Below are 55,540 nucleotides of genomic sequence, written 5' to 3' on the forward strand. Positions count from 1 at the left end.
GCCATTATCGGCATCGACTACGCCTGACAGCGGCGGCTGGAAAGTGACGCCCGCAACGATTGCCGCAGGCGTCGGAACCGACTACTGACCGCCGTTGAGCTCTTCCTGCAGGGCGCCGATCTGTGCCTCGTGCGCCTCGTAGAAGCTGACGTTGGCCGGATTGATGCGGCTCTTGTCCATGTACTGCGCGGCCTCCGGATGGCTCTTCGCCTGTACCGCCATGCCGGCATTCATCAGCGCAAAATTTGCCAGCAGAAATTCGCGCGGAGTGAAGCCGTACTTCCGCAGCAGCGGCGCCACCCGCTTGTCCTGGGCCACCGGCAGGTTGGCCAGATCGTCCAGGCTGTGCACGTTGGAAAAATCCTTCGGCTGCTGCGGATTGATCCCCAGGTCATGCGCTTCCTTGGTCGCGCCGACGAGCCGCTTGAAGTTGTCTTCGTTCAAGCTGTAATTCTCGATCGCCTGCTTGTCTTCCGGCGAAAAGACCGGGACCTGCTGCGCCTGCGACCATAGGGGCACCATTGCCAGCATGCCGCCGAGCAATAGCAGCAGCGGTCGCCCAAAGCGCTTGGTTACCGTCGTATGTGTTTTCATCAAACGCTCCTGGTTGGTCTCGGTGAACGCAGAGCCTAGCATCGGCGCATTTGATCAGTGTGAGCGTGCGGCAACGCGGGTTCAGGCCAGACGCATGGCGTCGGGATACTCCCGACCCGCCCGCCGCGGCTGGTAGCAGGCCGCGCTGCGATGAAACGCTTCGTTAGCGCCGTGCGGATGCCAGCCCGGAATGCCCGACAGCGGCAGCGGCCTCAGCTCCAGCGGATCGCGCAGCAGCCGCCCACCCATCACGGCATCGACGCAGGCGCGGCGCACATCGGCCATGTCCATCGCAGCCGTCTGAAAAACCAGCGCCTTGCCGACCAGCAGCTTGTCCGGGCTCAGCGCGTGTTCCAGCAGCGCGTGGCCGAATACTTCCACTTCGATGCTGCCGTCGAGCCAGGCCTGCCGTCGCTCCCAAAACAGGCCACACCAGTCGTGCGCGTTCCACAGCGTAAGCAACGCGGGATCGCGCACGGCGACGATCACACCGGCTTCGTCGAAGTGGGTCATCGCGTACTGCGGGCGCGAACGCTGTTTCGGCCCCATGCGTGCGATCTCGTTTACCTGACGCCGGTTCAACGCCTGCTTCAACGCCGGATGGCGCAACCAGATCAGCGCATTGAGCAGGTCGTGCCAGTTGCCCTCGCGGGTGGCGATTTCACCGCGCTCGGCGATGCGCTGTTCGTAGTGCATGCCGTCGGCGAGCAGCGCGGGCATCTGCGCGACGAAACGGACGCCAGCGTCGCTGGGTAGCGCCTCGTTCAATGCCTTGATGGACGGCCATTCGCGACCTTCCAGCGTCGCCGCATGGTCGCGCCACGCCGCCAGCGGCTGCCGCACAAACGCGGCCGGATCGACCGCTCCACGCGCCGGCGCGTGATAGCGCACGGATCAGCCGACGAGGCGGGCGTGCAGGTCGTGATCATCGGCGGACTCGACGACCACATCGACAAACTGACCCGGGCGCAGCTTCTGACCGTCCGCAATGATGACGGTGCCATCGATTTCCGGCGCATCGGCGGCCGAACGCGCGATTGCACCGTCCTTGCCGGCTTCGTCGACCAGCACCTTGATGGTGCGGCCGATTTTCTGCTGCAGCTTGGCCGCGGAAATCTCCGCCTGCACCATCATGAACTGTTCGAGGCGATCTTCCTTCAGCTCCTCCGAAACCGGATCGGGCAGCTCGTTGGCCCTGGCGCCGTCGACCGGCGAATAGGCGAACGCACCGACGCGATCGAGCTTGGCCGCACGCAGAAAATCGAGCAGTTCCTCGAACTCGGCGTCGGTTTCGCCGGGAAAGCCGACGATGAAGGTGCTGCGAATCGTCAAATCCGGCACGACCTTGCGCCAGTTGTTGATGCGCTCCAGCGTGCGGTCGATATTGCCCGGCCGCTTCATCAGCTTGAGGATGCGCGGGCTGGCGTGCTGGAACGGAATATCCAGATACGGCAGCAGTTTTCCTTCAGCCATCAGCGGCATGATTTCGTCGACATGCGGATACGGGTAGACGTAGTGCAACCGCGACCACACGCCCAGCTCAGACAGGCCTTCGCACAGTTCGGTCATGCGCGTGCGGTAGGTCTTGTCCCGCCACGGCCGCTCGGCGTACTTCAGATCCACGCCATAGGCGCTGGTGTCCTGCGAGATGACCAGCAGCTCCTTGACGCCGCCCTTCACCAGACGCTCGGCTTCGAGCAGCACTTCGTCGACCGGGCGCGAGACGAGGTTGCCGCGCATCGACGGGATGATGCAGAAGCTGCAGCGGTGGTTGCAGCCTTCGGAAATCTTCAGATAGGCGTAGTGCTTCGGGGTCAGCTTGACACCCGTGTCCGGCACGATGTCGAGAAACTTGTTGCGCATCGGCGGCAGCGCCTTGTGTACTGCCGTCATCACGCTGGCATAGTCCTGCGGACCGCTGATCGACAGCACGTCCGGATAGGCCTCACGGATCAGGCTCTCGCGCTTGCCCAGGCAGCCGGTCACGATGACCTTGCCGTTCTCGTGCAGGGCCTCGCCGATGGCGTCCAGCGACTCCTGCACGGCCGAATCGATGAAGCCGCAGGTGTTCACCACCACCGCGTCGGCGGCGTTATAGCTGGGCACGATCTCGTAGCCCTCGACCTTGAGCTGGGTGAGGATGCGCTCGGAATCGACCAGCGCCTTGGGGCAACCCAGGCTGACGAAACCGATTTTCTGCGTGCTGGCGGAGGGGCTGGCTGAGGCGGGCATGGGCTGGAAACGTGATGGCAAGACTGCGTATTGTACCCCGCGCGCCGCGTCCATCGACCGCAGCACCTTGCGACGACGAATGTCTAACATGCGCGGGCGGTGCCTCGCGCTAGACTTTGCGCCGCAGGTCTACCGTTTCGTCGGCATTGCTTCCCTGCTCCATGCGATGTCACCGACACCTTCCCCAATCACAGCACAGGAATACTCATGGGCCAGTTCATCAAGCTTGAAAGCGGCAATTCCACCATCGACGCCTACCTGGCCGAACCCGCCGGCAAGTCCAAGGGTGGCATCGTGGTGATCCAGGAAATCTTCGGCGTCAACAGCCATATCCGAGATGTCACCGACCGCTTCGCCCAGGCCGGCTACACCGCGATCGCACCGGCGCTGTTCGATCACGCCGAGAAAAACGTCGAGCTGAATTACGACGAGGCCGGCATGACGGCCGGTATCGATCTGGTCGGCAAGGTCGGCTTCGACCAGCCGATCCAGGACGTCGAAGCCGCGGCCAAGCGCATTGCAGGCGCGGGTAAAGTCGGCACCGTCGGCTTCTGCTGGGGCGGCAGCGTGGCGTACCTGTCGGCGATCAAGCTCGGCCTGCCGGGCGTGAGCTACTACGGCGGCCGCAACGTGATGTTCGTCGACCAGAAGGCCAAGGCGCCGCTGCTGTTCCATTACGGCGAGCGCGATGCGCACATCAGTGCCGACGATCGCGCCAAGGTGCAGGCCGCCAATCCGGACGCCGGCTTCTACGTCTACGACGCCGACCATGGCTTCAACTGCGACCAGCGCGGCAGCTACGACGCACCCAGTGCCAAGCTGGCGATGGAGCGAACGCTGGCCTTCTTCGAGAAGAACCTGGCGTAAGCATGATCGATCAGCACTTCGCACTCGATGCGCGACTGGCTGCCGACACGGTCGGCGTGACGTCGCTCCCGCTGTGCGAAATGCTGCTGATGAACGACACCCGCTATGCGTGGCTGGTGCTGGTACCGCGCCGCGCCGGCCTGGTCGAAATCACCGATCTGGCGACTGAGGACCAGATCACCTTATGGCAGGAAGTGAACTGCGCCACCGCCGCCCTGCGCGCGGTGGCTCCCTGCGACAAGCTCAACCTCGGCGCGCTGGGCAATATCGTGCGCCAGCTGCATATTCATCTCGTGGCCCGCGTCGAAGGCGACGCCGCATGGCCAGGTCCGGTATGGGGCCACGGCAAAGCCGAGACGTACGAGGCGCCAGCGCTTAGCGAACGAGTCGAGGCACTGCGTGACGCGCTCGGCCGCGCTCCAAATTAGCGCCGTGCTGCCTGACTTGCAGCTGGAGGCAATGGCAGAGGATGCCCTGCTGCTGCGCTTCGGCGATACGATCGACACCTTCCTCAACGCCCGCGTGCACGCCGCGGCCGCGCATCTGCGACAGCGGTTGCCCGCGCTGGAGTGCGTACCGGCCTATGCCAGCCTGCTGCTTCGTTTCGATCCCGCACAATGGCCGTCGCTCGAAGGACGCTCGCTGCATCAGCAGCTGGGCGATGCCGTTATTGCCGCGCTGGCCGACCTGTCGATGGCGGCCGCCGAATCCGGGCTGATCGAGATACCCGTGCTCTACGACGGCCCCGATCTGAGCGAAGTCGCCACGCTCACCGGCTTTTCCATCGATGACGTCATTGCGCGTCACTGCGCGACGGAATACCGGGTGGCGATGCTGGGCTTTGCACCAGGCTTTCCGTATCTGCTCGGGCTCGATCCGGCGCTGGCGGTGCCGCGGCGAGCCGATCCGCGCCAGCGCGTGCCTACCGGCAGCGTCGCCATCGGTGGCCAGCAGACCGGTATCTATCCGGCCGAACTGCCCGGCGGCTGGCAGCTGATCGGGCGCACCCCGCTGCGGCTGTTCGATGTCGCTGCCGATGTGCCTTCGCGGCTTGCCGCCGGCGATCGGGTCCGGTTCCACGCAATCGATCTCGCGACCTTTCAGCAACTCGCCGAAGCGCGATCCGCATGAGCGCTATCGTCCTCAAGCCAGGCCTTTTGAGCACGCTGCAGGACGCCGGTCGCCAGGGCCATGCGGCGCTGGGCGTGGGGCGCGCCGGTGCGATGGATGGCCCGGCCTGGCAGCTGGCCAACGCGCTGGTCGGCAACGTCGGCGGCGAGGCGGCAATCGAATGCACCTTGCTCGGACCCAGTTTGAAGTTCACCCAAGCAACCGTCGTCGCGATGACGGGCGCCACGATCGAGGTATCGGTCGACGGTCGACCGATCCCGATGTGGACGCGCTGCCAGCTGCCCGCCGGCAGCGTGCTGCAGCTCGGCGGCATGTCGGTGGGGTGCCGCAGCTATCTGGCCGTGGGCGGTGGTTTCGACGTGGCGAAGGTGCTGGGCAGCCGCAGCACCGATCTGCATGCCAGGCTCGGCCATGCCAACGGCCGCGCGCTGCGCACAGGTGACGAGCTGCCGATCGGCGCGTGCACATCGCAGGCATCGGCACCCGGCAATGACACACTAACGTCGCTAGCCTGGGGCATCGACCCGCATCCATGGTTCGACTTCGCCTTGCAGCCGCTGGCGCTTTTGCCGGGCAAACACTCCGATCTTCTGGACGAGACATCGCAGCAGACTCTGCATGCCGGAAAGTTCATTTTGAGCAAGGACAGCAACCGCACCGCCGGACGTCTGGACGGCCATACGCTGAGCCTGCGCCAGTCGCTGGAACTGATCTCCGAAGCCACCCTGCCCGGCACGCTGCAGCTGCCGCCGTCCGGCCAGCCGATAGCCCTGCTGGCCGAAGCGCCGGTCACCGGAGGCTACCCGCGCATTGGTCAGATCGCCGCGGTGGACCTGCCACGGCTGGCGCAGCGTCGTCCCGGTGATGCCGTATGCTTTCGTCCGTGCACGCTGGACGACGCCATCCGGCGATGGAACGAACGCGAGCAGCGGCTGGCGAAGCTGATCCTGACGATCGAGCGCCGACTGAATCAGACGGCACACTAAGCGAACGAAACCAAGTGGGATCCCTGATGAAACGCATCGACCTGAACTGCGACCTCGGCGAATCGTTTGGCGCCTGGCGCATGGGCGACGACGACGCGCTGTTGGCGCTGATCAGCTCGGCGAGCATCGCCTGCGGTTTCCATGCCGGCGATCCCACGATCATGCAGTACACCGTCAAACAGGCCATGGCGCACGGCGTGGCGATTGGCGCGCATGTGTCCCTGCCCGATCTGCAGGGTTTCGGCCGGCGCGAAATGCGTGTGACGCCGGCCGAAATACACGCGATGACGCTGTATCAGATCGGCGCCCTGCACGCCTTTGCGGCCGCCGCCGGTACGCGGCTGGCGCACGTCAAACCCCACGGAGCGCTCTACAACATGGCCGCACGCGACGCCGCGCTCGCCGACGCCATCGCCCACGCTGTCCACCAGTTCGATCCGCGGCTGCGATTATTCGGCCTGGCGAACTCCGCACTGATCGGCGCGGCCGAAGCGATCGGTTTGCCGGCGGCAAGCGAGGCGTTTGCCGACCGGCGCTATCGCAGCGACGGCACGCTGCAGCCGCGCAGCGAAGCCGGCGCCGTGATCGACGACGTCGACGCCGCGACAGCACAAGCGATCGCTATCGCACAGCACGGCCATGTCACCGCCAACGATGGATGCACCGTATCCCTGCACGCGGACACGCTATGCCTGCACGGCGACGGCGCGCACGCGCTGATGTTCGCCACCCGGTTGCGCGAAGCCCTGCTGGCGGCAGGCTTGCACATCAGCGCACCGGGCGCGCACTGATGCTGGCCGCGTCGACGTCGTCCGCTGAGGCCGCGACCTTCACTGAGGCAAGCCTATGAACTACTGGCCGCTGCTCGGCATCGCCGTGATCGTGATCGGCTTTCTGCTGCGCTTCAATCCGGTGCCGGTAGTCGTGTGCGCTGCGCTCACCAGCGGTTTGCTGGCCGGCATCACCCCGCTGGCGCTGCTCGCGCTGCTGGGCAAAAGCTTCGTCTCCAGCCGCCTGCTGCTGCTTTTTGTGCTGACGCTGCCGGTCATTGGTCTGCTCGAGCGTGCAGGGTTACGCGAACACGCGCAACGCTGGATCGGCCAGCTGCGCGGTCTGAGCCTGACGCGGCTGCTGATGGGCTACCTCTTCGTGCGCCAGGTGCTGGCGATGTTCGGCCTAACCGGCGTGGCTGGCGCCGCGCAAACCGTGCGCCCGCTGCTGGCGCCGATGAGTGAAGCGGCCGCAGAGAAGATCCTGCCCACGTTGAGCGACGCCGATCGCGATGAGGTGCGCGCCATCGCCGCGGCTACCGACAACGTCGGCCGTTTCTTCGGCGAGGACGTGTTCCTTGCGCTGGGCGGCGTGCTGCTGATCCAGGCGTTCTATACCCAGCACGGCATCGAGCTGTCGCCGTTGGCGATTGCCCTTTGGGCTCTGCCGACAGCGGTAGCCGCTTTCGTCATTCAGTCGCTGCGAGTCTGGATTTATGAACGCCGCCTGCAGCGCAGGGCCGGCAACGTGCCTGCCGCTGAGGACGGCTGAGCGTGCTGCGGGTTGAATACGCTTACTGGCTGATCGCCGCTTTTCTGCTCTACGCGGGAATCCGCAATCTGCGCGAACGTCAGGGATGGCGTGCAGCGTTCTGGCTGCTGCTGGGCCTGCTTTTCGCCAGCGGCGACGCCGTGCTGGCGCAGCAGGCAGCAGGGAACGATCTACCCGCACAGCTGGCCGGTGTCGGCGTGATCCTGCTCGCGCTGCTGGCGCCGCGATTGCGGCGTTTGACGCACGCACACGATGTCGGCAACGACGCCCGGCGGCGATCGGCACTTCGACTTGGCCACCGATTATTTGTACCCGCGCTGCTTATTCCGCTGGTGACCCTGCTGATCGCGCTGCTTGGCCCGCATCTGGCGATCATGGGCTACGCCGCATTTGCCAAACCGCAGATGGTACTGACCGGCCTAGCACTCGCCTGCGTCATCGCACTGGTCGCCGCCGCGCGAGTCACCCGCGCACCGATGCAAGACGGGTTTTTCGAAGGCCGACGCCTGCTCGATGCGATTGGCTGGGCGACCGTTCTTCCGCTGCTGCTGGCCGCACTTGGGCAGGTGTTCACCCAGAGTGGCGTCGGCGACGCGATTTCAGGGCTCACCAGCGCCTGGCTGCCTACCGGTAGCGCGCTCGCCTGCCTGCTGGCGTATGCGCTGGGCATGGTGATTTTCACCGTGATCATGGGCAACGCTTTCGCGGCATTTCCGGTGATGATGGCCGGTATCGGTCTGCCGCTGTTGATCCAGCAGCATCACGCCAATGCGGCAATTCTCGGATCGATGGGCATGCTGTGCGGCTATTGCGGCACGCTGATGACGCCGATGGCTGCCGACTTCAATCTGGTGCCGGCCGCCCTGCTGGAACTGCGCAGCCCTTATGGCGTAATCCGTGCGCAGCTAGGCAGCGCAATGGCGATTCTTGCCGCCAACGTCATGCTGATGTATCTGTTGGTGTTTCGTTGATTCGATAACCGACGATGCCAAAGACCGCCAACCAAGATCTGCCCCGCATTTTGCTTACCGGCTTCGATCCGTTTGGCGGGGAAAGCATCAACCCGTCGTGGGAGGCGGTGCGCACGTTTGACGGCAGGCGCATCGGCGGCCATCGCATCGTGGCTCGTCAGCTGCCGACCGAATTCGCCGGCTCGCTGCGCGTATTAAAGGCTGCCGTCCGCGAGATCAGCCCAGTCATTCTGCTCGGCGTGGGTCAGGCCGGTGGCCGCACGCAGCTATCGATCGAACGCGTCGCCATCAACGTGCAGGACGCGCGCATCGCCGACAACGCCGGCGCGCAGCCGGTCGACGAGCCGGTGATTGCCGATGGCCCGGCAGCTTATTTCAGCACGCTACCGATCAAGGCCATGCTTGCCGCACTTCACGCAAACGGATTGCCCGCGGAGATATCGCAGACGGCGGGAACGTACGTCTGCAACCACATCGCCTACGCCATGCTGCATCTGACATCGAAAAAGCGCGGCGTGCGGGCCGGTTTCATGCATATTCCGTATCTACCCGCGCAGGCGGCCGACCTGCGCGGTGCGGCCAGCATGGCGCAGGCCGATGTCGTGCGTGGGCTGCAGATTGCGCTGCGTACCGCCATCGCTGTCAGCGTCGATCGCAAGCTTTCCGCTGGAGCCATCAACTGAAAGACTGGCTGCATTCCCGGGCGCTGTGTTGCCTGGTGAAGCCATCGAAAAAGAAAAGCCCGCGAATCGCTTCGCGGGCCTTTCTTTTGGGCAACCTCGGCGTGAAACGCGCGACTATGGGCCGCCGCTACCCGGCCGGCGGTCGCTGTCGGCGCCGCCCGCGCTCGGCGTCGAATCGCCCACCGGGGCACGCTCGTGATGATCCTCAAGCGCACGCGCCTTGGTATCGACCGGATTAATTTCCGTCAACGTGCCCTTGTCATCATAGTAGACGCGAAATCCGTAATCGAGCTGCAGACGAGCCATGTACTGCAAGTGGATTTTGCGAATTTTCGAATCGTCACTCGCCGTCAGCAGCACCGTTTTTGGCAGCTTGCCCTGATCTTTCAGATAGGCAAAGTGGCTGCCGGTGTCGATCGCCGATAGGACGGCGCCATCGACCAGGAACTGACCTTCCTTGTATGCCTCGATGGTGGTGTCGAACTGCCCTTTCATTGAGGCTGTGCTGACTTCCTTTGTACCGCCGCCAAACATATGGCAGCCGGCAAGCAGCACGATGCTGCCAAGCATGATCGCGGCCGTAGCGCGCTTCAGCAGTGTGGAAAAACGGATCATGCAAGTCTCCCGTGCGGTGAATCGATTAATCGGTTGAAGTGTAGCGCCCGGCTACGGCAATGGCAGCGGCCTTTACAAAGGCCGTTCAGGCGTGGGAAGCGATGGCTCAGGTGCGTGGCAGCGTGACGCCCTGCTGGCCCTGATATTTCCCGCCGCGATCCTTGTAGCTGGTCTCGCACTCCTCATCGGATTCGAGGAACAGCATCTGGGCCACGCCTTCGTTGGCGTAGATGCGCGCCGGCAGCGGCGTGGTGTTGGAAAACTCCAGCGTGACGTGGCCCTCCCACTCCGGCTCCAGCGGGGTCACGTTGACGATGATGCCGCAGCGCGCGTAGGTGCTTTTGCCGAGGCAGATGGTCAATACCTTGCGCGGAATGCGGAAGTACTCGACCGTCCGCGCCAGGGCAAACGAGTTCGGCGGGATGATGCAGACGTCGGCCGTCACGTCGACAAAACTGCCGGCGTCGAAATGCTTGGGATCAACGATGGTCGAGTTGATATTGGTAAAGATCTTGAACTCGTTCGCACAGCGCACGTCGTAGCCATAGCTCGACGTGCCGTAGGAAACCAGCTTCTGGCCGTCGCGCAGCTTCACTTGACCGGGCTCGAAGGGCTCGATCATGCCGTGCTGCTCCGCCATGCGGCGAATCCACTTGTCGGGTTTGATGCTCACACGCGCTCCAGTTGGTCAGTCGGACGACAGCGGCACACCGGTCCGACGTCAAGATGCGGAAAATACCATGCCGCGACTCATCTTCCGCGAATCGGTCCAGTGAACCCTACTGACCGGAGCGAAATCGCTTGCGCGCCAGGCTACGGCGCCCCCTGCACCACGATCTTGCCCAGCGCCAGCGACTTGTTGCGTGGCTGCCGTGAAAGGCGCCCGGCCGCATTCCGGGCGATTTCGCGATAGCGGGCGGCCAGATCGGACTCCGGCATGGCCACGACCGTCGGCGTGCCGCCGTCGGACTGCTCGCGAATTCGGATATCCAGCGGCAGCGAGCCCAGATACGGCACGCCGTACTGCTCGGCCATGCGCGCGCCGCCGCCCTCGCCAAAAATATGCTCCTCGTGGCCGCAGCTCGAACACACGTGCGTGGCCATGTTCTCGACGATGCCCAGTACGGGCACCTCGACCTTTTCGAACATCTTCAGCGCCTTGCGCGCATCCAGCAGCGCAATGTCCTGCGGCGTGGTGACGATCACCGCGCCGGCCACCGGCACCTTCTGCGACAGAGTCAGCTGGATATCGCCGGTGCCCGGCGGCAGATCGACGATCAGATAGTCCAGCTGCTCCCAGCGCGTATCGGTCAGCAGCTGCATCATCGCCTGGGTCACCATCGGGCCACGCCAGATCATCGGCGTGTCTTCCTCGACCAAAAAGCCGATCGACATCACCGACAGGCCGTGCGCCTGCATCGGGATGATGACCTTGCCATCGGGCGATTCGGGCCTGCCGCTGACGCCAAGCATTCGCGGCTGGCTGGGGCCATAGATATCCGCATCCAGCACGCCCACCTTGGCGCCCTCCGCCTGCAGCGCCAGCGCCAGATTGGCCGAGACGGTGGACTTGCCCACGCCGCCCTTGCCGGAGGCGACCACGATGATGTTCTTCACGTTGGGCAGCGGCGCCAGCGTGCCCTGTACCTTGTGGACATGGACGCGACTGGTAAGCGACACCGCCGCCGACTCGATGCCCGGCTCGGCTTCGAGCGCCTGTTGGACGCGTTTGGTCAGCTCGTCAACGGCACCGATAGCGGGATAACCCAACTGAATATCGACGGAAACGCGGCCGCCATCGACGCCGATAGCGCGTACGGCGTCGACCAAGGGTGCGCCCGTGTGTGGATCGGTTTGCTCGGCGAGAACGCGGCGAACCAGGGCTTCGATAGAGACATTCATACGCTATAAGCAATCGGAAAGAGTCAGCTGCGCATTATGCCAGTCGGCACCATACAGGCCGGCCATGTGTGAAAAATCAGTCTTTGCGCAGTGCAACTTGACCGTTTCCCGACGCCTGGTCACTCTGCATCCATACGCTTTCGTACGGGAGGAAATACCATGAAGCAAGTGTTTCGCATCGCATTCGCCACCAGCCTGCTGCTGGCTGCCGCTACCGCACTGGCCGCCACTGACTCGCCAGTCGGAAAATGGAAGCAGATCGACGACGTCTCGGGAAAGCAAAAATCGGTTATCGAGATCACCGACACGGGCGGCACGCTGCAAGGCAAGGTTCTGCAGGTGATGAACCTGTCGCCGGAGGAAATCGCCAAGGGCGGCGAGCATCCGAAATGCATGTTGTGCGAAGGCGCGCTGAAGGATCAGCCGATCGAAGGCATGACCATCATGTCCGGGGTCAAGAAGGATGGCGACGTCTGGGACGGCGGCAAGATCCTCGACCCGAAATCTGGCAAGACCTACAAGGTCAAGCTTACACTCGACAACGGCGGCCAGAAAATGGACGTGCGCGGCTACATCGGCTTCTCGCTGCTCGGCCGTTCGCAAACCTGGTATCGCCTGCCGCAGTAATCGGATGCCACCGTTTGCGTTGAACGCAAGCTTGGCGACTAAAAAGCCCCGAGCGCATTCGGCACGGGGCTTTTGTTCTTCTGATCGCACGCTTTTTTTCAGATTTAAACGCTCACCGCTTCAGCACGATGCACAGCCATACCGCTGGCGGCGAACGCGGCGCGCGTGGCGCGATCCACGGCGTGTTCAATCACCAGATGATGCACTTCGTCCATGCCGGCAACCTGATACGTGGCAGCCGAGCCCAGCTTGTCCTGTGTCACGACGACCACGCTCTCGCCGCTGGCCTCGATCATGGCCCGCTTCAGCAATGCCTCCTCACTGTCGAAACTCCACAAGCCGTGCTCGGCGTCGATGGCGCAGGCGCCTGGAAAGCAGAGATCAGCGCGAATACGCCCGATGTCCTTGATCGCCTGCGCGCCGATGGCCCCGCCGATACCGGCACGGATGCGGCCACCGATCAGCAGTATCTCGAAACCTTCGCGATCGATCAGGAGCCGCGCCACATCGGGTGCATTGGTGACCACGGTCAAACCGAGATTTTCAGGCAGCGCCGCGGCGATGGCCGCGTTGGTCGAGCCGGCGTCGATCAGCAGCACCTGCCCTTGCCGCACCAGCGTCACGGCCTTCCGCGCCAGCGCCGCCTTTCGTCCGGTGTGTTCATGGCGACGCTGTTTCAACGGCGTTGCCGCCGTGGAAAGCGGCAGCGCCCCGCCGTAAACACGCTTGCATAAGCCCTGCGAAGCCAAATCGCGCAGATCGCGGCGAACCGCGTCCTCGGATACCCGAAACATCTGCGCCAGCTCCACCGACACCACGCGGCCATGGCTGCGCAGTCGCTCGAGAATCCACTGCTGACGCTCGCGCGGCAGCGCTTCGTCGGGCGTGGGCGTGGTCATGAGGCGGCCGCCTCGGACAACGGCTCCAGCAGGCCCAACAATGCAAGCTCGTGGCGCAAACCCGCCGCCTCGCGAAACAGCAGCGCGCGCATGCCGAGCGACTTCGCCGCGTCGACGTGCCGCAACGTATCGTCGATGTAGACCGCGCGTGCGGGGTCGATGCCGCCGCGTTCGAGCAGCAGCCGGAAGATAGCCGGGTCCGGTTTGATCAAACCCTCGGTGCCAGAAACCACAATGTCCTCGAACCACTGCAGAAAGGCATAGCGTTGCCGCGCGATGATGAAGGTGTCGTGCGACCAGTTGGTCAGCGCAAACACGCGCACGCCGCGCTGGCGCAGCGAATCGAGCACCACCACGGTGTCGTGCATGGCACCGCCGAGCATTTCGTCCCAGCGCTCGCGGTAGGCGCGGATCAGCGACGCCTGCCGAGGGAACTTCGCCAATAAGAGCGCGATCGCCTCATCCCAGGGCCGACCGGCGTCCTGCTGCTCGTTCCACTCGGGGCTGCACACCTCGGCGAGAAATCGTTCCATGGCGGCTTTATCGTCGAACAACTGGCGATAGAGATGGCGAGGATTCCAGTCGATCAGCACGCCGCCGATATCGAAAATCACCGTATCGGGTGCAGCCGGCTGTGGTTTATCTAGCACCAATTCGTTCACGGCATTCACTCCAAGCAAGAAAGAAGACATCAACGGCGCACCACGCGCGCCGACGCCGCGACCAGCAGCAGGAGCGCCGCCACGCCGGCCAGCGCGGTGGGCAAGCTGGTGGCGTGGGCGACGAAGCCGATCAGCGCCGGCCCCAGCAGCAGCCCGGCGTAGCCCAATGTGGTCACGGCCGCGATCGACACCGCCGGTGCGCTCCCCGGCAAACGGCCGGCCGCGCTGAACATCACCGGCACCACGTTGGCGGCGCCCAGGCCGACCAGCACAAAGCCCAGCAGCGCCGTGAATTTCCACGGCAGCAGCGCCGCGGTGAGGAAGCCGATCGCTGCCAGCGCCGCGCCCGCGCGCACCGTCCACACCGGGCCGAGCCGGGCGACCAGGCGATCGCCGGTCAGCCGTCCGATCGCCATGGCCACGGAGAAGCACGCATAGCCGATGCCGGCAGACGCCGCTGCCGTACCGCGAAAGTCGCGCAGCAGCAGCGCGCTCCAGTCGAGCATCGAGCCTTCCGCCAGAAAGATCACGAAGCAAAGCATGCCGACCAGCAGCAGCAATCCGCGCGGAAGACGAAAGGCGAACGCCGGCGTCGCTGCGCCGCTTGCGGCAATCGGCCGGCGCAGCAGACTGGTTTGCTGACTAAAAACGATGACCGCTATCGCCAGCGAGACCAGCAGCGCGCAGGCCAACAAAGGCAGTCCGCTCGCCAGCATCGCGCTCATGCCGGCGGCACCGACCAGACCGCCCACGCTGAAAAGCCCGTGGAAGCCGGACATCACCGCGCGACCCTGCAGCCGCTCGACGTCCACCGCATGCGCGTTCATCGCCACATCCACCGCGCCGAGCATCGCGCCGAAATAGAGCAGCCCCACGGCGAGCAGCGGCAGAGTGGCAACCAGCGCCAGGGCCGGCAGGGCTACGCACATCAGAAGTCCCGCAGCGCCGATCACGCGGCGGTTGCCGTAGCGACCGGCCAGCCAGCCGATCGCCGGCATCGACAGCATCGACCCACCGCCGAACGCCAGCAGCACGAGCCCGAGATCCGCATCGTCGAGATGAAGTCGGGCCTTGGCGTAGGGAACCATCGGCGCCCAGCTGGCCATCGCAAATCCCGCCATCAGAAAAATCAGGCGCGTCGCCAGGGCGGTTTTTTGCAAGGCCCGCCCTCCGACGGCATCATAGGGGTCTTGCACCACGTCGTTTAGAATATTCATAAACATATATAAACATGCATAAACATGCATTGCAAATCGTGCACGCTCGGTTGAGTCATTCCGGGCTCCCGCAAGGGGAACGCCGCACCGGCCGTCATGCCTGCATGCCATAATTCGGGGCTTTCCCGCTGCCGAATCGCCGTCATCAAAACCGCCATGCCACGTCGCCTGCTCGTTACCCACGCCCTGCCCTACGCCAATGGCCCGCTGCATCTGGGCCACATGCTGGGTTATATCCAGACCGATATCTGGGCGCGCGCGCAGCGCATGATGGGCAACGAGGTGCATTTCGTGGCGGCCGACGACGCGCACGGCACGCCGATCATGCTGGCCGCTGAAAAAGCCGGCGTGTCGCCTGAGGCTTTCATCGCCGACATTCGTGCGGGTCACGAAGCGGATTTTTCGGACTTCCATTTCAGCTTCGACCACTATCACACCACGCACTCGGAAGAAAATCGCGAGCTGGCCTCGCTGATCTACACGCGACTGCGCGACGGCGGGTGTATCGCCAGCCGCAGCATCCAGCAGCTGTTCGATCCGGAAAAGGACATGTTTCTGCCGGACCGCTACATCAAGGGCGTGTGCCCCAACTGCGGTACGCCCGACCAGTACGGCGACAACTGCGAGCACTGCGGCGCGACCTATGCGCCAACCGACCTGATCAACCCTTACTCGGTGATGTCCGGCGCCACGCCGGTGCTGCGCGATTCGGAGCACTACTTTTTCGAGCTGTCCAAGTTCGAGCCGCTGCTGCGCGACTGGTTCGGCGGCAAGTTCACCGCCGGCAAGCCGGTCGCCAACAGCGGCGTGGTAGCCAAGCTGATGGAGTGGCTGGACGGCGGCCTGAAGGACTGGGACATCTCGCGCGACGCGCCCTACTTCGGCTTTCCGATACCCGACGCGCCGGGCAAGTTTTTCTATGTGTGGCTGGATGCGCCGGTGGGCTACCTCGCCAGCTTCAAGGCGCTGTGCGACCGCACCGGGCTGACGTTCGACGACTTTCTGGCGCCGGACAGCACGGCCGAAATGCACCACTTCATCGGCAAGGACATCATCAATTTCCACGGCCTGTTCTGGCCGGCGATGCTGCATGGTGCGCAGCTGCGCACGCCAACGGCGCTGCACGTCAACGGCTACCTGTCGGTCAACGGCGCCAAGATGTCCAAGTCGCGCGGCACCTTTATCAAGGCCCGCACGTATCTCGATGCGGGCCTGCATCCGGAATTCCTGCGCTACTACTTCGCCACCATGCTCAGCGACGCGCCGGTCGACGTGGATCTCGACCTCAAGGCCTTCGAGGAGCGCGTCAATTCGCACCTGATCGGCAAGTGGGTGAATATCGCCAGCCGCACCGCCGGGTTCGTGCAGAAATTCTTCGACGGCAAGCTGGCCGATCATTTCGGCACCGAAGAATCCACGCTGTGGCAGACCCTGCTGGCGCATTACGACGGCGTCAGCGAGCTTTACGAGACTGGAGAATTCGCCGAGGTCACCCGCCGCTTCGTCACCATCGCCGATCTGGTCAACGGCTACATCGCCGCCAAGGCGCCGTGGCTGATCGCCAAAGACGACAGCCGTCGCGACGAACTGCAGCAGGTCTGCACGCTGGCATTGAATGGTTTTCGCCTGCTGGCCTGCTTGCTCAAGCCGATCCTGCCAGCAACCGTAGCCTCTGCCGAACAGTTCCTCGCGGCGCCGATCAGCAGCTTCGACGACGCGCGCCGCACCCTCTTTGGCCACACGATCCAGCCGTTCGAATCGCTGCTCGGCCGCATCGATCCGAAGCACGTCGAAGCCATGGTCGAAGCCTCGAAGGAATCGCTGGGCGCTCCAGCCAGCGAGCCGCCGGTGAAGGCAGCGCCTACCAAAAAGCCCAAGGAATCCAGCAAGCCCATGAACACCAGCCAGCCCGCCAGCGGCGAAGCCGCCGCATCAACGTCGATCGTTTCCATCGACGACTTCGCCAAACTCGATCTGCGCATCGGCAAGGTCACCGCCTGCGAATTCGTGGAAGGCTCGGACAAGCTGCTGCGCTTCGAACTGGACGCCGGCAGCCTCGGCACGCGCCAGATCTTCTCCGGCATTCGCGCCGCCTACGCCGAGCCGGAAAAACTCGTCGGCCGCAACGTGGTTTTCATCGCCAACCTCGCGCCGCGCAAGATGCGCTTCGGCCTGTCCGAAGGCATGATTCTTTCCGCCGGTGACGGCGGCAGCGATCTGTTTCTGCTCGACGCCGACCAGGGCGCCGCGCCGGGTGCTACTGTTCGTTAATTGTCACGTCCCGTGTGATCCTATCGAGCTGCGTCTCTGGCGTTTTGCCGCTGCCCGTGATGCGATGAGGCAACTGATCACCGAACTGAGAACCGAACGATGGCCCTGACGCTCCATCCTTTGGCCCGCACCACGCCACGTACACGCGCTGAGCTGCGGGCCGAGGATCACTCGCTCAGTGATGCAGCCCTGGCACGGAAGTACGGCGTGACCGCACCGACCGTGCGCAAGTGGCGCGAACGCGAGTCGACGCAGGACCGCTCGCACCGGCCGGACACACTGCACTGCACATTGAACCCGGCGCAGGAAGCGGTGGCCATGGAAATCCGCCGCACGCTGTGGCTACCGCTGGATGACTTGTTGGTGGTCGTGCGCGAGTTCTTGAACGCCAAGGTGTCTCGATCGGGACTGGCCCGATGTTTGACTCGCCACGGTTTGAACCGGCGCCCTGTGGAAGACAAGGACGCGCCGGCACCGGCTAAATCCTTCAAGGACTATGCACCCGGCTTCCTTCATATGGACATCAAATACCTGCCGCAGATGGCCGATGAAACGGCGCGGCGCTATCTGTTCGTTGCCATCGATCGCGCCACGCGCTGGGTTTTCTTACGCATCTATGCCGATCAGAGCGAGATCAGCAGCACGGACTTTCTGCGTCGCCTCCAGGCCGCCGCGCCGATGAAGATCGTCAAGCTGCTCACCGATAACGGCAGTCAGTTCACCGACCGTTTCACCAGAAAGACCAAGATGCCCTCCGGCGAGCACGCGTTTGATCGTGAGTGCGTCAAACTGGGCATCGAGCATCGCTTGATCAAACCGCGTCACCCGCAGACCAACGGCATGGTTGAGCGTTTCAATGGTCGCATCAGCGAAGTGCTGGCCACTACCCGCTTTCGTTCACGCGATGATCTACAGACCACGTTGGAACGCTACGAGAAGCTTTACAACGACCATCTTCCGCAACGCGCACTCGGCCACAAGACACCGCTTCAAGCGATACGGACCTGGCAGACCGAGAGGCCGGAGCTATTCAATGGCAAATCAAAGAACCAGTCGGGACTGGACAGTTAATCGACTGGAATGAAATTGCTTTGAATGAAAAGCCGGCTGCATCAAAGCAGCCGGCTTTTTGCTGAGCTACGCCCGAATCACGCCGGTGATTCAAACGTACCCGGGCTCTTTTCGGTGCCGCTCCACTGCGACGTGCGCTGCCGGCTGGCCTCGGCCAAAGCCTTGCGCACGCCGGCCGCATCGTAGTCCTTGCAGTAGACCGGCGTGCCGGGCTGCTGGCGCCACGACTCATCCAGGCCGCCGGCATCGATGGCATCGAAGCCCAGCTCCTCGACCAGCTTCAGCACGGTGGCCTTGGCGGCCGCTTCGTCGCCCGCGACGGGCAGCGCCACACGTCCGGCCGTACCCGCCGGCGTGCCTTTCTCACCGAGGCTCTTGGCGTAGATATTGTTGAACGCCTTGATCACCGGCCGGCCAAGCTGCTGCTCGACCCAGCGGCTCTCGATCAGGCCGCCCTCGATACCTTCGATGCGGCCATCGCGCTCGCGCGGGTAGTAATTGCCGGTGTCGATCACCGCGACGCTGTCGGGCACGCCGGCGAACAGATCCTTGGGCAACTCCGGGATGCGCGACTGCTGGATCGTCACGACAACCACGTCCCCCGCGCGCGCCGCTTCGTGCGCGGTCACCGCCTTGGCGCCGGTCTTTGCCGCCACGTCGGCAAGCGAGGCCGGTCCGCGCGAGTTGGCAATGGAAACCTGATGACCAAGCTCGGTGAAGCGTCGAGCCAGCGTACCGCCGATCTGGCCGGCGCCGATGATGCCTATTTTCATGATGATTCCTCGATCTGACAAAGGGTGTACCGAATACATGCGGCGATCGCTTGACGATTCAACCTGAGAGCACGATGGGGAAGCGAAAGTCTGTAACCGCATCGCAGCAGGTCGCCCGTCGTTACAATGCGACGGTGAATATCGAATCGCCTCCTATCACGCTCGCCGACCGCATCGATGCGACCCTGCCGCAGACGCAGTGTGAGCAGTGTGGATACCACGGCTGCCGACCGTATGCCGAGGCGATTGCGCGCGGGGAGGCACCCATCAACCAATGCCCGCCCGGCGGTGCGGCAGGCATCGAGCAGCTCGCTTTGCTGTTGAATCGACCGGTCGAGCCGCTGAACCCGGATCACGGCGTAGAGAAGCCGCGCACGCTGGCGCGCATCGTCGAACCTGACTGCATTGGCTGCACCAAATGCATCCAGGCGTGCCCGGTCGATGCCATCGTGGGCGCGCCCAAAATGATGCATACCGTCATCGCCGACGACTGCACCGGCTGCGAGCTGTGCGTACCCGCCTGCCCGGTCGACTGCATCGTGCTGCTGCCGATGCCCGCTGCCCAGATCGACGCAACACACGCCAACGCTGCGCGTGAACATTTTCAGCGACGTGAAGCCCGGCTGGAAAAGCAACGCCAGCAGCGTGATGCCAAGCTGGCGGCGCACAAGGCCGCTGTGGCCGAGCGCGCCGTGCAGGGCAATCCGGTGCTCGAAGCGCTCGCCCGCGCCAAGGCCAGGAAACCAACCACCAAACCATGAAATCCGAACCATGAAGCGCGCCGACGTCATCGAACTCTTTTCACGCCTGCGCGAACTCAATCCGCATCCCACTACCGAGCTGGCATACAGCACACCGTTCGAACTACTGATCGCCGTGGTGCTCTCGGCGCAGGCCACCGATGTGGGCGTGAACAAGGCGACCAAGAAGCTCTACCCGGTCGCCAACACACCGCAGGCCATTTTCGATCTCGGCGAAGACGGGCTGAAGCGCTACATCAGCACCATCGGCTTATTCAACGCCAAGGCGAAGAATGTCATCGCGCTATGCCGGTTGCTGATCGATCAGCACGATGGCGACGTGCCGCGCGAACGCGCCGCGCTGGAGGCATTGCCAGGCGTGGGTCGAAAAACCGCGAACGTCGTACTCAACACCGCGTTTGGCGAACCGACCATGGCGGTCGATACGCATATCTTTCGCGTCTCCAATCGCACGGGGCTGGCGCCCGGCAAAGACGTTCGCAAGGTTGAAGACAAGCTGGTCAAGGTGATTCCGGACGAGTTCAAGATGGACGCCCACCACTGGCTGATCCTGCACGGCCGCTACGTGTGCAAGGCGCGCAAGCCGGACTGTCCGCAGTGCGTGATTCGTGATCTCTGTCGGTTCAAGGACAAGACGGTGGAGAAGCGGGGAACGGGGAATGGGGAACGGGGAACATGAAGTGCGCGAGCAGCGCGTGCTTGCCCTGTCAGCTGGAGTAAAGCGGGCCGTGCGTGCACAACCAGCATGCTTGAAAATTCACGTTCCCCGTTCCCCGTTCCCCAATAATCATCAAACTGGCAACTGCGCCCGCTCCAGCGCCGCGATATGGCGCTCCAGTCGCGGCCCCAGATAGCAGTGCGAACCGCACGGCAGCAGGCCGGCCTCGCCAAACTCGCGTAGATACCACGAAGGCGCCCTCGAAACGAAGCCATGGTGATCGCCGGCCACATCGTCGCGGCTGGTGAACACTTCGAGGAAGGCGATGCCCTCGAGCATCTCGCCGATACCCACCAGGCCGGCGCGAATTTCTGCCGGCTTCAGATAATGCAGCACATCAGTGCAGACAATCAGATCGAAGCGCGTATCGAAGCGCAGCTGCTCCAGCTGCCCAAAGCGCGCCAGCCCGATATTCCGGCTGCGGCCGTAGCGCGCCACCGCATACTCGCTGGCATCGAGGCCGCGATACGCGATACCGGGCCGCAGCGACAACAGCGGCGCGCGCCAGGTTGCCTCGCCACAGCCCGCGTCGAGCACGTTACGCAGCGGCCGGCCGAGGTAGTACTCCGCCTGCGCCACCACCATCGCTACTTTCCGCTTCAACTCGGCGGGCGAGCCCACCGCGTGTTTCGGATCGCGATACCACTTGTCGAAATAGTCGCGATCGTAGGTTTTCGGCATGGTCAGGTCTCGGGTAACAAGGCGCAGCTGGGATGAAAGGCGCAGGGAATCGCCGGTATGGCGCACATGGTATCCAATAGCGAAGACATCACCTCGCGTATGCGTGCTGCTTGTCAGCATCCGACTTTAGTCTTGCCGAGGAATCCGCTATGCCCATGGTCCGTTTTCGTCTGATCGGCAGCCGCGCCAGCGCCGATTCGGTCATCGCCGCACTGCACGGCATCAATAACGTCGAACACGTCGAGGAAGTCGACGACTTGATCTCGATGATGCGCGACGACTCCAGCTCCAGCGAATCGGTCAGCGACAGCGAAGGCCAGGTCTACTGCATCGAAGTGGATACGCCGAACGACGACGTCGCCGACACCGTGCGCGGCAGCACCGAGGCCGTAGCCTACGAACTGGAAGCCGGCATCGAGTTCGTCGACGAGTTCTGACGCGACTCCGCCGGGCAATAGGGCGCCGTATGCCTCGACGGTAAATAACTGGCCCACTCGGAGGTTGTTGGGAAGCTCCAGGTGAATCAACGCCAACGCCATCGTTTTATTTTCGTTGGCGCGTCAGCCGACCACGATGTCACACGTTGAATACGAACAAGTCGCCTTCCGGCGGCGGTTTCGTCATCTCACGTGGGCATCCGCATGGTCTCGAAAACAGCCAATCGGTTACGCAAGGTATTGCCTGCGCTGGTGGTCACCGCGCTGTGCACGCTGGCCGCTGCGCCTGCGCTGTCGGGCGAACAGCCGCTGACCAGGCAAGACATTGCCTGGCTGCAGCGGGTTGGCTTCGGCATCGACTCGGCCGAGTTGTCAGATTACCGAAAGCTGGGGCGCGTACGGTTTCTGGATGATCAGCTTGCCGACCGCCGCGACAATGCGCTGCCGCCCGAGATAGCTTCGATGATTCAGAGCTACGAGGCCATCAATACCCCACTCATCGAACTGGCCGCGCAGTTTCGCGACAGCCGGCAGAGCCTTCAGGCCATGCCGGACGGCGATGGCAAGATTGCCGCCAAAAAGGCCTTGCGCATCCATGGCCGCGATCTGGCCATGCAGGCTCAGCAAACCGAGCTTCTGCGCGCCATCTACGGCACCGATCAGCTGAAAGAGCAGATGGTCTGGTTCTGGCTCAATCACTTCAGCGTCTATGCGGCCAAAGGCGGCGTCGCCATCGGCGCGGCTGATTACGAGGAAAACGTGATTCGCCCGCGCGCGCTGGGCAAGTTCAAGGATCTGCTGCTGGCCACGCTGGAAAGCCCGGCGATGCTGCAGTTTCTCGACAACGCGAAAAACGTCAAGGACAAGACCAACGAGAACTACGCACGCGAGCTGATGGAGCTGCATACGCTCGGCGTCGGCTCAGGCTACAGCCAGCAGGACGTGCAGCAGCTGACGCTGATCCTCACCGGCGCTGGTCTGGCACTGGGCAAAGGCAATGGTAACGGCGGTGGATTCTTCGCTCACCAACCCCCGGGGATGGTGCGCAATGGCCTGTTTGTCTTCAACCCGAACAAGCACGATTTCAGCGACAAGGTTTTTCTTGGCCACACGATCAAGGGCCGCGGCGCAGACGAAATTGCGCAGGCCGTCGACCTGATCGTGCAGCAGCCGGCCTGCGCCTCCTTCGTTTCGCAGCAGATCGCGCAATATTTCGTGGCCGACAAGCCGCCGGCCGCGCTGGTCGACGCCATGGCAAAGACGTTCCAGCGCACCGATGGCGATATCGCTGCCGTGCTGCGCACGATGTTCCTGTCCAAAGAACTGACCGCCAGCGTCGACCCGGCCAATGCGCCGAGAAAGTTCAAGGACCCGACCCAATTCCTGGTTTCCGCCATGCGGCTGGCCTACGACGGCCAGCCGATCGCCAACGCGCAGCCGCTGCTGAACTGGCTCAACCAGATGGGCGAGCCGGTCTTCGGACGCATTACGCCCGACGGCTGGCCGCTCGATGGCAGCAGCTGGTCGAGTTCTGGACAGATGGCCAAACGCTTCGACGTGGCGCACATGATCGGCAGCGGTAAAAACCGGCTGTTTGCCGCTGGAGATGCGCCGCCGGCGCACATCGATCCGCCGCTGATGAACAACGCCGTCTATCAGCAAACGATCGAGCCAACACTTTCGTCCAATACGCGTACGGCGCTGAGCAAGGCCGCGTCGCCTGAGGAATGGAACACGTTCTTGCTGTCCTCGCCCGAGTTCAATTATCGATGAGTCAGCGATGACCCTTTCGATGCTTGTGACATGCCACAACGCCACACTACTTCCCGCAGACCCACTGAGCCGAGGTGCTTATGAATCGTCGTGAATTCCTGCTCGCTGCGGCGTCGGCGGCCGTGGCGCTGCCGACGCTGTCCTTCTCCGGCAAACTGTTTGCCGCGCCCGCCAGTTCGCCGCGCTTCCTGTTCGTGTTTCTGCGCGGCGGCTACGACTGCAATAACCTGCTGGTGCCCTACAGCAGTGACTTCTACTACGAGTCGCGCCCCACTCTGGCCATTGCGAGGCCCGATGCCGGCAACGCGAACAGCGCCATTGCGCTGGACGCCAACTGGGGACTGAACCCCGTGCTGCGCGACTCGATCTATCCGCTGTGGCAGCGCAAGCAGGTCGCCTTCATACCGTTCGCCGGCACGGACGATCTCTCGCGCAGCCACTTCGAGACGCAGGACAATATCGAGCGCGGCCAGGCGGCAGGCGCCACCGGCAACTACCGTTCGGGATTCCTCGCACGTCTGTCCGGTCAGCTTACCGGCGTGCCGGCCATCGCGTTTACCAACGACCTTCCGCTGAGCCTGCAGGGCGCCCCCAAGGACGTGCCGAACATCTCGCTGCGGGGCAATACCAATTCCTCGTTCGACGCGCGGCAGTCGGCGATCCTCACCGACATGTATCGCGGTACGCCGCTGGCATCGGCCACAGCGGATGGTTTGGAACTGCGCAAGACAGTATCGAAAGACCTGATGGACGAAATGGCGAAGGCCGGCCGCGGCGCACCCAGCGCGCGCAACTTCGCCACCGAAACGCAGCGCATCGCCACCATGATGCGCGATCAGTACAAGCTCGGCTTTGTCGATGTCGGCGGTTGGGATACGCACGTCAACCAGGGCAGCGTCACCGGCGGCCTGGCCAACAACCTGAAGAATCTCGGCGACGGCCTGGCCGCCTATGCCGAGGCGCTGGGCGACGAGTGGAATAACACCACCGTCGTGGTCGTCTCTGAATTCGGCCGCACCTTCCGCGAGAACGGCGACAAGGGCACCGACCACGGCCACGGCACCGTGCACTGGGTGCTCGGTGGCAAGGTCAACGGTGGCCGCATCGCCGGCGAACAGATCGCCGTGAGCCAGCAGAACCTGCTGCAGAATCGCGACTACCAGGTGCTCAACAATTACCGCGACGTGCTTGCCGGTTTGCTGGGCCGTATGTGGGGCTTGCAGGGCAACCGCATGCAGACGGTATTCCCCGGTGCAAAACCCCGCGATCTACAGCTGGTCTGAGGCACGACGTCGCGCGAACTCAGCAAAGTCGCGCGACGACTTCAAACGGATTTCCAAGGACACGCCCTGCATGCCATGCCATCCCATTGCCTTTTTCAAACGCCTTGGTTCAACCGGCCTGCGCATTGGCGCTTGCATCGCTCTGCTCGCTCCGCTGATGGCCAGCGCGCGTGGCAATGCGCCGCTGAAACCCGATGACATCACCTGGCTGCGGCGCGACGGGTTCGGCCTGGATACCGCCGCGGTAACGCGCTACCGCGACCTGGGCCGGAGCGGGCTGCTCGATGCGCAGCTCGCGGACCAAATCAACGACCCGCTGCCGGAACCCATCGCATCGCCGATCAACGGCTACCAGGCCATCGCCACACCGCCGCAGCAGCTGCTGATGGAGCTGGACGCCGCGCAGCAGCACATCAAGACCATGCCGGACGGCCCCGACCAGGTCGCTGCAAAAAAGAATCTGCAGGACATGGGCAACCAGCTGCAGCAGCAGGCGCAGCAGGCCGAACTGCTGCAGGCGGTCTACGGGCCGAACCAGCTCAAGGAGCAGCTGGTGTGGTTCTGGCTCAACCATTTCAGCGTCTATGCACCGAAGGGCCGCGTGCGCTGGGAGCTCGGCGACTACACACAAAACGCCATTCGTCCACACGCGCTCGGCAAGTTTCGCGACTTGGTGATGGCCACGCTGGAAAGCCCGGCGATGCTGGAGTTTCTCGACAACAACCAGAACGCCAAAGGGCACGTCAACGAGAACTATGCGCGTGAGCTGATGGAGCTGCACACGCTCGGCGTGGGCTCGGGCTACTCGCAGCAGGACGTGCAGAGCCTGGCGCTGATTCTGTCCGGCGTCGGCATTGCGCCTACCAACGGGAAACCCGAAAAATTCAATCCCAAAATGGCGCCGCTGGTCGTGCGCAACGGCTTGTTCGAATTCAATCCGCAGCGGCACGATTTCAGCGACAAGGTGTTCCTCGGGCATACGATCAAGGGCAGCGGTTTCGACGAGGTGACCCACGCCGTCGACCTGATCGTGCAGCAGCCGGCCTGCGGCGAGTTCATCTCGCGCCAGCTGGCCGAGTATTTCGTTTCGGACAATCCGTCGCCGGCGCTGGTGAAGAAGATGGCGCATACATTCCAGCGCAGCGGCGGCGATATCGCCAAGGTCATGCGCACGATGATCGAGTCGCGCGAATGGACGGCCAAAGACCATCCGAAATTCGACGACCCGATGCGCTTCGTCGCTTCGTCAGTGCGGCTGGCCTTCGACGGCAAGCCCATCGCCAACGCGCTGCCACTGGTCTACTGGCTCAACCGGCTGGACGAACCGCTGTTCGGTCGCATCACCCCCGACGGCTGGCCGCTGGACGGCGCCAGCTGGTCCAGTTCCGGCCAGCTGGCCAAGCGCTTCGATATTGCGCGCGCCATCGGTAACGGCAACAACCAGCTGTTTACTCCGGCCGGCAGCACGGCGCGCGGGGCGGGCTTTCCCATGCTGACCACCCGCCTCTACTACGACGCGATCGAGCCGTATCTGTCTCCCGCCACCCACGATGCGCTGGCCAAGGCCAACTCGCAGCAGGAATGGAACAGCTTTCTACTGGCATCGCCCGATCTCAACTACCGCTGATCGCCGATCGAATACCGCGTGTGTTCTACCGAGCCACGTTCGACGACAGACTTCAGTCGAACGATCGCTGCACAAGCAAATGCTTGGCAAGCTGACCATGCAGCTTGCCCAGGCCGCGCACGAGGTGAAGCGCGATGAAGATAAGCAGGAAGCCGATCACGGACATGGCAATCGCCTCGCGCCAAGCCGGCACATGCGCGCCGAAACCCCAATCCACCGTCAGCTGGCTGTCGACGAAAAGATGGGCGAGACCGGCATCTTGCAGCGCCAGTGCTATCGGTGCGAGCAAAAGCAGCAACGACACTGCCAGCAGGGTCACGGCCAGAGTGAAATAAACGATGCCCAGCGGCAGCATCAGCAGCATGTAAAACAACGTGGTCCAGGTTCGCCCATCGGTGAACATGGCGCCTATGCGCTTGAACAACGATTGGCCGGCCTGCGCGGGATAGGCCGGTCGCCGTGGCATGCGTACGCCGAGCAGTGCTTCGACCGTGCGTCCTTCCAGTAGCGACAAGCCGCGCACGCTGCTGAAAAACAGCACGATGAAGGGAATGCCGATGATCAAGATCGCCAAACTGAGCGACAGCGAGAGGCCAAGCACCGCCCAGCTGAAGTAGAGGCTGCCGGTGGCCAGGGACAGCAGCATGTAAAAGAGCGCGCCATAGGTCCGCGGGTCAGCCGCCACGCCGAAGAATCGTCCCGCCAGCGACCGTCGCCGCGGCACGGGCGGCGGTCGAATCGCCCGCTGGATCTTTATTTCCTGATCGCGATAGATATCGGCCACTTCGCCGGGTGCACCGTAGCTGCCCACGACGTGCTGCAGCATGGTCGCCTCATCGCGGCCCGGCTGATCGGCCAGTTCGGCGCGCAGATGCTCCTCGGCGTCGTACAGCGCATCCTGGATCAGCGCGGGATCGGCACCGCGCAACGCGGCGCGCAGTTGATTGAGATATTCGACGATCGTGCGCGGTGCGCCTGCTGACGACCCGCTTTCTGGCGATCGGCTTTCTGACGACCGGCTTTCTGACGACGAGTTCATGACATCCCTCCTTGCAAAACGTTATCGACGGAATCGCGGGTGGCGTTCCATGCCGCGACCCACTCGCGCAGCACCTCGCGCCCCGGTTTGGTGATGCGGTAATAACGACGCGGCGGCCCGCTGACCGACGGCTCGACCTCGCTGGAAAGAAGGCCCGCCGCCTCGAGATTGCGCAGCACCGGATACAGCGCGCTCTGCTTGCCCGCCAGCACGCCCTCGCCAATTTCCTCCAGCCGCTTGGCGATCTGATAGCCGTACATCGGCTGTCGCGACTGCGCGAGCACAGCCAGGAGCACCAGCGAAACGGTGCCGCTGGAAAGCTCTTTCTGGAATTTCTTCAACTGGCTGGCGATGTCATCCACGGAGTTACCTGCACGGCTGCATAGTCGTGAGTAAACAGTAGTACTTGGTTAGTAGTAGTGCATGGGCCTGAAGTCATGCCCGGGACGTGTTTCGTTAAATCGCTGGCCCGGCTCTGCTAAGTTGAGCGCTGAGCTGATCAGCCATGAAGGGGAACGCCATGATCCGTCGCCACCACCTCGCCACTGCCGTTTTGGCGGGCGCTTTAGTCGCCCTGCCCGCGCTGGCCCAGCAAGATCAAGCCACGCCGACGCTCACCGCACCGCAGCTGCTGGCCAAGTCCACACCGCTCGAATGGCGCAAGCCGAATCCGGAAAATCTGGTGGTCATGCAGCTCGCCAGTGGCCGCGTGCTGATCGAGCTGGCGCCGGATTTCACGCCGCTGCACGCGGCCAATATCCGCATGCTGATACGCCAGCATTATTTCGACGGGCTGGCGATCGTGCGCGTGCAGGACAATTTCGTTACGCAGTGGGATGACCCGGCCGGTGACGACAACGGCAACAAAGCCAGCATCCGATCGCTGGGCAAAGCCAAGGCGACGGTCGCGCCGGAGTTCACTCGTCCGATCGACCGGAAACTGCCGTGGACCCCATTGGCCGACGGCGACGTCTATGCGCCGGAGGTGGGCTTTTCCGAAGGCTTTCCGGTCGCGCGCGATCCTGCCAGCGGCCAAGAGTGGCTGACGCACTGCTACGGCATGGTCGGCGTAGGCCGCGATAGCGGCGCGGACACCGGCAACGGTAGCGCGCTGTATGCGGTCATTGGCCAGGCGCCGCGTCGGCTCGATCGCAACCTCGCCGTGATCGGCCGCGTGCTCGACGGCATGCCGCTGCTGTCGAGCCTGCCGCGCGGCACGGGTCCGATGGGTTTCTACGACAAGCCGTCGCAGCAGGTCACCATCCGGTCCGTGCGACTGGCGGCCGATCTCCCGCCAGCGCAGCGACCGTCAATCGAAGTGCTGCGCACCGACAGCAAGACCTTCGCGGCGCTGGTCGACGCCAAGCGCAACCGGCGCGATGCGTTCTATACCGTGCCCGCCGGCAAGATCGACATCTGCAGCATCGATGTGCCGATGCGCGACATCCCGTCGGCTTCCGCGACCAAACGTTGAGGATCGTTGCAACATTTTATTCAGCGTCATCAGCTAAGTTGAAGGGCTTGCGGATTTGCCTGCACACGTGACATCGCGTTGAACGGGAAGCCTGATGCTGTTGAGCGAGACCTTTAGCTTCTGGCGGGCGTGGCTGCGAGCGCCTCGCAGCGTTGGCGCCGTGGCGCCGTCGGGACCGTCACTCGCGCGGCTGATGACGCGCCACGTCAACCAGCGGCATGGCCCGGTGATCGAGTTGGGTCCGGGCACCGGCGTATTCACCCGTGCCCTGCTCGCCAGCGGACTGCCGATGCACCGTCTGGCGCTGGTGGAGGCCGATCCAGTCTTTGCCGATGCTCTCAGCCAGCGTTATCCCCAGGCACAGGTATTGCGCATGGATGCGGCGATGCTGGGCGATACGCCGCCGCTGTTCGGCGACGAACGCGCCAGCGCCGTGATCAGCGGCCTGCCGCTGCTGTCGATGCCTCCCAAGCAGGTCGCGGCAATTATCCGCGGCGTATTCGATCAGCAGCTGCGCGCGGACGGCGCGCTCTATCAGTTCACCTACGGCCATCGTTGTCCGCTGCCACATCACCTGCTTGAACAGCTCGACCTTGACGCTGTTCGCATCGGCCGCGTGCTGTTCAATCTGCCCCCTGCCACCGTCTACCGAATCGGCCGACGCCGGTTGCGACAGGTCGCGGCCTGACGTCGATGGCGCCGGAAATTGAGGCAGGCATTGGCCTGCGCCGGATTTCCTGTACGGATTTTCAGCCTTTGCACACATAACCTTTCCATCCACTGCGCTATCAAGCCCGGCAACGCCCGCCGTCGCGGGTTAGACGATGGAAGAATGGATGAAGCGCAGTCGCAAAGTGCTGAACTGGATTGGCGGCATAATTCTGGCCCTGATCGTGGTGGTGGTCATCGTGATCGCCACCTTCGACTGGAACCGGCTGAAGCCCTTCATCGACGACAAGGTCAGCCAGGCGATTGGCCGTCCCTTCGCGATCCAGGGCAACCTGAGCGTCGAATGGCGCCGCGAGCCCACCGAGGGTGGCTGGCACGCCTGGGTGCCATGGCCGGAATTTACCGCGCGCGATATCCGCATCGGCAACCCGGCATGGGCCGCAAAACCACAGTTCGCCCAGCTTGACGCGCTGCGTTTTCGCCTGTCGCCGCTGCCGTTGATCACCCACACCGTCGACGTGCCGTCACTGCAGCTGGTGCACCCGACGGTCGACCTGGAGCGCAACAAGCAGGGCCAGGCCACCTGGGACTTCACCTTGCCGCAGGATAACGGCCAGCCGTCGACGTGGAATCTGCAGCTCGGTTCGATCGGCTTCGATCGGGGCGAGGTATCGCTGGATGATGCGGCCGGCAGGATCAAGCTGCAGGTCGGCATCACGCCACTGCAGCAGGCCATACCCTACGACCAACTGGTGGCGCAGCAATCTGCCGCGACCGGCGCGCAAACCGGAACGGCGTCCAAGGCCGCTAGGAAGGTCACCGCGAGCGATGCGGCGGGCGATCACCAAGCGGCCCTGGCAGCGTCAAAAACCAGCTATCAGTTCGCCTGGAAGGCCGAAGGCAGTTATCAGGGCGCAGCCGTCAAGGGCGACGGAAAGACCGGCGCCGTGCTGGCGCTGCAAGAAGCCAACCAGCCCTTTCCGGTGCAGGCCGACGTACGTATCGGCGACAGCCATATCGCCCTGGTCGGCACCTTGACCGACCCGGTGCACCTGGCAGCGCTCGATCTGAAGCTGTGGTTCTCCGGCTCCAGCATGGCCAAGCTTTATGCGATCACCGGCGTCACGCTGCCCAACACGCCGCCCTACGCGACGGAAGGGCACTTGAGAGCGGAGCTGCACAAGAACAACAGCCGCTTCAGCTACGAGAATTTTCATGGCCACATCGGAGGCAGCGATACGAGCGGCAGCCTGCTCTACACCACCGTCGGCGCGCGGCCCAAGCTCAGCGGCAACCTGTCTTCGCAGATGCTGCAGTTCGCCGATCTGGCCCCGCTGATCGGCGGCGGTTCGGACGAGGAAAAGAAGCAGCGCGGCGACACGACCGTGCAGCCGAAGGACAAGCTGCTGCCGGTCGAACCTTTCAGCACCGATCGCTGGAAGGCGATGGATGCCGACGTCACCTTCAGCGCCGCGCGCATCGTGCAGAACGACAAGCTGCCGATCAACTCGCTCAACACGCATCTGGTGCTGGATAACGGCGTGCTGCAGCTGGCGCCACTGAACTTCGGCCTCGCTGGAGGCACCGTTCAGAGCACCATCCGTCTCGACGGTAGCAAGACCCTGCTGCAGGGCACGATAAAGATCGGCGCGCGGCATCTGAAGCTCAAGCAGCTGTTCCCCACGTTTGCACCGATGCAGACCGCGTTCGGTGAAATCAATGGCGATGTCAAGCTCACCGCACACGGTAACTCCGTCGCCGCCCTGCTCGGCAGTTCGAACGGCGAAATGAAGCTGCTGATGAACGATGGCGCGATCAGCAAGACGCTGCTGGAAACGGCCGGCCTCAACGTCGGCAACATCATCATCGGCAAGCTGTTCGGCGACCGCACCGTGCCGATCAACTGCGCGGCGTCGGACATGACAGCCAGGAACGGGCTGTTCACCATGAACCTGTTCGTCTTCGATACGGACGACGCGGTGATCAAGGTCGACGGTACCATTGACTTTGCCACGGAAAAGCTCGACCTCAACGTGCGACCGCAGACCAAGGGCTTCCGCATCTTTTCGCTGCGCACACCACTGTATGCGCGGGGCACGCTGAAAAATCCGGATGTGGGCGTGCAAAAGGTGCCCCTGATCGTGCGCGGCGCGGGAGCCGTCGCTCTCGGCGTCGTTGCCGCGCCGGCCGCCGCGCTGCTGGCGCTGATCGCGCCCGATCATGACGACAAGAGCAACAACACCTGTCGCGACGTGCTGCAGCAGCTGCGCAACTCCGGCAGCGCCATGCCGGCCACCGAAGCGGCGACCAAAAGCGGACCGGTCAAGAAAACCAAATAGAGCAGAACCGTGGCGGCTGGCCCGATGCCGCCGCCGATCCCGCCAACCGGCAGCCCGTGCCCGCGCCCGCGCCCGCGCCCGGCTAGAATGCCTGCTCCTCCCAGGTGTGACTGACGCATGCAAGCTGCAAGCAAGGCGCGACTGCAGATCCATTTCTGCGTCGTGCTATGGGGCTTTACCGCCATCCTCGGCAAGTTGATCACCCTGCCTGCGCTGCCGCTCGTGTGGTGGCGCATGCTGCTGGTTTCCGGCGCGCTGCTGCTGTTGCCGAACGTCTGGCGCGGTCTGATCGCCATGCCGGCCCGGGTGCGCTGGGCGTATGCCGGCATCGGCGTGCTGGTGTCGCTGCACTGGCTGAGTTTCTACGCGGCGATCAAGCTTTCCAACGCGTCGGTAGGCGCCACCTGCATTGCGCTGGGGCCGGTGTTTCTGGCGTTTATCGAGCCGTGGGTCGCGCGGCGCAAGTTCGATCCGCGCGAGCTGCTTATCGGCGTGGCGGTGGTGCCCGGTGTCGCCATGGTGGTGGGCGGCGTGCCGCACGGCATGCGCGTGGGCATTCTGGTTGGCGTGCTGTCGGCGCTGTTCGTGGCCCTGTTCGGCTCGTTCAACAAGCGAATGGTGGATCACGGCGATCCACTGACAGTGACCTGCATCGAACTGGGCACGGGCGCACTGTTTCTCAGCGCGATGGCACCGCTGCTTCCGCATGCCGGCGCCGCGTTTGTCTGGCCGAACCTGCACGATGCATGGATGCTGCTGGCGCTGTCGTTCGGCTGCACATTGCTGCCATTCGCGCTGGCGCTGGTGGCATTGCGTCATATCAGCGCGTTCGGCACGCAGATGATCACCAACCTCGAGCCGGTGTACGCGATCGTGCTGGCGATCGTGCTGCTGCACGAACAGCGCGAGCTCGACGGCTGGTTCTACGCGGGCGTGGTGGTGATCCTCGCGGCCGTGTTCGTGCATCCGCTGCTCAATCGCAGGCAGACCTCGACGCAGCAGCCGGAGCTGCTCGGCACGGCGGAAAGTCACGGCATGGTGGAGTAACGCGCGCCGCTTTGCGATGACCGGTCAGGCGCGCAGGACCTCGCTGACGACGCGATCGCGGCCCTCGCTCTTGGCGGCATACAGCGCAAAGTCCGCGCGCCGGATGACATCCTCGACCGTTGCCGTTTCGCGCCCGACCCAGACCAGGCCGATGCTCAGAGTGACGCGGAACTGATCGCCGTGCCAGCTGTGTGCAATGCTGCTGACCGCCTGCTGGATCTGCAGGATGCGGTTTTCCGCGTCGATATGGCCAATGCCCGGCAGCACCATCAGGATCTCTTCGCCGCCGTAACGGCCCAGCTGGTCACCGCCGCGCACGTACGACTGCAGGTGCGCGGCAATGGACTGCAGCGTCGCATCCCCGGCCTGGTGGCCAAAAGTGTCGTTGATTCGCTTGAAGTGATCGGCATCGATCAGCGCGACGGCCAGACCCGGCGAAAAGCGCGAACCCGGCTCCAGATGCGTTGCCAGCAGATCGAGAATGGCCATCCGGTTGTACAAGCCGGTGAGGCCGTCGTGCGTGGCCTGCTCGTAGAGTTCGGCGCGGGCCAGCTCCAGTTCGCGCTTCTCTTCGGTCAACTCCGCGGTACGCTTGGCCACCATCGCCTCCAGCCGCCGGTTCTGCTTCAGCAGCAGGCGGGATCGCCAGCGCCATACCAGCACGAGCATCAGCGCAATCAGCAGTGCCTCCACCGGATAGGTCCACCATGCGAACCACCACGGCGCGGGAATGCGAAAGTTGAAAGTGGCCGAGGGCGAAATCGTGCGCCGATCCTCATCGATCGACTGCACCTCGAACCGGTAATCGCCCGACGGCAGCCCGGTGAAGTTGATCACATGCGATGAGGTCTCGATCCAGTCCGAGCCCTGCAGCCGGTAGCGGAACTGGGGGACGCTGCTCGACACCCGACCAAGCAGGCTGTAGCGCACGATCAGCGGCGCGTGGTTGTCGTCGATGCTCACGCTATCGCCCTCGCCAACCGGCGTGGCGCCATGCGTCACCGAGGTGATCACCACCGTATGCGGGCTGGCCGACAGCATGTCTTCCGGCCGCAGGATATGACTGATGCCGACCGGCGTGCCGATCCAGATCGAACCGTCGGCGTCCTCGAAGAACGTGTTCTGGTCGGTTTCATCCCAGATCAGCCCGTCGTCCTGCGACAGATGCGTCCAGCCCTTGCCGTTGAAGACGTCCACGCCACCGCCGCCGCCAACCCATATCCAGCCGCGGCGATCGCGCCGGATGAAATACGCCAGCGAACGTCGCAACCAGGCATCGTCGACCGCGGCGATGGTCAGCTGATCGCCAGCCACCTTGCCGCGAAAGACGCCCGGCTCGTTCGCGCCCAGCCACAGGCTGTCGTCGGCACCGATGGCAATCGCGCTAAAACCCGAAGCCATGCTCACCTCGGTGGCCGCCATCAGCGTCCAGCGCCCGTCGGCGTAGCGCAGCACGCCCGCGTTGCAAGCAAACCACAGCGAGCCGTGGCTGTCTTCGGCGATATCCGAGCACTGGTTGTCGGTGCTCTGTTCCACCGGCACGCGCTGCAGCGGCGCGCCGGGATGATCGATGTGATAAATCCCGTTGACCGTGCCGATCCACAGGCGGCCCTGCCGATCGAAAAACAGCACTTTGATGAAGGATGGCAGCCGTGCCACCAGCTCGGTGCGTTTGCTCGACGGGTCGTAGCGCAACAGCCGATGTTCGTAGAGGCCGATCCAGATGGCACCGTCCGGCGCCGTGACCATCGACAGCGCCTGCCGCGGCGCCGGCGATATGCTGACCGGCCATGGCCGCATGTGGGTTTGTCCGCGTGGCAGCACGCTGCCGCCCAGCTCGTTGCCGAACCACATCGTGCCCTGGCCATCGCGGAGGATCGACCAGTTCGGCACGCTGTCCAGCCCCTGCCCGCGGCCCCAGCCGTCGACCAGCCCGTAATTGCTCAATCGGAAGATGCCGCGCCCATAGGTGCCCAGCCACATCGTGCCTTCGCGGTCGAACAGTACCGCGGTGATGCCGATATCCGGCAGGCCGTTGCGCGCGTCGATGACGTCCCAGCCACTGCCGTTCCAGCGCGCCAGGCCGTGGTTGGTCGGGGTGAGAATGTGTCCGGTAGGATCTTCGATGAACGTTCCGTTGTCGGTGACGGTGTCCATGTCCTTGTCGGGTACGTCGCGCGCGATGAAACGCGCGCTGCCGGCCGGGCGAGCGCGCACCTGATGGACGCCGCGCAGCCAGAGCGTGCCCTGTCGGTCCACCCGCATGCCCGACCAGGTATCGGCCGGCACACCCTCGTCCGCGCCGTGGATGCGGATCTGGCCATCGGCACCGATTTCGCACAGGGTGGTGTCACAACCCAGCCACAGGCTGTCCTTGTAGGGGAAAACCGTGGTGATCGCGCGCAGTTGCGGAAAGCGCGCCAGCTGCGCCTCGCTGAACATCGGCGCCAGACGCCACTGGCCGTTGGCGCGGCGCGGCGACACCACCATCAGCTGATTGTTGCGAACCAGCAGCAGCCGCCCGTCGTCGAGCGCGACCAGATGCCGGGCCACGTCGACCACCAGCGGTTTGCCGTCGGGCTCGACCTTCTGGAAATGCAGGCCGTCGCCGACGCGCAGACCCGACTGCGTGGCAACCCAGAACCGGCCCGTATGCACGTTCTCTTCGATCGAGGTGACGTACTCGCCCTTGTCGAAACCTTCCGCGCGGCCCATGCGCACGAAGTTGGTGCCGTCGAAGCGATAAAGGCCCATCTCCGAGCAGGCCCAGATGAATCCGCGGTGATCCTGCAGCATGCAGTTGATGGTCTGGCTTTCCAGACCCGATTTGCGGTCATAACTCTGGAAGGAATACTGCTGTGCTCGCACCGGCATGCACGCCAGCGCGAGGAGCGCAGCGGCTACGATCCACAAGTGTCGAAGCGTCATGCTCACCGACTCGGGGCCCCTTTTTCCATACCAAGCGGCGCCGACAGCTCACCGTACTCAGTCGCATTGTGGCATGGCCGCTCATGGCAGCCCAGCGGCGAGAAACCTCGCCAAGCGCAGCAATTTGCCGCGTCGAAAGCTTCAGTGGCGGTGATGCCGGGACTTGAACGCCGGTGCGGCAACGCTGGCCGGCGCCGCGGGAATCCCACTGCGCGCGCATCGCCGCGTACTGGCCGGCGCCTTTGGGCGGATCAAAGCAGCGTCTTGCAGATCCGGCACCGGCACACGGCCGCCGCGTATGGCGATCGAGCGTTTGCGCAGCGTCTGCAGCAGGGTAAACACCGGGCGCGTGTGCGGATCGTCGGCGCCGATCTTGTAGATGCCGATATAGACGTGCGCGCTGATGCCGATTGCTCCCACCACCACGAGAATCACGATTGTGATGAGCACTCGCCTGATCGCCTGCTTCGTGAAAGTCTTCCGATGAGATGTGGCCCGCCATGGAAACAGCCGTCCCAATGCGTCAGCTCAAAACCAGAACCGTATGCCAGCCACCCATTGCAGATCGAACGCACCCTGATGATCGTCGCGCAGGAAGTCTGCCGTGCGACCGTAGCGATCCATCCACACGATGCCGATATACGGCGCAAACTGCCGGCTGATTTCGTAGCGCAGACGCAGGCCGAGCCGGGCGTCCGACAAACCGCTGCCAATGCGTCGCGCCGGATCGGACTGCCCATAAAGGTTGACCTCAAGCTCCGGCTGCAGAATCAGCCGCTGGGTGAACAGCACGTCGTACTGGGCGCGAAAGCGCGCCGCCGTGCGGCCGCCGTCGCCGACGTATCCGGTCGCCTCCAGCTCGAACCAGTACGGCGCCAGACCCTGCACGCCGAATGCGGCCCAATCGCGGTTGGGACCCTGGCCAAGATCCTGACGCAAACCGAGCTGGGTGCTCCAGTAGCTGGCCACGGTGTGATTCCACAGCGCTTCGATATCGCCATCATCCAGCCGGCCGTGAGAGCGCTCGCCTTCGGTGCGCAGCCACAGCTTGTCGTCATCGCTGCCGTACCAGGCTTCCGCCTCCCAGGACTGGCCGTTGGCATTCGTGCTGTGGAAGGCTTCCAGCTGATCGATCAGCAGCATGCTTTGCGGCGCGTTGTCGTGCATGTCCATGCCGCGCATCGGACCGTAGCCGATGCCGTCGGAGTAGTCCGCGCTGCGCACATTGGCCGGCGCGCTGCCGCCCTGCATCGGTCCCGTGTGCATACCGGACATGTCGCCGCTCGGGTCTGATGGCATCGAAGCGTGATGCACTGCGTCTGGGCTGGCCGTTGGCGCTGGCGTCGAATGAACCGACGGCATGGACGCGTGATCCATTCCCGGCATGTCATCCATGCTCTGCATATCGTGCGTGGCCTGAGCGCCCTTGGCGGGGGCCGGTTTCGCCGCGCTCGCCGGTGTCGCCGGCGTGCCCATGTCCATGCCGGGCATGCTGTCGTGATCCATGCCCGACATGTCCGATGACGATTTGCCGCTGGACGACGCGGGCGCCATTTGCGCGACCGCGGATGAAACGCAGGCGAACAGCAGCGCCGCCAGCAGCCACGATCGCGAAGCCATCGTCGGAACAAAGTCGCGCAAATTCATGCAACCACCACTTCGCGGAACATGCCCGCTTCCATGTGATAAAGCATGTGGCAGTGATACGCCCAGCGTCCCGGCGCGTCGGCGGTCACGGCATAGGTGATGCGCTGCGCCGGCTGCACGTTGATGGTGTGCTTGCGCACCTGAAATTGGCCCTGCGGATTTTCCAGCTCGCTCCACATGCCGTGCAGATGGATCGGATGATTCATCATGGTGTCGTTGACCAGCACGATGCGCAGCCGCTCGCCCTGGCGAAAATGCACCGGCGCCGCGTCGGAAAACTTCACGCCGTCGAACGACCACATGTAGCGTTCCATATTGCCGGTAAGGTGCAGCTCGATCTCGCGGCTCGGTTCGCGTTTGTCGATCGAGCCGCCGACGGTGTGCAGATCGGCGTAGGTCAGCACGCGTCGGCCGTTGTCGCGCAGGCCGATGCCCGGATCGTCGATATTGGTGCGCGGCATGTCGACATGCATATCGACGCCGGGGCCGTATTCGGTGCGCGCGTGATGCACGGCCGGCACCTCGCCCATGCGCATCCCCGCCATGCCGCCGTGATCGGCGGAACCCGACATCGCCATCGCGCCCATCATGTCCTGCATGCCGAGCTGCACGATGCGGTCGACCTCGGGCACCGCCGCCTGCATGCCGGGCCGAGGCGCCAACGTGCCGCGGGCGTAGCCGCTGCGGTCGATCGACTGGGCGAACAGCGTGTAGGCGCGATCCTCCTGCGGCTCGACGATCACGTCGTAGGTTTCCGCCACGGCAATGCGAAATTCGTCGATCGACACCGGCTCCACGTCCTGACCGTCGGCTGCGATCACGGTCATCTTCAAACCCGGAATACGCACGTCGAACAGTGTCATCGACGAGCCGTTAATAAAGCGCAGCCGGATCTTTTCGCCCGGACGAAACAGACCGGTCCAGTTGGACGCCGGCGCTGCGCCGTTCATTAGATAGGTATAGGTGTAGGCGGAGACGTCGCTGAAATCAGTCGGATTCATGCGCATGACGTTCCACATCTTGCGCGCGGCCAAGGCCTTGCTGATGCCGTGCTCGCGCACGTCGCGTACAAAGTCCGGCGCCGTCGGCATGGCGCGGTTGTAGTAGTCGCTGTGCTTTTTCAGCGTGGCGTAGATGCGCTCGGGATCTTGGTCGCTCCAGTCGCTGAGCAGCACGACATAGTCGCGATCGGCGGCATGGCGATCCGGCTCGATCGGATCGACGATCAGCGCGCCGTACACACCCGTCTGCTCCTGAAAGCGCGAGTGCGAGTGGTACCAGTAGGTGCCCGACTGCTTCAGCGGAAACCGGTAGACGAACGTCTCGCCGGGAGCAATACCGTCGAAGCTGATGCCCGGCACGCCATCCATTTCATACGGCAGCACGATGCCGTGCCAGTGAATCGAGGTCGGCACCGTCAGCCGATTGGTCACGCGCAGAGTCAGCGCGCTGCCTTCCTTGCAGCGAAGGACGGGGCCCGGCATACCGCCATTGACGGTGGTGGCCAGGCGAGCAGCACCGGTGATGTTGACCGGCGTATCGGCAATATCCAGCGCAAAATCGCTGCCGCTGAGCACCGTCGGCGGCCCCGGGCTGATCAGCGCCCACGCGCTGGCGGGACGCAGCAGGCCCAGGCCAGCGGCCGCACCGCCCAGCGCAAGGCCCTGCACAAAGCGACGACGCGAAAGATCCGTCGCAGCCGAAGAAAAAAGGTTTTTCATGACACTCTCCGCGCAGGCATCGATAACGATGCCGATCGAATATTCCGAGCGCACGCAGGCGTGCATGCGCGAAACGGGCTTATCGTGACGAGGGAGAATCAGGCGGCCGGCGGTCGCAGCGGTGGACCGTGGGCGACATCCGGCGCGGCGGCGTTGCGCACGGATGGATAGGTATCTACAGGCATCAGCGGCAGCAGCTCGATCACGCTGACCGCTGCCATCGCGCTGCCGGCGGTGGCGGCGCAATGGCAGCTGCCGGTCAGGCCGTGCTTGCCGCCGCAGCAGTCTTCCGCGTGCAGTGAACGCTTGACGGGCGCCGCGTGATGACAATGATCGGTGCCGCGCATGGACACCATGGACATTGACGACATGCTGTCCATCGGGTGACTGGCATGCGGCTGACTCACGACAGGCGTCATGTCGTGCATCGCCATGGTTTCGCCGTGCACCGGCAAAACCACCAGCAGCAGCCACGCAAACGCCGCCAGAACCCGAAGGAATGGCGAGCGCGTAACGTGGCGAAGTGATCGTTTCACCGCGCAAGCTTAGGCGCTGCGCCGCCGATGCTCAACAGGCCGAAGCAGGCTCCAACGGCAAGCGCCCCTATACTTGTCCACCCCGCATGCCGTGATCGCCATGAATTATCGCCACGCCTATCACGCCGGCAACTTCGCCGATGTGCTGAAACACACCGTGCTGCTCGCGCTGATCGAGGCGATGCGCAGCAAGCCGACGCCGTTCTGCGTGATCGAAACGCACGCCGGCAGCGGCCGCTATGCCTTGGACGGCTACGAGGCCGGCAAGACCGGCGAATACAAGGACGGCATCTCGCGCCTGCTGTATCCGGACCTGCACGGCGGCAAGGCCGACGCCGCCGCGCTGCCGCCGCTGCTGCGCCGCTGGCTCGACAGCGTGCTGGCCATTCCCGGCAACGAGGACGGGCTGAAGCTCTACCCCGGCTCGCCGCTGCAGATCGCCCAGGCGATCCGCGCCGACGACAGCGCCCAGCTGTGCGAACTGCATCCCACCGAAGCCGGCCTGCTGGCCGAGCTGTTCCATCGCGACGACCGCATCCACACGCACCAGCGCAACGGCTACGAGGCTTTGAAAGCGCTGCTGCCGCCGAAAGAGAAACGCGGCCTGGTGCTGATCGATCCGCCGTACGAGGCGCAGGAGGCCGAATACAAGCAGCTCGAACAGGCGATCAAGCTGTGCATGCAGCGCTGGCCCACCGGCGTCTATGCGATCTGGTACCCGATCAAGCTGCGCAGCCAGGTGCAGCCGTTCCTGCGCTGGCTGCCGCGCAGCGGCGCCAGGCGCGTGCTGCGCGCCGAGCTGCTGGTGCATCCGGACGACTCGCCGCTGCGGCTGAACGCTTCGGGCATGGTGATTCTGAACGCGCCGTGGAAACTCGACGACGTGCTGCGCGACTCGCTGCGCGCCATGGCGCGCCTGCTGTCGAAAGATCACCCGGCCGAATGGAAGCTGGACTGGCTGCTGCAGGAGGGCGACGCGGTGCCGGTCGCCAGCCCGATGCCGCGCTCGCGGGTCACGCCGGAGCCGCGCACGCGCCGGCCACGCTGAACGGGTAATACGTAGCGGTGGCGCACTGATCGCATGGCGGGCGATACACGCTCTTCCGACGCATCTTGTTGTAGCTTTTCAGGCACGGCTGTTCGATGCGACCACGCCAACGCGAACAGCTCGAACCTTCCCACACGTTTGACGGAGTTCACCATGCGCCGCAATGCTTTCCGCTTCAGTCGATGGTTTGGCCCCCTTGCCGTTATCGCGCTCGCCGCGTGCGCGCCAGCGCCTATTTACAAGCCGGTACCGGGCGCCGCGATCGTGACTCCGATGCAGGTGGCGCAGACGCCCGAGCGCTACACCAGCGGCGACGTGATCTGGGGTGGCCGCATCGTGCACGTCACCAATCTGGCCGACCACAGCGAAGTCGAAGTGCTGGCCTACCCGCTGGACAACTCGCAGCGCCCCAAGCCGAACGACAGCGGCAACGGCCGCTTTATCGTGGCGCTGTCCGGTTACGTCGAGCCGCTGGACTACCCGAGCGGTTCGCTAATGACGGTGAGCGGCAAGCTCAACGGCACCCGCGCCGGCAAGGTCGGCGAAGCGAACTACGTGTTCCCGCTGGTCAACGCCACGCAGTCGCACGTGTGGACGCGCAAGGAGCTGGATCAGGGTCGCAACAACGTCAGCTTCGGGCTGGGCGTGGGTGTCGGCGTCCATTGATGATGAACAGCGCCACGAACCGCCGGCGCGGCCGCCGCGCCTTTTTCGATCAAAGGACATCGCATGTCGGGTAATGCCAATTCGCTGCGGGCGATCTTCCTCGCCCTTGGCGCCAACTTCGCCATTTTCGTGACCAAGCTGGTGGCGGCGTTCGTTACCGGCTCCGGTGCGATGATGGCCGAAGCGGTGCACTCGCTCGCCGACTGCGGCAACCAGGGCCTGCTGCTGCTCGGCATGCGCCAGGCCAAGCGGCCGGCGTCGTCGGAGTATCCGCTGGGCTGGGGCCGTGCGCTGTACTTCTGGTCGTTCCTGGTGGCGATCCTGCTGTTCTCGGTCGGCGGCATGTTTTCGGTGTACGAGGGCGTGCACAAGCTGACCAACCCCGAGCCGCTGAAGTGGCCGTGGCTGGCGCTGGGCGTGCTGGTGTTCGGCATCGTCGCCGAAAGCATTTCCATGCGCGGCTGCCTGGTCGAAGTGAACAAGGCGCGCGGCGCGCGCAGCCTGTGGCGCTGGTTCCGCGAAACGCGCTCAAGCGAGCTGCTGGTGATCTTCGGCGAGGATCTGGCCGCCCTGCTCGGCCTGTGCTTCGCCGCCGTTTCCATCGGCGCCACCATGCTCACCGGCAACATGATCTACGACGCCATCGGCACGGTCGCGATCGGCGCGCTGCTGGTGGTGGTCGCGGTGCTGCTGGCGATCGAAGTGAAAGCGCTGCTGATCGGCCAGGGCGTGGAACCGCAGCGCCGCGCCGAGCTGATGGCGTTTCTCGAAGCGCGCCCCGAGGTATCCAGGGTGCTGAACCTGATCACCCTGCAGATGGGTCCCGACGTGATGGTCGCGGTGAAGGCGCTGATGGCGCCTACCGCCGACGCGCGCGGTTTGATCGAGGCAATCAATACCGTCGAGCGGGCGATGAAAACCGAGTTCGCCGACATACGCTGGAGCTTCTTCGAGCCGGATTTCACGGATTAAGATCCGATCATCGGACCAGCCAAACCATGGTCACTTCGACACATAGCGCGCAGGAAAACAGGACAGTTCGAGTAGCGATCTTATTCACAGCCAGCTATGTGCTGATGGAGCGACTGCGATGAAAAAATATCTGGTCCTGATCGCCGCTATCGTGTGTAATGCCGCAACTTTCGCGCAGACCACTGCGTCGTTGCCCCAGTCGTTAAACAAAAATTTCAGGCCGATGAAAAGTTGCTCGCCGACTGGCCCCAACTTGGCTACTACCAAAAGCAGAACGCCGGTGTCGCTCCACGCAAACAAGGCAAAACACGAGTCGTCTTCATGGGCGATTCGATCACTGATCTGTGGGGCCACAGCGCAGACGTATTTTTCCCCGGCAAGCCGTACATAAATCGCGGCATCGGCGGCCAAACAACATCGCAAATGCTGCTACGTTTTCGACAAGACGTTATCGGCCTCCATCCGCGCGTCGTGGTGCTACTCTGTGGAGTCAACGACCTCGCCACCACGCCGAAACCCGCAGCACTGACCACAATCGAAGGCAATCTCACCTCCATGGCCGAACTGGCGTGGGCCAACGGTATCAAAGTGATCGCGAGTTGACTTACGCCTGTAAGTAATTTTTTGATTCCAACTCAGACAACGGCGCACCCGCCGCAAAAAATTCTAGAACTCAATAAAGTGGATCAAGTCTCACGCGCGGAAACAGCATTTCACTTATGTGGATTATTACTCCGCCCTGCTTGATGCAAACCATTCGATGAAGAGAAATCTCTCATTCGATGGCCTGCACCCGAACGCCGCCGGCTACGCCGTGATGGCGCCGCTGGCGCAGCGCGCCATCGATCAGGCGCTCGCGCAGTAGCGCGAAAAATAAGCGCCACGCGGCATCCCCCACGCAAGTTTCTTCAGCCACCCGGTATAACGATCGGGTATAAACAGATGGCATCTGCCCATTTTGTGGCAGACCGCGCGCTGGCTACGCTGATCAGTCGATCCGCCCAAGGGAAACACCGACCATGAAAAAACTGGGAATGCTGTTGGCCATGCTCGGCACGCTGTCGGCGGCGGCCGTGCAGGCGGGAGACGTGACGCTGCTGAACGTGTCCTACGATCCGACGCGCGAGCTGTATCGCGACATCAACACCGCATTCGCGGCGCAGTGGAAGGCCCAGCACGGCGACGATGTGACCGTGCAGATGTCGCACGGCGGCTCGGGCAAGCAGGCGCGCTCGGTGGTGGACGGCCTGCCGGCCGATATCGTCACGCTTGCTCTGGCCTACGACATCGATGCGATCGCCGATCACGGCCTGCTGGCGAAAAACTGGCAGGCGCGCCTGTCCGACAACGCATCGCCCTATACCTCGACCATCGTCTTCCTGGTGCGCAAGGGCAATCCCAAGGGCATCAAGGACTGGGCCGATCTGATCAAGCCCGGCGTGCAGGTCATCACCCCGAATCCGAAGACCTCCGGCGGGGCACGCTGGAATTTTCTCGCGGCCTGGGGCTACGCGCTGAAGCAGCCCGGTGGCAACGAGGCGAAGGCAAAAGCGTATGTGCAGGCGCTGTACCAGCATGTGCCGGTGCTCGATGCCGGCGCGCGCGGCGCCACCAATACCTTCGCCCAACGCGGCGTCGGAGATGTGCTGGTAGCCTGGGAAAGCGAGGCGCTGATGGCACAGCAGCGCATGGGCAAAGGCACGTTCGATATCGTGGTGCCGTCGATCAGCATTCTGGCCGAGCCGCCGGTCGCCGTAGTGGACAGCAACGTCGACGCGCACGGTGCGCGCGCCGTCGCCGAGGCTTACGTGAAGTTTCTCTATTCGCCCAAGGGACAGGCCATCGAAGCCAGGAACTTCTATCGCCCGCGCCTGGCCGCCGTGTCCGCGCAGTTTGCGACGCAGTTTCCCAAGGTCAACACCTTCACCATCACCGAGGTGTTCGGCGACTGGCGCAAGGCGCAGGCAAAGTTCTTTGCCGATGGCGCGATCTTCGACCAGATCGGCCCGGGGCGCTGATACGCATGCGTCGGCGCATCCTGCCCGGCTTCGGGCTCAGTCTGGGTTATGCGCTGGCGTATCTGGGCCTGATCGTGCTGCTGCCGCTGGCGGCGCTGGCTTGGAAAGCCTCCGGCATCGGCCTGCACGGTCTTATCCGACTGCTCAGTTCACCGCGCACGTTCGCCGCGCTCAGGCTGAGCTTTGTCGGCGCGACGTTTGCGGCCGTGGTCAACGCCTTCGTCGGTCTGCTGGTCGCCTGGGTGCTGGTGCGATACCGCTTTCCGGGGCGGCGACTTCTCGATGCGCTGGTTGACCTGCCCTTTGCCTTGCCTACCGCGGTCGCCGGTATTGCCCTGACCGCACTTTACGCACCCAACGGCTGGCTCGGGCAGTGGCTGGTGCCGCACGGTATCCAGATAGCGTATGCGCCGCCGGGCGTGATTCTGGCGATGGTGTTCGTGGGCTTTCCTTTCGTCGTGCGCACCCTGCAGCCGGTGCTGGAATCGCTCGATCGTGATGTGGAAGAAGCCGCCGAAAGCCTGGGCGCCTCGCACGGACAAACCTTTTTCCGGGTGATCCTGCCGGTGCTGTTCCCTACCCTGCTGACCGGCTTCGCGCTGGCCCTGGCCCGTGCCGTGGGCGAATACGGTTCGGTGATCTTCATCGCCGGCAACATCCCGATGCGCTCGGAGATCGCGCCGCTGCTGATCGTGGAGAAGCTCGAAGAGTTCGACTACGCCGGCGCGGCAGCGCTCGGCATGGTGATGCTGATCGCCTCGTTCATGCTTCTCATGGTCATCTCGCTGCTGCAGCGCTGGAGCCGGCGCTGGGCGGAGCAGACGCGATGACACTTTCCGCGCCCAACATCCTGCACAAGCGCAAGCCGCATTGGCCACGCAAGATCGGCCGCGCGCTGCTGATCCTGGCCGCCGTGATGTTTCTCGCCGTGTTTCTGGTGCTGCCGCTGAGCGTGGTGTTCGTCGAGGCGTTTCAGCAGGGCATGCATGCCTATCTTTCGACCATCAAGCAGCCGGAGGCGCTGTCCGCGATTCGACTGACCCTGCTGGTGGCCGCGATCGCCGTACCGCTGAATATCGTGTTCGGCATCGCCGCGGCATGGGCGATGGCACGCTTTGAGTTTCGCGGCAAGGCGCTGCTCGGCGCGTTCATTGACCTGCCGTTTTCGATCTCGCCGATAATTTCCGGCCTGGTCTACGTGCTGCTGTTCGGTGCGCAGGGCTGGTTCGGACCCTGGCTGCAGGCGCACCACGTCAAGATCATCTTTGCCGTGCCGGGGCTGGTGCTGGCGACCATTTTCATCACGTTGCCCTTCATTGCGCGCGAGCTGATTCCGCTGATGCAGGCACAGGGCAGCGACGAGGAGGAAGCGGCGCGGGTGCTTGGCGCGAGTGGCTGGCAAATGTTTTTCCGTGTCACCCTGCCCAATATCCGCTGGGCGCTGCTGTACGGCGTGCTGTTGTGCAATGCCCGGGCGATGGGCGAGTTCGGCGCCGTGTCCGTCGTATCGGGACATATCCGCGGACTGACCACCACCATGCCGCTGGAGGTAGAGATGCGTTACAACGAATACGACTATGTCGGCGCCTTCGCCGTTGCGTCGCTGCTCGCGCTGCTGGCGCTGCTGACGCTGGCGATCAAGACGCTGCTGGAATGGCGCTACGGCGACGAGATTGCCGCGCATGCGCCTGGCGGTCATTAGATGCCGCGCACACTGAGACAACGATGACCCTCGAACTTTCCCATCTGAGCCGGCGCTTTCCCGACTTCGCCGCGCTGGACGACGTCAGCCTGTCGATCGCGCCGGGCGAATTCCTGGCGCTGCTCGGCCCGTCCGGCTCGGGCAAGACTACGCTGCTGCGCATCCTTGCAGGACTCGATTACCCCGATAGCGGCGGCGTCGATCTGGACGGCCAGAACTTTCTGGCCGCGCCAGCGCGCGAGCGCAAGATCGGCCTGGTGTTCCAACACTACGCGCTGTTCCGGCACCTCACGGTCGCCGAGAACGTCGCCTTCGGGCTGCGCGTGCGCAGGCGCAAGCTCAGGCCGTCGAAGGCGGTCATTGCCGAACGCGTCGCGCAACTGCTGAAGCGCGTGCAGCTCGATGGCTACGGCCACCGCTATCCGACCCAGCTCTCCGGCGGCCAGCGCCAGCGCGTCGCACTGGCGCGCGCGCTGGCGGTGGAGCCCAGCCTGCTGCTGCTCGACGAACCCTTCGGTGCGCTCGATGCCCAGGTTCGCCTCACCCTGCGCCGCTGGCTGCGGCAGCTGCACGAAGAGCTCAAGCTCACCACCATTTTCGTCACCCACGATCAGGAAGAAGCGCTGGAGCTGGCCGATCGCGTCGCCGTGATGAACCGCGGCCGCATCGAACAGGTCGGCACGCCCGAGGCGATCTACCAGCAGCCGGCCACGCCCTTCGTCTGCGAGTTCATCGGCAAGGTCAACAAGCTGCCGCTGACGCGCACCGGCGGCCAACTCGGCGCAGGCGAATGGACGCTTGACGGCGATCCGTGGAATGGACGCTACGGCAATGCCGTGGCCTATGTGCGCCCCGAGCATCTGTCTCTGGACGTGCCCGAAAACCAGAGCGCCTGGACCGCCCGCCTGCGCCACATCTATCTGGCCGGCAGTGTGGCGCATCTGGAGCTTTACGTGCCCTCGATCGACCACACGCTGGAAGCCGACATCGCCGGCGAAGACGTCGCCAGACTTGGCCTGCAACCGGGCGCCGACCTGCGCGTGGCGCCGCGCAGCGCGGTGGTATTTGCGATGGATAAAGCAGGCGATGACGCTGCCGTGCAGGATCGCTGGGTTTGGCCAGCGAACAACGCAACGCTTGCGTAGACCGCGTTGGAGCTCAGGCTACTTTTTCAACTCCAGCAGATCCCAGCCGTTGCCGTACAGATCCTCGAACACCGCAACGGTGCCGTAGGCTTCATGCCGCGGCTCTTCGCGAAAGTGCACGCCTTCGGTGCGCATGCGCCGCCAGTCACGTTCAAAGTCGTCGGTATGCAGCAGCAGGAACACGCGGCCGCCGGTCTGGTTGCCCACGCGCGAGGCCTGCTCGTCACCTTTGGCCTTGGCCAGCAGCAGTCGCGTTTCGGTCGAGCCCGGCGGTGCCAGCAGCACCCAGCGCTTGCCGTGACCCATGTCGGTGTCTTCGATCAGGTCGAAACCCAGCGCGCGGGTGTACCAGGCGATCGCCTCGTCGTAGTCGTTGACCAGCAGCGCGAGTGCGACCAGGTGTTGCGTCATGTTTTGTTCGCCTTGGTGATGGGCAGCGCAGCGAGCTCTGCCTGCAGTTTTTTGGTCAGCCGTGCGCGCACCAGCAGATACGCATCACGGATGAAGTTCTCCAGCTCGGCCGTGGCAAATCGCTGCGGCTCGACGATGGTGATCCACCCGGCGCGCGCCAGGTACGGGGCGGGCATGATACCCGGCTGATCGGTCAGCTCCAGAAAACGCGCGTTGTCCGCCTTGCACGAGAGGCGCCCACCATCGCTGCCATCAGCCGGCGTCATGGCAAACATCTTGCCGCCAACGCTGAGGACGAGGCTGGTTTCCCATTTGATGTCACGCGACACGCCGGGCCAGTGCCCGCAAAACGCTTCCAGCTGCCGCGCAGTCATTCCGATGGTGTGGTGCATGCGCTTGCTCTACCCGTGCGGAAATTTCTGGATAGGCGCATTGTGCAGGCAGCGCCAGCACTTCGCCGAGGATGGCTGACCCACCATCCACACGGATACGCAGCCCTGGCGAATAGCCGCTTGGAAAGCGCTGCTGCCGCGGCACTCCATTCATGTTGCGTCGCACCAAATACGCTAGAGTATGGAAATGTTGCCGCTACCCGCCATCGACTTTGCCACGCCGCCCGACGAGGCCTCTCTGCGCCCGCCCGCGCGCGAGCGCTTTGCGCCGCGCCTGGTGCCGGAAACTTCCGGTGAGCTGGTTTCCATCCAGGACGGCCGCAATCTCCACCTGCGCAGCATCCGGCACAACGATATCGAAGCGCTTCAACGCTGCTTCCTGCGCCTGTCGCCGGAAGACGTGCGCCGCCGCTTCCTGCACGCCATGTCCGAGCTGCCTACGCCGATGGCGCAGCGCCTGTGCCACATCGACCCCAGTATCGAAACTGCGCTGGTGCTGGTGGATGAGACCGTGGTCCCCGGCGAAATCCGCGGCGTCGGCCGCGTCTACGTGGACGAAGCGGCTGACAGCGCCGAGTTCTCCGTACTGGTGGAAAAAAGCTGGACCCGCCTCGGTCTGGGCGCCTTGCTGATGCAGAGGCTGGTCGACGACTGCCGCCGCCGCGGTCTCGCCGAAATCTGGGGCTATGTGCTGCTGGAAAACCGGCCGATGCTCGACCTGTGCAAGGCGCTGGGTTTTGTCCGCCGCCGGATGGACAACGAGCCGGGCGTGGCGCAGATCGTGCTGCGCCTGGCCTAGAAAGCGCCCGTTCGTCTCACCGATTACGGGCCACTGTTCTGCGGCGTTTACCCGCATCCGTTCACGCCGACCCAGCCGGCTGCCGTCGGCACGCTACACTTGTGCGCTTACCTGACGCGACCTGCCGGTCGCGTCCCGAACAAGTGGTTTACGTGCCGACGCTGATATGCCCGTTTTGATCCCGCATCCTCCCCTGCCCACCACGCCCAAGCAGCGCCGTTACTGGTCGCCGCCGCACGGTTCGGCGCGCGCGCTGCTGATCGCCGAATCGGCGCGCACGCATCAAGGCCTGCTGGTGGCCGTGACGCGCGACACCCAGCGCGCGCATGCGCTGGAGGCCGAGCTGAACATCTTCGCCGGCGGCCTGCCGGTGCTGCACTTCCCCGATTGGGAAACGCTGCCGTACGACGCGTTCAGCCCGCATCCGGAGGTGGTGTCGCAGCGCATCGCCACGCTGTACCAGCTGCCCAGCGTGAAGCGTGGCATCCTGGTGGTGCCGGTGGCCACGCTGATGCAGCGCATCGCGCCGCGCTCTCACATCACCGGGGCCGGGCTGATGCTGAGCAAGGGCCAGAAGCTCGACATCATCGCCGAGCAGCGCCGGCTGGAAGCCTCCGGTTATCGCAACGTGCCGCAGGTGGCCGAGCCCGGTGACTTCGCCGTGCGCGGCGCGCTGATCGACATTTTCCCGATGGGCAGCAGCGAGCCTTACCGCATCGAGCTGTTCGACGACGAGGTGGAATCAATCCGCAGCTTCGACCCGGAAACCCAGCGCTCGCAACAACAGGTGGAAAAGATCGAGCTGCTGCCGGCGCGCGAGTTTCCGCTCACCGACGCGGCCGCCAAGGATTTCCGCAACAACCTGCGCGAACGTTTCCCGATCGACATCCGCCGCTGCCCGCTGTACCAGGACATGAAGGAAGGCGTGACGCCCGGCGGCATCGAGTACTACCTGCCGCTGTTCTTCAAGCAAACCGCCACGCTGTTCGACTATCTCGCCGATGATGCGCTGTTCGTGCTGGGCGAAGGCGTCGGCGAGGCGGCCGACCAGTTCTGGGCGCAGACCGGCGAGCGCTACGACCAGCGCGCGCACGATATCGAACGCCCGGTGCTGCCGCCGGCAGAAATCTATCTTCCGCCCGAAGCGCTGCGCGAGCAGCTCAACAAGCGCCTGCGCGTGGAAGTGGTCGCGGCCGATCACGAGCACGCCGTGACCACCGGCACGCAGCCGGCGCCGGACGTGCCGCTCAACCGCAAGGGCGAGGAGCCGGGCACCTCGCTGCAGCACTTCATGCAGAGCTACAAGGGCCGCGTGCTGATCGCGGCCGACTCCGCCGGCCGGCGCGAAGCGCTGATCGAAACGCTCGCCACCGCAGGCATGAAGCCGGCGAACACCGACAGCTGGTCGAGCTTTTTCAACGACGCCAGCGAAGCGCGCTTCGGCATCGTCATCGCCGGCATGGAACAGGGCTTCGCGCTCAACAAGCCGGCGCTCACCGTGCTCACCGAGCGCGAGCTCTACGGCGAGCGCGTGCGCAGCGAGCGCGACCGCAAACGCCGGCGCGGCACCGCGCGCGATCCGGAAAGCATCATCCGCGATCTCACCGAGCTCACCCTCGGCGCGCCGATCGTGCACGTCGATCACGGCGTCGGCCGCTATCAGGGCCTCGTGTCGATGGACGTCGGCGGCATGGACGGCGAGTTCCTCACCATCGAGTATGCAAAGGGCGACAAGCTGTATGTGCCGGTGGCGCAGCTCGGCCTGGTCAGCCGCTACTCGGGCACCGCGCCCGAGCTGGCGCCGCTGCATTCGCTCGGCGGCGACGCGTGGGAGCGCGCGCGCAAGAAGGCCGCGGAAAAGGTTCGCGACGTGGCCGCCGAACTGCTGGCGATCTACGCGCAGCGGCAGGCGCGCGGCGGCGAGTCGCTGCCGATCGATCGCCAGCTGGTCGAGGAATTCGGCGCCAGCTTTCCGTTCGAGGAAACGCCCGATCAGGAAACCGCGATCGAATCCGTGCTCAGCGATCTGGCCGCGCCGCGCGCGATGGATCGCGTGATCTGCGGCGACGTCGGTTTCGGCAAGACCGAGGTCGCCCTGCGCGCGGCCTTCGCCACCGCCACCGCCGGCAAGCAGGTTGCCGTGCTGGTGCCGACCACCCTGCTGGCGCAGCAGCACTACCGCAACTTCGCCGACCGCTTTGCCGACTGGCCGGTGCGCGTCGACGTGCTGTCGCGCTTTCGCTCGACCAAGGAAGTGAACGAAGCGCTGAAGCGTCTGGCGGACGGCCAGATCGACGTGATCGTCGGCACGCACAAGCTGCTGCAGCCGGACATCAAGTTCAAGAATCTCGGCCTGGTCATCGTCGACGAGGAGCAGCGCTTCGGCGTGCGCCAGAAGGAGCAGCTGAAAAAGCTGCGCGCCGAAGTCGACCTGCTGACCATGACCGCCACGCCGATTCCGCGCACCTTGAACATGGCGATGGCCGGGCTGCGCGATCTGTCGTTGATCGCCACGCCGCCGGCGCACCGCACCGCCGTGCGCACCTTCATCGCGGCGTGGGATCCGGCCACCATCCGCGAGGCGCTGCAACGCGAGCTGTCGCGCGGCGGCCAGGTGTACTTTCTGCACAACGAGGTCGAGAGCATCGAACGCACCGTGCGCGAGCTCGAAGAGCTGGTGCCCGAGGCGCGCATCCGCATCGCCCACGGCCAGATGCCGGAGCGCGAGCTGGAAGGCGTGATGGCGGATTTCCACCGCCAGCGCTTCAACGTGCTGGTGTGCACCACCATCATCGAAACCGGCATCGACATTCCCACTGCCAACACCATCATCATCAATCGCGCCGATCGCTTCGGCCTCGCCCAGCTGCATCAGCTGCGCGGACGCGTCGGCCGTTCGCACCATCGCGCCTACGCCTATCTCGTGGTGCCCGACCGCAAGTCGATCACCGCCGATGCGCAGAAGCGGCTCGAAGCGCTGGCCTCGCTGGAAGAACTCGGCGCCGGCTTCACCCTGGCCACGCACGATCTGGAAATCCGCGGCGCGGGCGAGCTGCTGGGCGACGAGCAGTCCGGCCAGATCCAGGAAATCGGTTTCGGGCTCTACACCGAGCTGCTCGATCGCGCCGTGCGCGCGCTGAAGTCCGGCAAGGTGCCCGACTTCGATCTCAGCAGCGAACACGAAACCGAAGTCGAGTTGCACCTGCCCGCGCTGATCCCCGACGATTACCTGCCCGACGTGCACGCGCGCCTGACCCTGTACAAGCGCATCGCCAGCGCGCGCAGCGACGAAGAACTGCGCGACCTGCAGGTGGAAATGATCGACCGCTTCGGCCTGCTGCCCGACCCGACCAAGCAACTGTTCGCCGTCGCCACGATCAAACTGATGGCCACCCCGCTCGGCATCCGCAAGCTCGACTTCGGCGCCAACGGCGGCCGCATCGTGTTCCGCGAGAATCCCGAGGTCGACCCGCTGACCATCATCAAGCTGATCCAGCGCCTGCCCCGCGTGTACAAACTCGACGGCCAGGACAAATTGAAAATTACGCTGGATCTGCCGGGCGCCAGCGAACGCATCCGCAGCGCGCAGGAAGTGCTGGTGGTGCTCGGCGCGCGGCCGCCACGCTGATGGACATGGACAGCGGCTAACCCCTCCGCCGATCTGGCAAGCCTGCTATGCCGTCTTCATCCAGCAGACCCAAGGCCTCTTTCACGTGACACACGTCACTGGCATCACGCCCACCCCGCACGCACACTGCAATCCATCAGGGAGCGCAGCCATGGCACAAAACCAACCCACCTTTGGCATCGACGCCCCCGGCGTCGTCAAAACGCTGGGCCTTGTCGGCGTAGCGCTGCTGATCATCACCGCCGTCGCCGCCGCCATCCATCAGCCGGACATCGCCGCACTGACGCTATGGCCAGGCTGCTCGATGACGCTGGCGAGCGTGTTGATGGTGCTGACCAGCACGGTTGGCAAGCCGTTCGTGATACGCCGCATGATCGATCAACTGCAGCTGCGCGGCGACGATCAGGTGCTCGATGTCGGCTGCGGCCGAGGGCTGCTGTTGCTGGATGCCGCGCGTCAGCTCACCAGCGGCAAGGCCACCGGCCTCGACCTGTGGAGCACGCGCGACCAATCCGGTAATGCCGAAGCTGCTACACGAAGGAATGCGGAACTCGCCAACCTCAGCGGCCGCGTGCAGGTCGACACCGGCGACATGCGCCAGCTGCCCTACGCCGAGGCCAGCTTCGACGTGATCATCTCCAGCCTCGCCATCCACAACCTGCCAGGCAGAGCCGACCGCGAAAGGGCTGTGCGCGAAATCGTCCGAGTGCTGAAACCTGGCGGCCGCATCGCGCTGCTGGACTTTCGCCACACCGGACAGTACGTGCAAACGCTGCGCGCCAGCGGCATCACCAACGCCACGCGCTCGTGGCCGATCTTCAGCATGTTCCCCTGCGTGTGGATCGTGCGTGCCGGTGGCAGCAAAACCTGAGCCTCAACGGTCCAGCGGACTCAGCACGCCGTGGCCGCCGCGATTGAGCACATGCGTATAAATCTGTGTGGTGGCGACGTCCTTGTGGCCGAGCAGTTCCTGGATGGTGCGCAGGTCATAGCCGCTCTCGAGAAGATGCGTGGCAAACGAATGCCGCAGCGTGTGGCAGGTCGCTGGCTTGACTATCGCGGCGCTGGCGCGCGCTTTCTTCACCGCGCGTTGCAGTGACGATTCATCCAGATGATGTCGACGTTCGACGCCATCGCGCGGATCAACCGAACGGACCGACGCCGGAAAAACATATTGCCAGCCCGACTCCAGCGATGCCGCCGGATATTTTCTCGCCAGCGCATCCGGCATCCATACGCGGCCAAAACCGGCCGACTTGTCGCGCTCGTGGATTCTCAACGCCTCGGCCAGCTGCGCCTCAAGCGGCTGACGCAGCGAGCGCGGCAGCATGGTTCGGCGATCCTTGCCGCCCTTGCCCTGGCGTATCACGATTTCGCCGTGTTCAAAGTCGATGTCCTTCACGCGTAACCGCACGCACTCCATCAGGCGCATACCCGTACCATAGAGAAGGCTTCCCATCAGCCAGTGAATGCCATGCAGTTCTGCCAGCAGCGCATCCACTTCCGCCTTGCTCAGCACCACCGGCAAACGCTGCGGCTTCTTCGCGCGCTCCACCCCATCCAGCCAGGGCAGGTCGATCGACAACACCTGCTTGTAGAGAAACAGCAGCGCCGAGAGCGCCTGGTTCTGGGTCGATGCTGACACATTCCCATGCACCGCCAGCGCCGTCAGAAACCGCTCCACCTCGGCAGCACCCATCTGCGACGGATGGCGCTTGTCGTTGCTGAGAATAAAGCGGCGTATCCAGCCGACGTAAACCTCCTCGGTGCGCTTGGCCATGCCCAGCCGACGCATGCGGCCGCGAACCTGATCCAGCAGGCGAGGCGGCTTGTCCCCATCCCCGCCTGCGTCAGCCTTCTCACTTCCGATTGAAGCCATCACCGTTCTCATCCATGATCTCGACATGGCGAGATTAGATGGCTGGATTAGGCCGCAGCAATTGGACCAAGTCTTTGATTTTTGTAGGCCCTCACCGCTCCCGCAATCCGCTGGTCTGGGATAGGCTGTAGCGGTTAGGATGCAATTTGAAATCTACTTAGCGTTAGCCATCTATCAACAAGGAGGCGGTATGAAACAGATAGTTGGCTTTTCATCTGGTCTGGCGTTCGCTGCGGTCGGCACCGCGATCGGCCTTTACTGCGCTTGGCTCGGCTTTTCTTCCGCTCCGTACGATGGGCAGCAGCTTGGTACATTTTGCGGCGTAATGGGTGCGCTAGTCGGCTGCACTTGGGCATGCATCGGAGCAGCTTCAAGCTACTGGCAAAAGCACACCGCATCTATTGCACCGCGCGAGGCTTCCTAACCACTCGTTCAAGGCGGACGGCTTCGCCGCCGCTTAACTCCAGCGTTAGGCCCGCACCCAAATGGCGCTTTTTATACAGCCACCTCCAAATACGTCGGCGGACACGCTCCGCCAAATGTCGCTGGACTACAACTGGAGCGACGGCTTTGCTTTCCCACAAGCAATCGCCGATCACCCAAATTGCGATCTTGCTGTGGCGCTTGAGCTGTTCTGGTTGACTGACGCAATTTCGGTTTATCTTGGCGAGGCTTCTGTGCAAGAACTCAATGTTGCGTGGCGTTCTTTCTGCAAGTTGCTTACTCAACGGCTACTTGGCGGTTACTACATTCACGGTCCTGCTTCATTTCGGGTACCGTTAACAAAAACTCAGATCTACAAGTATCAAAAACTTGGTGTGCCAAGCATCTTTCTAACCGGTGTCGAGCAGGCCTAACATTTCGTTCAAGGCGGACGGCTCCGCCGCCGCTTAACTCCAGCGTTAGACGTCAGAGAAGCGTTCTTCTTGTGGTTGCATCGCGTGCGCTGCTTCCGGCTTCGCATGAGCTGCACGGGTCATGTCGTTTCGCGCTGGCCTGCGTTGTTGTCTGTCGCGCGCTTGGTCGCTCGTCGTGGCTTGCGCGCGTTGGCCGATCTCGCATCTTCATGCGGTGCTATGCGCGCGGTTCTTCGCAACGTGGCGTTCGTCGTCAGCGGTTCGTTCTTCGTGCGCAGGCCGCATGCTTCGCAGCATTGC

At 63.9% G+C, this 55,540-nt stretch carries 57 protein-coding genes (1 of these 57 cut by a window edge); 36 read left to right on the forward strand and 21 right to left on the reverse strand.

All coding sequences use genetic code 11. The features are described 5' to 3' along the window. On the forward strand, positions 1-27 hold the 3' end of the coding sequence (greB, locus tag ACDK93_RS12635; RefSeq protein ID WP_458069057.1) for a transcription elongation factor GreB. It extends 474 nt beyond the left edge of the window; 27 of the gene's 501 nt are visible here — the last part of the coding sequence; the start codon falls outside the window, past its left edge; it ends in the stop codon at positions 25-27. 54 nt (positions 28-81) lie between these two features. Here the strand turns inward: greB and ACDK93_RS12640 are convergent, their stop codons facing one another. From ACDK93_RS12640 to rimO, 3 genes are all read right to left on the reverse strand, one after another. Next, positions 82-594, reverse strand: a complete 513-nt coding sequence (locus ACDK93_RS12640) for a hypothetical protein (RefSeq protein WP_458069059.1) — start codon at positions 592-594, stop codon at positions 82-84. An 81-nt stretch (positions 595-675) separates the two neighbouring features. Then, entirely contained in the window at positions 676-1,485 is an 810-nt protein-coding gene (locus ACDK93_RS12645) for a DUF3025 domain-containing protein (protein WP_458069061.1), read from the reverse strand. A 3-nt stretch (positions 1,486-1,488) separates the two neighbouring features. Continuing rightward, positions 1,489-2,826 carry a 30S ribosomal protein S12 methylthiotransferase RimO gene (gene rimO, locus ACDK93_RS12650; protein WP_458069062.1) on the reverse strand — a complete coding sequence of 446 codons (1,338 nt, stop codon included), beginning with the start codon at positions 2,824-2,826 and terminating at the stop codon, positions 1,489-1,491. A gap of 207 nt (positions 2,827-3,033) precedes the next feature. On the opposite strand from rimO, the gene ACDK93_RS12655 reads away from it, so the two are divergent. From ACDK93_RS12655 to pcp, 8 genes are read left to right on the forward strand one after another with little or no spacing between them, the layout of a single operon-like run. Then, positions 3,034-3,693 (forward strand): dienelactone hydrolase family protein, encoded by a 660-nt coding sequence (locus ACDK93_RS12655; RefSeq protein ID WP_458069064.1) that lies wholly within the window; start codon positions 3,034-3,036, stop codon positions 3,691-3,693. A 2-nt stretch (positions 3,694-3,695) separates the two neighbouring features. Beyond that, positions 3,696-4,121 carry an HIT family protein gene (locus tag ACDK93_RS12660; protein ID WP_458069065.1) on the forward strand — a complete coding sequence of 142 codons (426 nt, stop codon included), beginning with the start codon at positions 3,696-3,698 and terminating at the stop codon, positions 4,119-4,121. 31 nt (positions 4,122-4,152) lie between these two features. Continuing rightward, positions 4,153-4,824, forward strand: a complete 672-nt coding sequence (gene pxpB / locus ACDK93_RS12665) for a 5-oxoprolinase subunit PxpB (protein WP_458069066.1) — start codon at positions 4,153-4,155, stop codon at positions 4,822-4,824. Further along, complete coding sequence (locus ACDK93_RS12670) at positions 4,821-5,810, forward strand: 5-oxoprolinase subunit C family protein (protein ID WP_458069068.1); 990 nt, start codon at positions 4,821-4,823, stop codon at positions 5,808-5,810. Before pxpB ends, ACDK93_RS12670 begins: the two co-directional genes overlap by 4 nt. 26 nt (positions 5,811-5,836) lie before the next feature. Then, positions 5,837-6,601 carry a 5-oxoprolinase subunit PxpA gene (locus ACDK93_RS12675; protein ID WP_458069070.1) on the forward strand — a complete coding sequence of 255 codons (765 nt, stop codon included), beginning with the start codon at positions 5,837-5,839 and terminating at the stop codon, positions 6,599-6,601. Between the two features lie 55 nt (positions 6,602-6,656). Continuing rightward, positions 6,657-7,352: a DUF969 domain-containing protein gene (locus ACDK93_RS12680; RefSeq protein WP_458069072.1), complete on the forward strand. Its 696-nt coding sequence runs from the start codon at positions 6,657-6,659 to the stop codon at positions 7,350-7,352. Positions 7,353-7,354: 2 nt separating this feature from the next. Then, complete coding sequence (locus ACDK93_RS12685; protein WP_458069073.1) at positions 7,355-8,323, forward strand: 5-oxoproline transporter, DUF979 family subunit; 969 nt, start codon at positions 7,355-7,357, stop codon at positions 8,321-8,323. A 14-nt stretch (positions 8,324-8,337) separates the two neighbouring features. Next, the gene (pcp, locus tag ACDK93_RS12690) at positions 8,338-9,006 is read left to right on the forward strand and encodes a pyroglutamyl-peptidase I (protein ID WP_458069075.1); all 669 of its coding nucleotides are present in this window, start codon (positions 8,338-8,340) and stop codon (positions 9,004-9,006) included. A gap of 114 nt (positions 9,007-9,120) precedes the next feature. Here the strand turns inward: pcp and ACDK93_RS12695 are convergent, their stop codons facing one another. The 3 genes from ACDK93_RS12695 to apbC form a co-directional block, all read right to left on the reverse strand. After that, positions 9,121-9,621: a hypothetical protein gene (locus ACDK93_RS12695; protein ID WP_458069077.1), complete on the reverse strand. Its 501-nt coding sequence runs from the start codon at positions 9,619-9,621 to the stop codon at positions 9,121-9,123. 106 nt (positions 9,622-9,727) lie between these two features. Beyond that, positions 9,728-10,294, reverse strand: a complete 567-nt coding sequence (gene dcd / locus ACDK93_RS12700) for a dCTP deaminase (protein WP_179480243.1) — start codon at positions 10,292-10,294, stop codon at positions 9,728-9,730. Positions 10,295-10,434: 140 nt separating this feature from the next. Continuing rightward, positions 10,435-11,523, reverse strand: coding sequence for an iron-sulfur cluster carrier protein ApbC (gene apbC, locus ACDK93_RS12705; protein ID WP_458069078.1), 1,089 nt, complete (start codon positions 11,521-11,523; stop codon positions 10,435-10,437). Between the two features lie 159 nt (positions 11,524-11,682). On the opposite strand from apbC, the gene ACDK93_RS12710 reads away from it, so the two are divergent. Further along, positions 11,683-12,150: a DUF2147 domain-containing protein gene (locus ACDK93_RS12710; protein ID WP_458069079.1), complete on the forward strand. Its 468-nt coding sequence runs from the start codon at positions 11,683-11,685 to the stop codon at positions 12,148-12,150. 104 nt (positions 12,151-12,254) lie between these two features. Here ACDK93_RS12710 and ACDK93_RS12715 read toward each other — a convergent pair whose 3' ends face one another. The 3 genes from ACDK93_RS12715 to ACDK93_RS12725 are packed head-to-tail and all read right to left on the reverse strand — an operon-like array spanning position 12,255 to position 14,832. Further along, positions 12,255-13,049: a DeoR/GlpR family DNA-binding transcription regulator gene (locus tag ACDK93_RS12715; protein ID WP_458069080.1), complete on the reverse strand. Its 795-nt coding sequence runs from the start codon at positions 13,047-13,049 to the stop codon at positions 12,255-12,257. Beyond that, the gene (locus tag ACDK93_RS12720) at positions 13,046-13,711 is read right to left on the reverse strand and encodes an HAD family hydrolase (protein WP_458069082.1); all 666 of its coding nucleotides are present in this window, start codon (positions 13,709-13,711) and stop codon (positions 13,046-13,048) included. The genes ACDK93_RS12715 and ACDK93_RS12720 overlap by 4 nt, the downstream gene beginning before the upstream one ends. Positions 13,712-13,740: 29 nt before the next feature. Then, positions 13,741-14,832 (reverse strand): MFS transporter, encoded by a 1,092-nt coding sequence (locus ACDK93_RS12725; RefSeq protein WP_458072453.1) that lies wholly within the window; start codon positions 14,830-14,832, stop codon positions 13,741-13,743. Positions 14,833-15,084: 252 nt separating this feature from the next. On the opposite strand from ACDK93_RS12725, the gene metG reads away from it, so the two are divergent. Together metG and ACDK93_RS12735 are read left to right on the forward strand one after the other, a co-directional pair. Continuing rightward, positions 15,085-17,199, forward strand: coding sequence for a methionine--tRNA ligase (gene metG, locus ACDK93_RS12730; RefSeq protein WP_458069083.1), 2,115 nt, complete (start codon positions 15,085-15,087; stop codon positions 17,197-17,199). A gap of 99 nt (positions 17,200-17,298) precedes the next feature. Next, positions 17,299-18,270 carry an IS481 family transposase gene (locus ACDK93_RS12735; protein ID WP_458069085.1) on the forward strand — a complete coding sequence of 324 codons (972 nt, stop codon included), beginning with the start codon at positions 17,299-17,301 and terminating at the stop codon, positions 18,268-18,270. A gap of 77 nt (positions 18,271-18,347) precedes the next feature. Here ACDK93_RS12735 and ACDK93_RS12740 read toward each other — a convergent pair whose 3' ends face one another. Continuing rightward, positions 18,348-19,043, reverse strand: a complete 696-nt coding sequence (locus ACDK93_RS12740; RefSeq protein ID WP_458069087.1) for an NADPH-dependent F420 reductase — start codon at positions 19,041-19,043, stop codon at positions 18,348-18,350. Positions 19,044-19,117: 74 nt separating this feature from the next. Here ACDK93_RS12740 and ACDK93_RS12745 point away from each other — a divergent pair, with 74 nt between their 5' ends. After that, positions 19,118-19,804, forward strand: coding sequence for an RnfABCDGE type electron transport complex subunit B (locus tag ACDK93_RS12745; RefSeq protein ID WP_458069089.1), 687 nt, complete (start codon positions 19,118-19,120; stop codon positions 19,802-19,804). A 10-nt stretch (positions 19,805-19,814) separates the two neighbouring features. Beyond that, on the forward strand, positions 19,815-20,483 hold the full coding sequence (gene nth / locus ACDK93_RS12750; RefSeq protein WP_458069091.1) for an endonuclease III: 669 nt from the start codon (positions 19,815-19,817) through the stop codon (positions 20,481-20,483). A gap of 111 nt (positions 20,484-20,594) precedes the next feature. Here the strand turns inward: nth and ACDK93_RS12755 are convergent, their stop codons facing one another. Further along, positions 20,595-21,203 (reverse strand): class I SAM-dependent DNA methyltransferase, encoded by a 609-nt coding sequence (locus ACDK93_RS12755; RefSeq protein ID WP_458069093.1) that lies wholly within the window; start codon positions 21,201-21,203, stop codon positions 20,595-20,597. A gap of 149 nt (positions 21,204-21,352) precedes the next feature. Here ACDK93_RS12755 and ACDK93_RS12760 point away from each other — a divergent pair, with 149 nt between their 5' ends. The 4 genes from ACDK93_RS12760 to ACDK93_RS12775 all read left to right on the forward strand — a co-directional run bounded on the left by ACDK93_RS12760 (position 21,353) and on the right by ACDK93_RS12775 (position 26,323). Next, a complete protein-coding gene (locus ACDK93_RS12760; RefSeq protein WP_458069095.1) occupies positions 21,353-21,640 on the forward strand; it encodes a hypothetical protein in 288 nt (95 codons plus the stop codon). Between the two features lie 204 nt (positions 21,641-21,844). Continuing rightward, entirely contained in the window at positions 21,845-23,413 is a 1,569-nt protein-coding gene (locus tag ACDK93_RS12765; protein WP_458069097.1) for a DUF1800 domain-containing protein, read from the forward strand. Positions 23,414-23,493: 80 nt separating this feature from the next. Next, positions 23,494-24,696 carry a DUF1501 domain-containing protein gene (locus ACDK93_RS12770; RefSeq protein WP_458069099.1) on the forward strand — a complete coding sequence of 401 codons (1,203 nt, stop codon included), beginning with the start codon at positions 23,494-23,496 and terminating at the stop codon, positions 24,694-24,696. Between the two features lie 70 nt (positions 24,697-24,766). Then, positions 24,767-26,323: a DUF1800 domain-containing protein gene (locus ACDK93_RS12775; RefSeq protein WP_458069101.1), complete on the forward strand. Its 1,557-nt coding sequence runs from the start codon at positions 24,767-24,769 to the stop codon at positions 26,321-26,323. A 52-nt stretch (positions 26,324-26,375) separates the two neighbouring features. On the opposite strand, the gene ACDK93_RS12780 is transcribed toward ACDK93_RS12775, so the two are convergent. Both ACDK93_RS12780 and ACDK93_RS12785 read right to left on the reverse strand, forming a co-directional pair. Beyond that, a complete protein-coding gene (locus tag ACDK93_RS12780) occupies positions 26,376-27,362 on the reverse strand; it encodes a sensor domain-containing protein (protein ID WP_458069103.1) in 987 nt (328 codons plus the stop codon). Then, entirely contained in the window at positions 27,359-27,724 is a 366-nt protein-coding gene (locus tag ACDK93_RS12785; protein WP_458069105.1) for a PadR family transcriptional regulator, read from the reverse strand. The genes ACDK93_RS12780 and ACDK93_RS12785 overlap by 4 nt, the downstream gene beginning before the upstream one ends. Positions 27,725-27,882: 158 nt before the next feature. On the opposite strand from ACDK93_RS12785, the gene ACDK93_RS12790 reads away from it, so the two are divergent. The 4 genes from ACDK93_RS12790 to ACDK93_RS12805 all read left to right on the forward strand — a co-directional run bounded on the left by ACDK93_RS12790 (position 27,883) and on the right by ACDK93_RS12805 (position 32,891). Then, positions 27,883-28,836: a peptidylprolyl isomerase gene (locus tag ACDK93_RS12790; protein WP_458069107.1), complete on the forward strand. Its 954-nt coding sequence runs from the start codon at positions 27,883-27,885 to the stop codon at positions 28,834-28,836. Positions 28,837-28,930: 94 nt separating this feature from the next. Then, the gene (locus ACDK93_RS12795; RefSeq protein ID WP_458069109.1) at positions 28,931-29,524 is read left to right on the forward strand and encodes a class I SAM-dependent methyltransferase; all 594 of its coding nucleotides are present in this window, start codon (positions 28,931-28,933) and stop codon (positions 29,522-29,524) included. Between the two features lie 148 nt (positions 29,525-29,672). Continuing rightward, positions 29,673-31,844, forward strand: a complete 2,172-nt coding sequence (locus ACDK93_RS12800) for an AsmA family protein (RefSeq protein WP_458069110.1) — start codon at positions 29,673-29,675, stop codon at positions 31,842-31,844. Between the two features lie 117 nt (positions 31,845-31,961). After that, on the forward strand, positions 31,962-32,891 hold the full coding sequence (locus ACDK93_RS12805; RefSeq protein WP_458069112.1) for a DMT family transporter: 930 nt from the start codon (positions 31,962-31,964) through the stop codon (positions 32,889-32,891). A 24-nt stretch (positions 32,892-32,915) separates the two neighbouring features. On the opposite strand, the gene ACDK93_RS12810 is transcribed toward ACDK93_RS12805, so the two are convergent. The 5 genes from ACDK93_RS12810 to ACDK93_RS12830 form a co-directional block, all read right to left on the reverse strand. Next, entirely contained in the window at positions 32,916-35,819 is a 2,904-nt protein-coding gene (locus tag ACDK93_RS12810; RefSeq protein WP_458069114.1) for a diguanylate cyclase, read from the reverse strand. A gap of 141 nt (positions 35,820-35,960) precedes the next feature. Next, positions 35,961-36,269, reverse strand: a complete 309-nt coding sequence (locus ACDK93_RS12815; RefSeq protein WP_458069116.1) for a hypothetical protein — start codon at positions 36,267-36,269, stop codon at positions 35,961-35,963. A gap of 78 nt (positions 36,270-36,347) precedes the next feature. Continuing rightward, positions 36,348-37,466, reverse strand: coding sequence for a copper resistance protein B (locus ACDK93_RS12820; RefSeq protein WP_458069118.1), 1,119 nt, complete (start codon positions 37,464-37,466; stop codon positions 36,348-36,350). Then, positions 37,463-39,187: a copper resistance system multicopper oxidase gene (locus tag ACDK93_RS12825; protein ID WP_458069119.1), complete on the reverse strand. Its 1,725-nt coding sequence runs from the start codon at positions 39,185-39,187 to the stop codon at positions 37,463-37,465. The genes ACDK93_RS12820 and ACDK93_RS12825 overlap by 4 nt, the downstream gene beginning before the upstream one ends. A 98-nt stretch (positions 39,188-39,285) precedes the next feature. After that, a complete protein-coding gene (locus ACDK93_RS12830) occupies positions 39,286-39,723 on the reverse strand; it encodes a hypothetical protein (protein WP_458069121.1) in 438 nt (145 codons plus the stop codon). A 100-nt stretch (positions 39,724-39,823) separates the two neighbouring features. Between ACDK93_RS12830 and ACDK93_RS12835 the strand changes: the two genes are divergently transcribed. From ACDK93_RS12835 to ACDK93_RS12875, 9 genes are all read left to right on the forward strand, one after another. Next, positions 39,824-40,771 (forward strand): 23S rRNA (adenine(2030)-N(6))-methyltransferase RlmJ, encoded by a 948-nt coding sequence (locus ACDK93_RS12835; protein ID WP_458069122.1) that lies wholly within the window; start codon positions 39,824-39,826, stop codon positions 40,769-40,771. Positions 40,772-40,924: 153 nt separating this feature from the next. Next, on the forward strand, positions 40,925-41,437 hold the full coding sequence (locus ACDK93_RS12840; RefSeq protein WP_458069124.1) for a Slp family lipoprotein: 513 nt from the start codon (positions 40,925-40,927) through the stop codon (positions 41,435-41,437). A 63-nt stretch (positions 41,438-41,500) separates the two neighbouring features. Next, complete coding sequence (locus ACDK93_RS12845) at positions 41,501-42,409, forward strand: cation diffusion facilitator family transporter (protein ID WP_458069125.1); 909 nt, start codon at positions 41,501-41,503, stop codon at positions 42,407-42,409. Between the two features lie 231 nt (positions 42,410-42,640). After that, positions 42,641-43,012 (forward strand): GDSL-type esterase/lipase family protein, encoded by a 372-nt coding sequence (locus ACDK93_RS12850; protein WP_458069126.1) that lies wholly within the window; start codon positions 42,641-42,643, stop codon positions 43,010-43,012. A gap of 118 nt (positions 43,013-43,130) precedes the next feature. Further along, positions 43,131-43,274: a hypothetical protein gene (locus tag ACDK93_RS12855; RefSeq protein WP_458069128.1), complete on the forward strand. Its 144-nt coding sequence runs from the start codon at positions 43,131-43,133 to the stop codon at positions 43,272-43,274. Positions 43,275-43,428: 154 nt separating this feature from the next. Further along, positions 43,429-44,427, forward strand: coding sequence for a sulfate ABC transporter substrate-binding protein (locus ACDK93_RS12860; protein ID WP_458069129.1), 999 nt, complete (start codon positions 43,429-43,431; stop codon positions 44,425-44,427). Between the two features lie 5 nt (positions 44,428-44,432). Continuing rightward, a complete protein-coding gene (cysT, locus tag ACDK93_RS12865; RefSeq protein WP_458069131.1) occupies positions 44,433-45,257 on the forward strand; it encodes a sulfate ABC transporter permease subunit CysT in 825 nt (274 codons plus the stop codon). Further along, the gene (gene cysW / locus ACDK93_RS12870; protein WP_458069133.1) at positions 45,254-46,129 is read left to right on the forward strand and encodes a sulfate ABC transporter permease subunit CysW; all 876 of its coding nucleotides are present in this window, start codon (positions 45,254-45,256) and stop codon (positions 46,127-46,129) included. The genes cysT and cysW overlap by 4 nt, the downstream gene beginning before the upstream one ends. A gap of 23 nt (positions 46,130-46,152) precedes the next feature. Beyond that, the gene (locus ACDK93_RS12875) at positions 46,153-47,274 is read left to right on the forward strand and encodes a sulfate/molybdate ABC transporter ATP-binding protein (protein WP_458069134.1); all 1,122 of its coding nucleotides are present in this window, start codon (positions 46,153-46,155) and stop codon (positions 47,272-47,274) included. An 18-nt stretch (positions 47,275-47,292) separates the two neighbouring features. On the opposite strand, the gene ACDK93_RS12880 is transcribed toward ACDK93_RS12875, so the two are convergent. Together ACDK93_RS12880 and ACDK93_RS12885 are read right to left on the reverse strand one after the other, a co-directional pair. Further along, entirely contained in the window at positions 47,293-47,685 is a 393-nt protein-coding gene (locus tag ACDK93_RS12880; RefSeq protein ID WP_458069136.1) for a VOC family protein, read from the reverse strand. After that, on the reverse strand, positions 47,682-48,077 hold the full coding sequence (locus ACDK93_RS12885; protein WP_458069138.1) for an MmcQ/YjbR family DNA-binding protein: 396 nt from the start codon (positions 48,075-48,077) through the stop codon (positions 47,682-47,684). Before ACDK93_RS12885 ends, ACDK93_RS12880 begins: the two co-directional genes overlap by 4 nt. A 187-nt stretch (positions 48,078-48,264) precedes the next feature. On the opposite strand from ACDK93_RS12885, the gene ACDK93_RS12890 reads away from it, so the two are divergent. From ACDK93_RS12890 to ACDK93_RS12900, 3 genes are all read left to right on the forward strand, one after another. Then, positions 48,265-48,876, forward strand: a complete 612-nt coding sequence (locus ACDK93_RS12890; protein ID WP_458069139.1) for an N-acetyltransferase family protein — start codon at positions 48,265-48,267, stop codon at positions 48,874-48,876. A 166-nt stretch (positions 48,877-49,042) separates the two neighbouring features. Beyond that, positions 49,043-52,504 carry a transcription-repair coupling factor gene (mfd, locus tag ACDK93_RS12895; protein ID WP_458069140.1) on the forward strand — a complete coding sequence of 1,154 codons (3,462 nt, stop codon included), beginning with the start codon at positions 49,043-49,045 and terminating at the stop codon, positions 52,502-52,504. A gap of 151 nt (positions 52,505-52,655) precedes the next feature. After that, positions 52,656-53,375, forward strand: a complete 720-nt coding sequence (locus ACDK93_RS12900) for a class I SAM-dependent methyltransferase (protein WP_458069141.1) — start codon at positions 52,656-52,658, stop codon at positions 53,373-53,375. A 3-nt stretch (positions 53,376-53,378) separates the two neighbouring features. Here the strand turns inward: ACDK93_RS12900 and ACDK93_RS12905 are convergent, their stop codons facing one another. Beyond that, positions 53,379-54,383, reverse strand: coding sequence for an integron integrase (locus tag ACDK93_RS12905; RefSeq protein ID WP_458069142.1), 1,005 nt, complete (start codon positions 54,381-54,383; stop codon positions 53,379-53,381). A gap of 139 nt (positions 54,384-54,522) precedes the next feature. On the opposite strand from ACDK93_RS12905, the gene ACDK93_RS12910 reads away from it, so the two are divergent. Further along, positions 54,523-54,807, forward strand: coding sequence for a hypothetical protein (locus ACDK93_RS12910; RefSeq protein ID WP_458069143.1), 285 nt, complete (start codon positions 54,523-54,525; stop codon positions 54,805-54,807). Between the two features lie 115 nt (positions 54,808-54,922). Further along, positions 54,923-55,240 (forward strand): DUF4274 domain-containing protein, encoded by a 318-nt coding sequence (locus ACDK93_RS12915; protein ID WP_458069144.1) that lies wholly within the window; start codon positions 54,923-54,925, stop codon positions 55,238-55,240. Positions 55,241-55,540 lie beyond the last annotated feature (300 nt).

The organism is Rhodanobacter sp. BL-MT-08 (assembly GCF_054161255.1).

Bases quoted from the DNA above. Each gene is read 5' to 3' on its own strand.
- ACDK93_RS12725 (WP_458072453.1), bottom strand. From the start codon at position 14,832: ATGGCGGGATTTGCGATGGCCAGCTGGGCGCCGATGGTTCCCTACGCC.
- ACDK93_RS12655 (WP_458069064.1), top strand. From the start codon at position 3,034: ATGGGCCAGTTCATCAAGCTTGAAAGCGGCAATTCCACCATCGACGCC.
- ACDK93_RS12795 (WP_458069109.1), top strand. From the start codon at position 28,931: ATGCTGTTGAGCGAGACCTTTAGCTTCTGGCGGGCGTGGCTGCGAGCG.
- pxpB (WP_458069066.1), top strand. From the start codon at position 4,153: ATGGCAGAGGATGCCCTGCTGCTGCGCTTCGGCGATACGATCGACACC.
- cysT (WP_458069131.1), top strand. From the start codon at position 44,433: ATGCGTCGGCGCATCCTGCCCGGCTTCGGGCTCAGTCTGGGTTATGCG.
- ACDK93_RS12800 (WP_458069110.1), top strand. From the start codon at position 29,673: ATGAAGCGCAGTCGCAAAGTGCTGAACTGGATTGGCGGCATAATTCTG.
- rimO (WP_458069062.1), bottom strand. From the start codon at position 2,826: ATGCCCGCCTCAGCCAGCCCCTCCGCCAGCACGCAGAAAATCGGTTTC.
- ACDK93_RS12825 (WP_458069119.1), bottom strand. From the start codon at position 39,187: ATGAAAAACCTTTTTTCTTCGGCTGCGACGGATCTTTCGCGTCGTCGC.
- ACDK93_RS12745 (WP_458069089.1), top strand. From the start codon at position 19,118: ATGGGGAAGCGAAAGTCTGTAACCGCATCGCAGCAGGTCGCCCGTCGT.
- ACDK93_RS12640 (WP_458069059.1), bottom strand. From the start codon at position 594: ATGAAAACACATACGACGGTAACCAAGCGCTTTGGGCGACCGCTGCTG.
- ACDK93_RS12805 (WP_458069112.1), top strand. From the start codon at position 31,962: ATGCAAGCTGCAAGCAAGGCGCGACTGCAGATCCATTTCTGCGTCGTG.
- ACDK93_RS12900 (WP_458069141.1), top strand. From the start codon at position 52,656: ATGGCACAAAACCAACCCACCTTTGGCATCGACGCCCCCGGCGTCGTC.
- ACDK93_RS12765 (WP_458069097.1), top strand. From the start codon at position 21,845: ATGGTCTCGAAAACAGCCAATCGGTTACGCAAGGTATTGCCTGCGCTG.
- ACDK93_RS12835 (WP_458069122.1), top strand. From the start codon at position 39,824: ATGAATTATCGCCACGCCTATCACGCCGGCAACTTCGCCGATGTGCTG.
- apbC (WP_458069078.1), bottom strand. From the start codon at position 11,523: ATGAATGTCTCTATCGAAGCCCTGGTTCGCCGCGTTCTCGCCGAGCAA.
- ACDK93_RS12890 (WP_458069139.1), top strand. From the start codon at position 48,265: ATGTTGCCGCTACCCGCCATCGACTTTGCCACGCCGCCCGACGAGGCC.
- ACDK93_RS12755 (WP_458069093.1), bottom strand. From the start codon at position 21,203: ATGCCGAAAACCTACGATCGCGACTATTTCGACAAGTGGTATCGCGAT.
- nth (WP_458069091.1), top strand. From the start codon at position 19,815: ATGAAGCGCGCCGACGTCATCGAACTCTTTTCACGCCTGCGCGAACTC.
- ACDK93_RS12735 (WP_458069085.1), top strand. From the start codon at position 17,299: ATGGCCCTGACGCTCCATCCTTTGGCCCGCACCACGCCACGTACACGC.
- ACDK93_RS12845 (WP_458069125.1), top strand. From the start codon at position 41,501: ATGTCGGGTAATGCCAATTCGCTGCGGGCGATCTTCCTCGCCCTTGGC.
- ACDK93_RS12660 (WP_458069065.1), top strand. From the start codon at position 3,696: ATGATCGATCAGCACTTCGCACTCGATGCGCGACTGGCTGCCGACACG.
- ACDK93_RS12820 (WP_458069118.1), bottom strand. From the start codon at position 37,466: ATGAATTTGCGCGACTTTGTTCCGACGATGGCTTCGCGATCGTGGCTG.
- ACDK93_RS12695 (WP_458069077.1), bottom strand. From the start codon at position 9,621: ATGATCCGTTTTTCCACACTGCTGAAGCGCGCTACGGCCGCGATCATG.
- ACDK93_RS12675 (WP_458069070.1), top strand. From the start codon at position 5,837: ATGAAACGCATCGACCTGAACTGCGACCTCGGCGAATCGTTTGGCGCC.
- metG (WP_458069083.1), top strand. From the start codon at position 15,085: ATGCCACGTCGCCTGCTCGTTACCCACGCCCTGCCCTACGCCAATGGC.
- ACDK93_RS12740 (WP_458069087.1), bottom strand. From the start codon at position 19,043: ATGAAAATAGGCATCATCGGCGCCGGCCAGATCGGCGGTACGCTGGCT.
- pcp (WP_458069075.1), top strand. From the start codon at position 8,338: ATGCCAAAGACCGCCAACCAAGATCTGCCCCGCATTTTGCTTACCGGC.
- ACDK93_RS12840 (WP_458069124.1), top strand. From the start codon at position 40,925: ATGCGCCGCAATGCTTTCCGCTTCAGTCGATGGTTTGGCCCCCTTGCC.
- ACDK93_RS12905 (WP_458069142.1), bottom strand. From the start codon at position 54,383: ATGGCTTCAATCGGAAGTGAGAAGGCTGACGCAGGCGGGGATGGGGAC.
- ACDK93_RS12760 (WP_458069095.1), top strand. From the start codon at position 21,353: ATGCCCATGGTCCGTTTTCGTCTGATCGGCAGCCGCGCCAGCGCCGAT.
- ACDK93_RS12775 (WP_458069101.1), top strand. From the start codon at position 24,767: ATGCCATGCCATCCCATTGCCTTTTTCAAACGCCTTGGTTCAACCGGC.
- ACDK93_RS12680 (WP_458069072.1), top strand. From the start codon at position 6,657: ATGAACTACTGGCCGCTGCTCGGCATCGCCGTGATCGTGATCGGCTTT.
- ACDK93_RS12875 (WP_458069134.1), top strand. From the start codon at position 46,153: ATGACCCTCGAACTTTCCCATCTGAGCCGGCGCTTTCCCGACTTCGCC.
- ACDK93_RS12780 (WP_458069103.1), bottom strand. From the start codon at position 27,362: ATGAACTCGTCGTCAGAAAGCCGGTCGTCAGAAAGCCGATCGCCAGAA.
- ACDK93_RS12880 (WP_458069136.1), bottom strand. From the start codon at position 47,685: ATGACGCAACACCTGGTCGCACTCGCGCTGCTGGTCAACGACTACGAC.
- ACDK93_RS12770 (WP_458069099.1), top strand. From the start codon at position 23,494: ATGAATCGTCGTGAATTCCTGCTCGCTGCGGCGTCGGCGGCCGTGGCG.
- ACDK93_RS12715 (WP_458069080.1), bottom strand. From the start codon at position 13,049: ATGACCACGCCCACGCCCGACGAAGCGCTGCCGCGCGAGCGTCAGCAG.
- ACDK93_RS12915 (WP_458069144.1), top strand. From the start codon at position 54,923: ATGTCGCTGGACTACAACTGGAGCGACGGCTTTGCTTTCCCACAAGCA.
- cysW (WP_458069133.1), top strand. From the start codon at position 45,254: ATGACACTTTCCGCGCCCAACATCCTGCACAAGCGCAAGCCGCATTGG.
- ACDK93_RS12670 (WP_458069068.1), top strand. From the start codon at position 4,821: ATGAGCGCTATCGTCCTCAAGCCAGGCCTTTTGAGCACGCTGCAGGAC.
- ACDK93_RS12710 (WP_458069079.1), top strand. From the start codon at position 11,683: ATGAAGCAAGTGTTTCGCATCGCATTCGCCACCAGCCTGCTGCTGGCT.
- ACDK93_RS12910 (WP_458069143.1), top strand. From the start codon at position 54,523: ATGCAATTTGAAATCTACTTAGCGTTAGCCATCTATCAACAAGGAGGC.
- ACDK93_RS12885 (WP_458069138.1), bottom strand. From the start codon at position 48,077: ATGCACCACACCATCGGAATGACTGCGCGGCAGCTGGAAGCGTTTTGC.
- ACDK93_RS12860 (WP_458069129.1), top strand. From the start codon at position 43,429: ATGAAAAAACTGGGAATGCTGTTGGCCATGCTCGGCACGCTGTCGGCG.
- mfd (WP_458069140.1), top strand. From the start codon at position 49,043: ATGCCCGTTTTGATCCCGCATCCTCCCCTGCCCACCACGCCCAAGCAG.
- ACDK93_RS12810 (WP_458069114.1), bottom strand. From the start codon at position 35,819: ATGACGCTTCGACACTTGTGGATCGTAGCCGCTGCGCTCCTCGCGCTG.
- ACDK93_RS12790 (WP_458069107.1), top strand. From the start codon at position 27,883: ATGATCCGTCGCCACCACCTCGCCACTGCCGTTTTGGCGGGCGCTTTA.